Source organism: Bradyrhizobium sp. 1 (assembly GCF_023073315.1).
Taxonomy (GTDB): domain Bacteria; phylum Pseudomonadota; class Alphaproteobacteria; order Rhizobiales; family Xanthobacteraceae; genus Bradyrhizobium.
Map to the genome: position 1 here is coordinate 176837 of NZ_JADPJH010000011.1, position 57436 is coordinate 234272.

A 57436-nucleotide genomic window follows, 5' to 3' on the forward strand; every position below is an offset into this window, starting at 1 on the left:
AAAAAGCAAAACGCCGGAGCGGCTTCCCGCTCCGGCGTCATGTTGGTTCAAACGATAGCGCTTACGCCGCGTTGAAGCCCGCAACCGCTTTCACTTCGAGGAAGTCCTCGAGGCCGTACTTGCCCCACTCGCGGCCGTTGCCGGACTGCTTGTAGCCGCCGAACGGCGCGGTGCGGTCGTTGGGCACGCCCTGGAGGTTGACGTTGCCGGCGCGGATCTGACGCGCGACGCGCTTGGCGCTATCGACCGTGTCGGCCGAAACGTAGCCGGCGAGACCATACGGCGTGTCATTGGCGATGTGCACGGCGTCGGCTTCGTCCTTGGCGCCGATGATGGTCAGCACCGGTCCGAAGATCTCCTCGCGGGCGATCGTCATGTCGGGGGTGACGTCGGCGAAGATGGTCGGACGGACATAGAAGCCCTTGTTGACACCCTCGGGCAGGCCCGGGCCGCCGGCGACGAGCGTTGCGCCCTCGTCGATGCCCTTCTTGATGAGGCCCTGGATCTTGTCCCACTGGCCGCGGTTGACGACGGGACCGATGGTGGTGCCTTCGGCGCGGGGATCACCGGCCTTGGTCTTGTCGGCGACAGCCTTCGCAATCGCGGCGACTTCCTTCATCTTCGACAACGGCACGATCATGCGCGAGGGCGCGTTGCAGGACTGGCCGGAGTTGTTGAACATGTGCATCACGCCGCCGGTCACCGCCTTGGTCAGGTCGGCGCCTTCGAGGATGACGTTCGGCGACTTGCCGCCGAGCTCCTGGCTGACGCGCTTCACGGTCGGCGCCGCGCGCTTGGCCACGTCGATACCGGCGCGGGTTGAGCCGGTGAACGAGATCATGTCGATATCGGGATGCTCGCTCATGGCAGCGCCGACCTCGGGGCCGAGGCCGTTGACGAGGTTGAACACGCCCTTGGGAACACCGGCTTCGTGGAGGATTTCCGCAAAGATCAAGGCCGAGGTCGGGGTGAACTCCGACGGCTTCAGAATCATGGTGCAGCCGGCGGCGAGCGCGGGCGCGACCTTGCAGGCGATCTGGTTGAGCGGCCAGTTCCAGGGCGTGATCATGCCGACCACACCGACCGGCTCGCGCAGCACCATGGCGGTGCCGACCGGCTCCTCGAAATGATAGTTCTTGAGCACGTCGAGCGTGGTCATGAGATGACCGAGGCCGGCGCCGGCCTGGAGTTTTTCCGCCATCGGCAGCGGCGCGCCCATCTCGTCGGAGACGGCGGCACCGATCTCCTTGAGACGGCCCTTATAGATCTCGATCACCTTCGAAAGCAGCGCGACGCGCTCGTCGCGGCTGGTCTGGGAGAACGTCACGAACGCGCGCTTGGCGGCGGCGACAGCCTTGTCGACGTCGGCCTTGGAGCCCAGCGCAACCTCGTACATCGCCTCTTCCGTCGCCGGATTGACCACGGCGGTGGACTTCTTGACGGCGGGATCGACCCAGGCGCCGTCGATGTAGAATTGCATGCGATTGACCATCGTTAACCTCTTCTTGGGGGCTTGGAGGGGGCGTTTCGGCAGGCATCCTTGCACGAAAGCGCCGGCAATTGAACCCGCCATATGCGGGGCCAGCGTTGCGGCGGACGCGCGGAATATGGGACTTGGTGCGAACCGAGGCAAGCGCCGTGGGTCCCGGCTCAGCGTCGCGTCATTTCATGCCGCGCCGCGTCCGGGACACGAGATTTTACCGAGCCGAACCACTCTCGTGCGCCGGACGCAGCGCAGCGCTACTTCAGCGGTGCGCTGCAGAGCCGGGGCCCACGCGAGCGATCACACCGCCATCTTGCGATGCAGGACGGGCGCGCCGGTGGTGAGGCTTTCCGCCGCATCGATGATCGCATTCGCGTCGATGCCGTAATGGCGATAGAGGTCCGCGACCGTGCCGGTCTGGCCGAACTGCTCCACGCCGAGCGCCTCGACGCGATGGCCGCGGACGCTGCCGAGCCAGCCGAGCGACGCCGGGTGACCGTCGATCACGGTCACGATGCCACAGTCGCGCGGCAACGGCGCCAGCAGTTTTTCAATGTGGCTGAGATGCTGCACGCCGCGCCGGTCCCGCCGCAACTTTCGCGCGGCGGTCCAGCCCGAATGGAGACGGTCGGCCGAAGTGATCGCCAGCAGGCCGATGTCGCGGCGGCTCTCGCCGATGAAGCCGGTCGCCTCGATCGCCTCGGGCGCGACCGCGCCGGTATAGGCGATCACGAGTTCGGCATTCGGGCCCGGCTTGCGCAGCCAATACGCGCCGTCGGTAATGCCCTGCGCAAGTTCCGGACTCATGATGCGCTGCGCCTGCTCGATGCTGCGCGTCGACAGCCGCAGATAGACGGAACCGCCCTCGCCCGGATCACGCTGCATGTGCTCAAAGCCGAAAGCCATGATCACGGCGAGTTCGTCGACGAAGGCCGGCTCGAACGAGGCGAGCCCGTCCTGCGCCATGCCGATCAGCGGCGTCGCGATCGACTGGTGCGCGCCGCCCTCCGGCGCCAGCGTGATGCCCGATGGCGTCGCCGCCACCATGAAGCGCGCATCCTGGTAGCAGGCATAGTTCAGCGCATCGAGGCCGCGCTCGATGAAGGGATCGTAGAGCGTGCCGACCGGCAGCAGCCGCGCGCCGTTGATCTGGTGCGACAGGCCGAGCGCCGAGAGCATGATGAACAGGTTCATCTCGGCAATGCCGAGCTCGAGATGCTGGCCTTTTGGCGAAAAATCCCAATTGAACGTGGACGGAATTTTCTCGCTGCGGAATAAGTCCGCCTTCTCGGCGCGCGCGAACAGGCCGCGCCGATTCACCCACGGACCGAGATTGGTCGAAACGGTGACGTCGGGCGACGTCGTGACGATGCGCTTCGCCAGTTCGCTGTCGCCGCGCGCAATCTCGTTCAGCACGAGGCCAAAGCCCTGCTGCGTCGACATCTGCGGCGACGGCTTGAAGGCCAGCTGCTGGGGCACCTCGACAACAGGCGCGGTCAGGCGGCGACCATCCTGGTTGAACGGCACGCGTGCGAGAAAGGCGTCGAGCTCGGCGGCGCTCTGCGAAAGGCCCTCATACTTGTCCCATTCGTGGCCGGGGCGGATGTTCTGGCTCTCGCGATATTTCTCCATCTGCGCGACCGTCATCAGGCCGGCATGGTTGTCCTTGTGGCCCTGGAACGGCAGGCCGACGCCCTTGATGGTGTAGGCGATGAAGCAGACCGGGCGATCATGGTCGATCTGTTCGAACGCCTCCAGCATGCTCGCCATGTCGTGGCCGCCGAGATTCGACATCAGCGCCAGCAGCTCCTCGTCACTGCGCTTGTCGATCAATTTTGTAATTGGGCCCTGATCGCCGATCTCGTCATGCAGATGTTTGCGGAACGCGGCACCGCCCTGAAAACACAGCGCGGCGTAGAGCGCGTTCGGACAATTGTCGATCCAGCGCTTCAGCGCCTCGCCGCCGGGCTCCGCGAAAGCTTCGCGCATCAGGCGGCCGTATTTCACGATGACCACGTCCCAGCCGAAATTGCGGAACATGGCCTCGAATTTTTCCCAGAGCCCTTCGCGCACGACGGCGTCGAGCGACTGGCGGTTATAGTCGACCACCCACCAGGTGTTGCGCAAGCCGTGCTTCCAGCCTTCGGCGAGTGCCTCCCAGATGTTGCCCTCGTCCATCTCGGCATCGCCGACCAGCGCGATCATCCGCCCTTCGCGGCGATCCTTCATCCAGCCATGCGCCTTGACGTAGTCCTGCACCAGTGAGGCGAACAGCGTCTGCGCGACGCCGAGGCCGACGGAGCCGGTGGAGAAATCGACGTCGTCGACATCCTTGGTGCGCGAGGGATAGGACTGTGCGCCCTTGAAGCCGCGGAAATTCTCCAGCTTCTCGCGGCTCTGGCGGCCGAACAGATACTGGATGGCGTGGAACACCGGGCTCGCATGCGGCTTCACCGCGACGCGATCCTCCGGTTTCAACACGTGGAAGTACAACGCCGACATGATGGTGGCGAGCGAGGCGGACGACGCCTGGTGTCCCCCGACCTTCAAGCCATCCGTGCTCGGGCGAATGTGGTTGGCATGGTGGATGGTCCATGACGACAGCCACAGCGCCTTGCGGGACAGCGCAGTCAGCGTTTCAAGGCGAGCGGAATCGACGGGCATGGTGATGCTCCGGACAACAAGGCCCCGATCATACGCCTGCGGGCCGCGCCAGATTTCTCAATTTTTCGCGTCATACCTGCCGATATTGGGATATCATACCAATCATTACCCTAAAAATACAGGTTTCATCCCAATGTCCGAGCTCGACGCCATCGACCGAAAAATCCTCGCGCTGCTTCAGAACGACAGCCGGCTGACCATGCAGGAGCTCGCCGACAAGGTCGGGCTCTCGGTCTCGCCCTGCCACCGCCGGGTCAAGCTGCTGGAAGAGCGCGGCGTGATCTCGCGCTACATCGCGACCGTCGACCAGAAGGCGCTCGGCCTGCATGTCAGCGTCTTCATCTCGATCAAGCTGGCGCGGCAGAAGGAGGAGGATCTCAACCGCTTCGCCCGATCGATCTCGAAATGGGACGAAGTTTTGGAGTGCTATCTGATGACCGGCAACCGCGACTACCTGCTCCGGGTCGTCGCCGCCGACCTCGCCTCCTACGAGACTTTTCTCAAGACCAAGCTGACCCGGCTCGACGGCATCGCCTCGATCGAGTCGAGCTTTGCGCTCAGCCAGGTGAAATACTCGATCGCGCTGCCGGTGTGACAGCGGAGAGAGGTCGCAAAAGGCGACGTTGTCACATGGATGAAACAAAGGGCACCGATGGTCATTTGACACCCGTCCCACCCGAGAGCCGTAGCCATGACCGCATCCGACCGCACCTCCGAAACCGCCAAGCGCGAGCGCATCCTTCAGGAGATGGCCGACGACCTCGACGAGGAGCTGGAGATGGAGCTGGATGACGCGCGTCTCGACGAGCTTCTGGGCGAGACCGACATGCCCGGCCCGACAGTCGACCGCAGGCTTTATTTCCGGGAACTGCTGCGGCTCCAAGGCGAGCTGGTCAAGCTTCAGGACTGGGTGCAGAGCGAGAAGAAGAAGGTCGTGGTGCTGTTCGAGGGCCGCGATTCCGCCGGCAAGGGCGGCGTCATCAAGCGCATCACCCAACGGCTCAATCCCCGCATCTGCCGCGTCGCAGCGCTGCCCGCCCCGAGCGAGCGCGAGCGCACACAATGGTACTTCCAGCGCTACGTGTCGCACCTGCCGGCCGGCGGCGAAATGGTTCTGTTCGACCGCAGCTGGTACAACCGCGCCGGCGTCGAGCGCGTGATGGGCTTCTGCTCGGACGAGCAGTACCAGGAGTTCTTCCAGTCGGTGCCGGAGTTCGAGCGGATGCTGATCCGCTCCGGCACCATCCTGATCAAATACTGGTTCTCGATCACCGACGACGAGCAGCAGTTCCGCTTCACCATGCGCATCAAGGATCCCCTCAAGCAGTGGAAGCTGAGCCCGATGGACGTCGAGGCGCGCAGCCGCTGGGAGGCCTACACCAAGGCCAAGGAGACGATGCTGGAGCATACGCACCTCCCGGACTCGCCGTGGTGGATCGTCGATGCCGTCGACAAGAAGCGCGCCCGGCTCAACTGCATCGCGCATCTGCTCAGCCAGATGCCGTATCAGGAGGTCGCGCGCGCGCCGGTCGTGCTGCCGCCGCGCGTGCGCAATCCCGATTATCACCGCGGCCCGATCCCGCCGGAGATGTACGTGCCTTCGAACTATTGACGGAGGTCTCGTAGGGTGGGCAAAGCGTAGCGTGCCCACCATTCCGTCCACCAACGCCGACGCATGGTGGGCACGGCGCTCCGCGCCTTTGCCCACCCTACGAAACCGTCATCGCCAGGGCTGCACGATGATCTTGGTGTGGGTTTCAGGATTGGCGAGGTCGGCGAACGCCTTGGCGACGCCGTCGATGCCGATCTCGGCTGTCACCATCGCGGCCGCATCCACTTGCCCCTCCGCGATCAGGCGCAGTGAGCTTGCGAATTCGTCCGGCGTGTAGCCAAGCACATACTGGACGTTGAGCTCCTTCATGATGCCAAGCATGGGCTCATTTCTGTCGCTCTCCATGCAGACGCCGACCACCACGATGCGCGCATCGCGCGGGGCGCCCTCGAACACCTGCTGCAACAGGCCGGGCACGCCGACGCATTCGAAGATGATGGCAGGCTTCAGCGCCGGCAGCATCGCCTGGAGCGGAGGGCGCGCTGCCTTCTCCGCGTCCGACATCTGCGCGTGCTCGGCCCAGGTCGCATAGGGCTGCGATACCCTGGGATCGACCACGATGTCGGCGCCAAGCTTTGCTGCGAGCGCGCGCCGCGCCGGCGAATAATCGGCGGCGACGATCGGGTGCAGGCCTTTGATCTTCAGCGCGGCGATCACCGCGAGCCCGACCGGCCCGCAGCCGATGACGAGCGGAACTTCGCCGCCGCTTATATTGGCTTTCGCCACCGCGTGAACGCCGACCGCGAGCGGTTCGGTGAGCGCGGCATGTTCCGGCGCAAGGCCGTTCGGCACTTCCAGCAGCAGCGGCTCGCTCAGCAGCATCTGCTCCGCATAACCGCCGACGAAATCGTTGGAATAGCCGATGCCCTTGATGCCCTCCGGCGTCAGCAGCGCCGGCAGCGAGCAGACATGCGTGCCCGGCTTGAGTTTTCGCGCGGTATCGGGGCCGTAGTCGACGATCTCGCAGCAAAATTCGTGACCAAACACGACGTCGCGCGACAGATCCATCGGCGGTCGCCCGGTCTTCCTCGCCATTTCCACCATCCGCGGCGCGTGCTGGCGCGCATGAAGGTCGGAGCCGCAGATACCGCAGGCGAGCGTCTTGACCAGCACTTGGCCGGGGCCGGGCTTCGGCTCAGCCATCCGGCCAACGACAATTTCACCGTTTCTGAAAATCGCAGCGCGCATCGGCTCCTCCCATCTTGTTGGAGCCGTTGATAGCACAAAGCCAGAGTCGAAATATTGCGTCAGGGGTTAGGGGAACGCTCTTCCAGTATCAAGAGCTGGGCGCGGCGGATGCGCTCGCGATGAGCGATGTAGAGACCGCTGGCGACGATGAAAGCCGCGCCGACGATGGTCCAGACATCAGGCACTTCTCCGAACAGGAAGAAGCCCAAGATGCTGACCCACAGCAGCTGCGTGTAGGAGAACGGCGCCAGCACCGAGGCATCGCCGTAGCGATAGGCCAGCACGATGATCCACTGCCCGACGGTGGAGGCGACACCGATCACGATGCCGAGCCCGATCGCGGTCCAGGTCGGCGTCACCCAGACGAACGGCACCATTACGCTGAGGATCGCAACGCCCGTCAGCGCAGAATACGCCATCGTGGTGACGACGGCTTCGCGCCCGCTGATCATGCGCGTCAGGATCAGCGCGGCAGCCCAGCAAAACGCCGAGATGATCGGGAAGAACGCGGCGACATGAAACGCGCTCGAACCCGGCCGCAGGATGATCATCACGCCCGTCAGGCCGATCGCGGTCGCGATCCAGCGGCGCATGCCCACCTTCTCGCTCAGGAAGATGATCGACAGCGCGGTGACGAACAGCGGCGAAACGAAACCCGTGGCGGAAGCTTCCGCGATCGGCAGGAAGCTTAGCCCGGTGATGAAGAAAAGCGAGGAGCCGAGCAGCGCGGTGCCGCGCATCAGCTGAAGGCCGAGCCGCTCGGTGCGCATCGCATAGATCGGCGAGGCCGGCAGCATCACCGGCGTGAACATCAGCGCGAACGTGACGAAGCGGATCCAGGTGATCTCGATCGACGGCAGGCTGGTCGAGAGATACTTTGCGGTGACGTCGGAGCAGCCGAGAAAGATGGTCGACAGCAGCACCAGCGCAATGCCCTTGAAGGGATGATCGACGCGCGCGGGTGCGCGGCGCGTCGCCTGCTTCTTCTCCGGCAAGGGCATGGGAATACTGTCGAGCCTTGCGGCTGCGGCGGGCGGCGGTGTCACGGCTGGAACCTGGGAAATACGATTCGGGAACGACCGTAAAAAACGACAATTGCGCCGCTTTCACAACTTCCGAAAACAGGATGCCGATATGCACTGACGTCCGCGCGCGTCAATGCTCCGTTAATAATAGGCTTTTGTGCACTACAGCATTGGTAATCCGCGCGGCTTCGGACCGCGCGGAAACGCCGCATCCAGCGCAGAAATCTCATCCTTTGTCAGCACGAGATCACCTGCTGCCGCATTTTCGCCGGCATGTTCGGCGGACGACGCCTTCGGGATCGCCACCACCGTAGTCGCACGGGTGAGAAAGCTCAGCGCGATCTGACGCGGCGTCGCGCGACGTGCTTCAGCAATGCGCGCGAGCACAGCGCCACCTTTGCTGTTGCTCGCAGGGAAATCGTCATGACCGAACGGCGAATAGGCGACGACAGCGACGCCATGCTGCTCGCACCACGGGATCACCGCGTGCTCGATCGCGCGCTCCTTGAGATGGTAGAGCACCTGATTGCAGGCGATGCGGCCCTCGTCCGAGACGCCGAGTATTTCGTCGAGATCATCGGCATCGAAATTCGAAACGCCCCAGGATTTGATCTTGCCGGCCTTCACCAAATCCTCGAACGCGGCAACAGTGTCCTCCAGCGGATACGAGCCGCGCCAGTGCAGCAGATAGCAATCGAGACGGTCGGTCTTCAACCGCTTGAGCGAACGCTCGCAGGCCGTGATGGTGCCACGGCGCGAGGCGTTGCTCGGCAGTACCTTTGAAACCAGGAACACCTCGTCACGACGGCCATCAATCGCATCGGCAATCACGAGCTCGGCATCGCCATACATCTCGGCGGTGTCGATGTGGGTCATGCCGAGATCGAGCCCGCGCTGAAGCGCCGCGATCGCGCGCGTGCGGTCGCCATGGTCGAGATACCAGGTGCCCTGCCCGATGACGGAGACGCTGGCGCCGGTCTTGCCGAAGGGGTGCGTGTTCATGTGTGTTCCTGCAGAGCGCTACAATCCGCTGATGTCCGCGACCAGCACGCTGCCGGTCGCTGACTCCGTGATATAGAGACGATCCTTCTTCACGCCACCAATGGCGACGTTGGTGCAGTTCGGCCCCGCGCACGATTTGATCCGTGCGATCAGCTCACCATTCGGCGCGAACACGAAGACATGGCCGAGCGAGGCGTGGCCGACGAACAGGCGCCCCTTAGCATCCATGGTCATACCATCGGGGCCGCTGGTGCCGAATAGCGAGCAGAAGCGCCCGACCTTGGACACGCTGCCGTCCTTCATGAACGGCAGCCGCCACACCGAATTGTCGCGCGTCATCGCGACGAACAGCACGGTTTCGCTGGGATCGAGCACCAGGCCGTTCGGGCTGATGCCGGTATCGATCAGGCAATCGAGCCGGCCGCTCGGCGCCAGCTTATAGACCCGGCCGCTGGGATCGTGCAGGCCGGTCTGGCCCTGGTCCGTGAAATAGATGTCGCCATTGGAAGCGAGATGCAGGTCGTTACAGCCGCGGAACGATTCCGAATTGCGCGCGGTCAGGATCGGCTTGATGCGGCCGTCCCTGGCGTCGAGCTCCATGATACCGTGCATGTAGTCCGCGACCAGGATGCGGCCGTCGGCTGCAATCTTCAATCCGTTCGGCCATCCCTCGTATTCGATCACCAGCGACCATTCGCCGTCAGGCGCAATGCGGAAGATGCGGCCGAAGGGAATGTCGACGATGTAGAGATGCCCGTCGCTGTCGAATGACGGCCCTTCGATAAAGCTGTCGGTCGGTACACCCGGCCGGTTGGCATCGGCCCAATCGGTCCGCACGCTCTTGCGGCGGAACTTGTCGGGCATCGCGGAGAAGATTTCGGTTTCGATCAGGCGCGGCGGCGTTTCCAGGTACATCATTGTTTTTACGGGTGGTGGGCAGGCTCAACCAGCATAGGGCACAATCGATGGCGCGTCGATTGGGGCGGAGGCATGGCAGCCTTGGGAGTGCGGGTACCACGCCACTCTCGTGTCCCGGACGCGCTGCAACGCGCCAGCGTTGCGGCGCAGAGCCGGGACCCAGAAAAGCCAAACACTCCGCTGTGAGATGGGCCCCGGCTCTGCAGCGCATCACTTCGTGCTGCGCAGCGTCCGGGGCACGAGACCGCCTCTTAACCTCTAACCCGCCGCGCCCGCGACCTTCACTTGCTTCGCCACCACGTCCGTGGTCGCGATCAGGCGCTTCAGCTCGGGGATGCAGGAGCCGCAATTGGTGCCGGCCTTGAGTTTTGCGCCGATCTCGGCCGCCGTGCGCGCGCCGGCGGCAATCGTGTCGCAGATGGTGCCGCGGCCGACGCCGAAGCAGGCGCAGACGACGGGGCCGGTCGATGCCGCGCCTTCGCTGGACCTGCCTGATAGCAGCATGCGGCGTTGGTCGTCGGTGACCAGATCGGCCACGAACAGGCTCTTCACCACCTCCCAATCGCCGGCATCATGCGCCGGGCCGACGAACAGGCAGGTCTCGATGCGATCTCCATCAAACGAAGCCGCACGAAAAACGCCGCCGCCGAAATCACGATACTCGGCGACATCCTCGCCGGCGACGCTCTCGAGCCAGGCCGGCCAGCGCGAAAGGTCCGCATTGTCGGCGAAGAGATAACCGAAGCCGCCGGTCACAGCGACGCGGGTCCACATCAGGTTTGGCGGCAGATCGAGCGGTTTTCGCGAGAGCGCAAAACCGCGGAAGACGTATTCATATGGCGTGATCGCGGCCGGAGTCGCCTTCGACTCCGGCTGCCCCGAGAACGGATCGGTGAACGGTGCGGCCAGCGCGCCGACGCGACCGTGCGAGGCGTTCATCGCGCTCCAGTGGATCGGCGCGAACAGCATGCCGCGCTGCTGGCGGTCGCTGACGACGGCCTTCAGGATGCACTGGCCGTAATCGGTGGTGATACGGGCAAAGCCGTCATGGACGATGTTGTATTTGTTGGCGTCATCGGGATGGATCTCGACGAACGGCTCGGGCAGATGCGCGCCGAGCCGCTGGCTGAGGCCCGTGCGGGTCATGGTATGCCACTGGTCGCGGATGCGCCCGGTGTTGAGCCGCAGCGGACGCGACGGCCCGGTCTCGCCACGCAAGGCCGGCACCTCGGGCGCGACGAAGCGGCCCTTGCCGTCATTGGTGAAGAAGCCGCCCTGCGCGAAGAAGCGCTCACCCGGCGCCTCGCCTTCGCGCGCGGGCCACAGCACCGGCTTCAAGGCATCGAAGGCTTCGTCGGACAGCGAAGTGAGCGCGCCGATGTCGAAATCGCGGCTGCCATTGTTCTCGAACGCCGAGAGCGCCGCATGTTCGCGAAAGATATCCGCGGCGGATTTGTAGTTAAAGCTCTCGCCAAAGCCGAGGCGCTTTGCGGTCTCGCTCAGGATCCACCAATCCGGCCGCGCCTCGCCGGGCGCCGGCAGGAACGAGCGCTGGCGTGAGATGCGCCGTTCGGAATTGGTCACGGTGCCCGACTTCTCGCCCCACGCCAGCGCCGGCAGCAGCACGTGCGGGCCGGCATCGACGGTGTCGTTGGACAGCACGTTCTCGGAGACGACAAACAGCTCGAGCTTCTTCAGCGCCTCGCGGACGAAGTCGGCGTCGGGCAGCGACACCGCCGGGTTGGTGCCCATCACCCACAGCGCCTTGACCTCGCCGCGGTTGATGGCCTCGAACAGCTGCACCGCTTTCAGCCCCTCATGGGTGGCGATACGTGGCGCCCTCCAGAACCGCCTGACACGGTCGATGTCGGGCGGCGTGAAGTTCATGTGCGCGGCGAGCTGGTTGGCGAGACCGCCGACCTCACGGCCGCCCATCGCATTGGGCTGGCCGGTCAGCGAGAACGGCGATGCACCGGGCTTGCCGATACGCCCCGTGGCGAGATGGCAGTTCAGGATCGCGTTGACCTTGTCGGTGCCCTGCGCCGACTGGTTGACGCCTTGCGAGTAGAGCGTGACGACCCGCTCGGTGTCGCGGAACATCCTGAAGAAGGTCGCGACATCCTGCTCCGTGAGACCTGTCGCCAGCGCGGTCGCGGTGACGCTGCCGGCGATGCTGCGCGCGCGTGCCAGCGCGTCGTCGAACCCGGACGTGTTGCTGGCGATGTAATCCTGATCCAGCGCGCCGTTGTCGGCGAGATGGACGAACAGGCCGGAAAACAGCGCAGTGTCGGTGCCGGGCTTCAGGCCGAGGAACAGATCGACGTCGGTTGCGGTGTCGGTGCGGCGCGGATCGATCACGACCATGCGCGCGCCGCGCTCCTGCTTGTTCTTCAGCATGCGCTGGAACAATACCGGATGACACCAGGCGGCGTTCGAGCCGACGAAGACGAGCAGATCGGCCTGGTCGAGATCCTCGTAGCAGCCCGGCACGGTGTCGGCGCCGAAGGCGCGGCGGTGGCCGGCAACCGAGGACGACATGCAGAGCCGCGAATTGGTGTCGACATTGGCGGTGCCGACAAAGCCCTTCATCAGCTTGTTGGCGACGTAATAATCCTCGGTCAGGAGCTGACCCGAGAGATAGAACGCGACCGCATCGGCGCCGTCGCGCGCGACGATGTGCTGCATGCGATGGGCGACATGATCGAGCGCATCGCTCCAGGCGACGCGCTCGAGCACGCCCTTGCAGCGGATCATGGGATGGAGCAGCCGGCTTTCGAGGCCAACGGTCTCGCCGAGCGCGGAGCCCTTCGAGCACAGCCGGCCGAAATTGGCAGGATGGTCGGGGTCGCCCGCGATCGCCGCGCCGCCCTTGCCGTCGGGTGTCGCCAGCACGCCGCAGCCGACGCCGCAATAGGGGCAGGTCGTCTTGGTGGCGCGGAGTTTCGGGTCGATCGCCGTCATATCAAGCTGCTTTCGAAGGAAGCGCGAGCGCGCGGCCGAACATCATGTCGGCGCGGATCGCCGCGACGTTCTCGCGATTGCGGATCAGACCGAGATACCAGAGCGCATCGACGGTATCGCCGATCAGCAGCGCGCCGGTGAGCCGTCCATCTGCGATGACAAGCTTCTTGTAGGTGCCACGCCTGCGATCTGACAGCACGAGGCTCTCGCTGCCGTTCCCGCCCATGAAATCGCCGGCAGAAAACACGCCGACGCCGGAGACCTTCAGATTGGTCGAGACCACGCTGCCCGGATAGGAAGCGGGCCGCCCGGCGAGATGCTGTGCCAGCACACGCGCCTGCTCGTAGGCCGGCTCGACGAGGCCGTAGCAGGTGCCGCGATGCTCGGCGCATTCGCCGAGCGCGTAGATGTCGGGCGAGGCCGTCTGCATCTCGTCATTGACGACGATGCCGCGGTTGACCGCGATGCCGGCCTCCTTGGCCAGCGCGCTGTTGGGCCTGATGCCCGCGGCGAAGATCACAGCGTCGGCCTCGAGACGGCTGCCGTCGGCAAGCTCGACGGCCTCCACCTGGCCATCGCCATGAATGCACTTCGTGCTGGCATTGAGCAGGATGCGGATGCCCTTGCGCTCGACCAGCGTCTTGAGCAGATCGGCCGCCGGCCCGTCGAGCTGGCGCTCCATCAGCCGGTCCATCAGATGCAGCAACGTCACCGGCGCGCCGGCCTTGGCGAGGCCATAGGCCGCCTCCAACCCGAGCAGGCCACCGCCGACCACGACGACGCGCTTCCTGGCCGCCGCAAGTGTCAGCAGTAAATCGACATCGCGGGTGTCGCGAAAGGTGTGAACCCCGGCAAGATCGGCGCCCGGCACGTTGAGCCGCAACGGCGTCGATCCGGTGGCGAGCACGAGCTTGGAATATTCCATGCTTTCTTCGCCCGCGATCTTCAGCTCGCGGCGGCCGGTGTCGATCTCGGTGACGCGATAGCCGTAGCGCACGGTGACGCCGCGATCGCGCCACCAGTCGGCAGGTCTCAGCTCGATCTCGTGCGAGCCGGTCTCGCCGGCCAGCACGGATGAGAGCAGCACGCGATTGTAAGCGAGCCGCGGCTCCTCGCCGATCACGGCGACCGCGTAGCGGCCGAGCGCGGTCTTGGCGAGCTCGTCGACCAGACGCGCGGCCGCCATACCGTTACCGACGATGACGAGCGGCTCACTCACAAGGCATCTCCTATTCGGCGGCCTGCGCCTGCGCGCCGTAGGCCTCGGAAATCATGTAGCCGGACAGCACGCCGTAAGCGTCGGTCCAGGCTGTGGCGAGTTCGGGCGTCCAGGCTTCGCCAAGACCCTTCTCGAGGGTCCACAGCAAGGTCGCGCCGACCACGGGATAGTGCTCGGCCTTGGCGCCGTAAGCGACATGACGCTTGGCGAGCGCGGAGGCCGCGGGAAGAATCGAGTTCAGGTTCGAGAGACCGCCGACCACGGCGGCGAGCATGCCCATCAGCTTCTTGCGCTGCTCGGTCATGTCCTCGGGAAACATCGCGCGCACGGACGGCGCCACCTCGAACAGGCGATCGTAGAACAATACCGAGGCTGCTTCCGAAATCGGCGCGACCTTGGAAAAGCTCTGCTGGATGAGGGTGATCTGCTCGGGCGTCATGATGTTCTCCTGCCTGTTTCGGTTTGCCTTGGTGCGCGCCATTGCGAACCAGGTTCATGGCTCAAACGTCATCAGAGAGACTTCTCCCCGCGTACGGGGAGAAGCGAGATTCGTACCAAGTGTCACACCCGCGCTTCGGCGAGGCTTGGCGCGCCTTCGCCCTGCGGGCTGCGACGCAGGTAGAACCACCAGGTCAAAGCGAGGCACGACGCGTAGAAGCCGAGATAGATCGCGAGCGCCAGCTGCGGCCCGCCGGTCATGGCGATCGACTTGCCGAAACCGGTCGGGATCAGATAACCGCCGACGGCACCGACCGCGCCGATGAAGCCGACCGCTGCACCGCTCTCGATGCTCGCCGTATTCAAGGCGACCGCGCGCGCCGCGTCGCCCTTGCCGCGGACCTTGAACAGGTTCTGTTCGCGGAAGATCGAGGGGATCATGCGGTAGGTCGAGCCGTTGCCGATGCCAGTGGTGACGAACAGGATCAGGAACATCGCGAGGAAGCCGATGAAATCCTTCTGCCCGACGAAGTAGAGCACCCCGACCGTCGCCGCCGCCATCGCCATGAAGTTCCAGAAGGTGAGGATGGAGCCGCCGATCTTGTCGGCGAGCAAGCCGCCGAGCGGCCGCGACAACGAGCCGACCAGGGGCCCGAGGAACGCGATCGCAATCGTCACCTGCGGAAACTGCGTCTTGATCAGCAGCGGAAACGCCGCGGAGTAGCCGATGAAGGATCCGAACGTCCCGATATAGAGATACGCCATGATCCAGGTGTGCTTGCGCTTGACGATGGCCAGCTGGTTCTTGATCGACGACTTCGCCGTGGTGAGATTGTTCATGAAGAACACCGCACCGAACACCGCGATCGCGATCGGCAGCACCCACATCAGGCCGGCGTTTTGCAGATACACGCCGCCGACCGGGTTTGCCTGGAACAGGTTGATGACCGCGAGCGTCATCAGGATCGGGGTCAGCAGCTGCACGCTGGAGACGCCGATATTGCCGCCGGCCGCGTTCAGCCCCAGCGCCCATCCCTTCATCCTGTCAGGGAAGAAGAAGGAGATGTTGGTCATGCTGGAGGCGAAATTGCCGCCGCCGAGACCCGCGGTCGAGGCGATCAGCAGCATCAGCCAGAATGGCGTGTCGGGCTCGCTGACGAAATAGGCGAGCGACAGCGTCGGAATGAACAGGATCGCCGCACTGAAGATGGTCCAGTTGCGGCCGCCGAAGGTCGTGACCGCGAACGTATATGGAAAGCGCATCAATGCGCCGATCAGCCCCGGCACCGCCACGAGCTGGAACAGCTCGTCGGTGGAGTAATGGAAGCCCGCCTGCGGCAGCTTGGTCGCAACGATGCTCCAGATCAGCCACACCGAGAAGCCGATATGCTCGGCGACGATCGACCAGATCAGGTTACGCCGGGCGATCACTTTACCGCCCGCATTCCAGAACGCCTCATCTTCGGGGCGCCAGTCAGATATCCACGTCGGACTCTTGGTCATTGCAAATCCCTTCTAGGCTCACCTCTGCTTCGTTGCAGGCTCTGCCTCCAGGCATGGAGGCGCGCGTCGAGGCCAGGCCCCGATGGCGAGTTCACGATGCTGATTGATGATGTTGAGGGACGTCGTCGTTGGCGTCGGACAAAGCAATTCAACTTCCGTGCCAATTGCGTACAGTCGGGAAATATAAGGAATTCAGGGGCTTATTCGACTTGCCCGAAATTTTTGCAAGGCGATTTCGCACGCATATTTTGCGATTCGCTCAATCCTTGTGCGGCGCACAAGGATTGAGCTTGATGATCCAAAAACAGGCGACGCGTTAACGATGCGTTACGCGGCCTCGACGAAGCGATGACGCTCATAGAGGAATTCGAGCACGCGCTGGCGGCACTTTAGGTAGGTCGTGTTGGTCGCGAGCTCGAGCCGCTTGCGGGGACGCGCGAGCGGCACCTCCAGCACCTCGCCGATGCGTGCGGAGGGCCCGTTCGTCATCATCACGATGCGGTCGGACAACAGCACGGCCTCGTCAACGTCGTGGGTGATCATCAAAATGGTGTTGCCGAGCTTCTGATGCAGCGCCATCACCGAGTCCTGCAAGTGGGCCCGGGTCAGCGCGTCCAGCGCGCCGAAGGGCTCATCGAGCAGCAGCACCTTCGGCTCCATTGCCAGCGCTCGCGCAATGCCGACGCGCTGCTTCATGCCGCCGGAGATTTCGGACGGACGCTTGTCCCTGGCATGGGCCATCTGCACCAGGTTGAGATTGTGCATCACCCAGGCGTCGCGCTCGGCCCTCGTCTTGGTCCTGGCAAAAACCTTGTCGACGCCGAGCTTGACGTTCTCGTAGACGGTCAGCCACGGCAGCAGGCTGTGGTTCTGGAACACCACCGCGCGGTCGGGCCCCGGCGAATTCACTTCGCGGTTCTCCAGCAGCACGCCGCCGATGGTGGCCGTGGTCAATCCAGCGATAATGTTGAGCAGGGTCGACTTGCCGCAACCGGAATGGCCGATGATCGAGACATATTCGCCCTTCTCGATCGTGAGATTGATGTCCTTCAGCACCTCGGTCGCGGCAGCGCCGCGGGTAAAGATCTTGTCGATGTGATCGAGCTTCAGATAGGCGGTCATGTGTTTACTCCTCAGCCCTGAGCCGTGCCGCGGGTGACGATCTTGCCGAGGCCTGCGATGAGGCGATCGAGCACGAAGCCGATGATGCCGACATAGAACAGCGCGAGGATGATTTCGCTGATATGCGAGGAGTTCCAGGCGTCCCAGATGAAGAAGCCGATGCCGACACCGCCGATCAGCATTTCCGCCGCGACGATCGCGAGCCAGGACAGGCCGATGCCGATGCGAAGGCCCGTGAAGATGTAGGGCGCCGCCGCCGGGATCATGATCTTGGCGAAGAACTCGAGCGGATTGAGCTGCACCACGGCGGCGACGTTGCGATAGTCCTGCGGGATGTTGCGGATGCCAACCGCGGTGTTGATGATGATCGGCCAGATCGAGGTGATGAAGATGACGAAGATCGCCGAGGGCTGGCCGTCGCGGAACGCGGCGAGCGACAGCGGCAGCCAGGCGAGCGGCGGAATCGTGCGCAGCACCTGAAACAGCGGATCGAGCCCGCGCATGGCCCAGACCGACTGGCCGACCAGCACGCCGAGCGCGATGCCGGCGATCGCCGAGAGCGAATAGCCGAGCGCGACGCGCTGGAGGCTGGCGGAGAGATGCCAGAACAGTCCCTTGTCGATGCCGCCATGGTCGAAGAACGGATCGAGGATCAGCTCCTTGGTGTCCTTGAACACTTTTGACGGCGGCGGCAGCGCCGAGCCGGCGCGGCGACAGACGAGCTCCCACACCAGCATCAGCAGCGCGATCACGACCAGCGGCGGGATCACGCGCACCGCGGTCTCCCTCCCCATCCGCGCATAGGTCTCGGTGCGCGGAGGGCGCTTCGGTGTCATCGCGACGACCGGTGCGGCGGCGCCCGCAGGCTTCGCGGTCTCAATGTCCATCTTCGTGGCAGGCATGTTCATCGCAAATGTCTCTCCGGCTTCAAAAGGCGATGCGGCCGCCCCGGGGCGGCCGCTGGCTTCATCAGACTTCGACGCGCTTGATCGCGAGCGACTTCAGATAGGCCGCCGGATTTTCGGGATCGAACACCTTGCCGTCGAAGAAGGTCTCCTTGCCGCGCGAGGTGGAAGCCGGGATGTCGGCGGCCGCGACGCCAAGCGTCTTGGCCGCGTCCTTCCAGAGGTCCTCGCGGTTGACCTTGGCGATCAGCGCCTTGGTGTCGAAGTTCGCTTCGTACTTGCCCCAGCGGATGTCCTCGGTGAGGAACCAGAGGTCGTGGCTCCTAAACGGATAGGAGGCCTGATCCTTCCAGAAACGCATTTGTTGCGGCGAGTTATCGACCACGCGGCCGGTACCGTAGTCGAACTTGCCCTTCATGCGGTCGGTGATGTCCTCGACCGGGCAGTTGATCCACTGCCGCTTGGCACAGATCGCTGCCGCTTCCTCGCGGTTCTCCAACTTCTCGGACCATTGCTGGGCTTCCATCACCGCCATCAGCAGCGCTTTCGCCGCCTTCGGGTATTTGTCGACCCAGGCCGCGCGCATGCCGAACGATTTCTCGGGATGCTTGTCCCAGAGCTCGCCGGTGGTGAGCGCGGTGTAACCGATCTCCTGATGGATGAGCTGGAGATTCCATGGTTCGCAGACGCAGAAGCAATCCATGGTGCCAATCTTCATGTTGGCGACCATTTGCGCCGGCGGCACCACGATGGTCTCGATGTCCTTGTCCGGATCGATGCCGCCCGCCGCGAGCCAGTAGCGGATCCAGAGGTCGTGGGTACCGCCCGGGAAGGTCATCGCCGCCTTCACGGACTTGCCGGAAGCCTTCTTCTTCTCCAGCGCCGACTTGAACGGCGCGGTGTCTACGCCGACTTTCAGATCGCTGTATTCCTTGGCAACTGAAATGCACTGGCCGTTGAGGTTGAGCCGCGCCAGAATGTACATCGGCGTCGGCTGGTTGTTCTGCGTCACCTTGCCGGCGGAGATCAGATACGGCATTGGCGTCAGGATGTGCGCACCGTCGATGCCGTTGCCTTCGGAGCCGAGCACGAGATTGTCGCGCGTTGTGCCCCACGAGGCCTGCTTCTGCACCTCGACGTCGGGCATGCCGTATTTCGCGAAGATGCCCTTCTCCTTGGCGACGAACAGCGGGGTCGCGTCGGTGAGCGCGATGAAGCCGAGCTTGGCGCCCTTGACCTCGGGGCCTGCTTCCTGCGCAAAAGCGCCGACGGGGAAATTGAGCTTGGCGGCGGCGAGAAGGGCGGCGGTTGAGCCGGCGGCCTTCAACAATTGACGGCGGCTGAGGCCACTATCCGAAGGCCGGCGAATGCGCTTGGTCATAGCTGGTGTCGTCCTTTGCATCGTTGCGAATGATTGCGTCAGTGCGCACGAGCAGCCCGTCCGTCCGTGACGCCAGAAAAGGGCGCATGCGAACGCGCGACGAGGGGACCCCCGTCTGGGTGGCGTCAGCAAATTCGGATGAGAAGTCTCGCGGGACGGCTTCAATGGCGTCGGCTTGGAACTATTCAAGCTTCATGCCAAGGCCGAGACCACGGAAACCAATTTATAATCAATATGTTACGTAAGCTGCGCCAGCCTGTCGCAGACTTGCTGCGCACGCGAAATTTGCGATCTGCTTATTCCTTGTGCGTCGCACAAATGTTATGCAATCGCTCAAGCAACGGGCCGCAGAGCCCGCGAAAGCCCAATCGGACTTGGCCCTATCCAACTGATATTGCTATATTTTTTCTCCGACCCTACGCGGCACGCAACTTGCTTCTTCACCACAGTCAACGAAGACTGCGGTTTTGCCGCATTGATGCAGCCGCTGGCGGCTGCATCCGGAAGCTCAACTACTTCGCGGCCCTTTCCGGCTCAGTCCTCGTGACGCGATTCCCACGGCTTCCAAACCTTCCATAGCCCTCGTGCGCGGCAGAACTGTCCGCACGGATCATGACGTTCAGTCGCGCGCCCTCGGAAGCGCGCGTCGATCTCACTTCGAAGCAAAAGGAACCATTGATGTCGTATCTCGCGCCTTCGGAATTCGTCACCAAGATGGTGGATGCAGGCGAATCCAAGATTTTCATGTCTACCCGGGACACCATCATCCGGGCCTACATGGCCGGCGCGATCCTCGCCCTCGCCGCCTGGTTCGCCGTCACCATCAACGTCAACACCGGCCAGCCCCTCGTCGGGGCACTGCTGTTTCCAGTCGGCTTCGTGATGCTTTATCTGCTCGGCTTCGACCTGCTGACCGGCGTGTTCGTGCTCTCCCCGCTCGCGCTGATCGACAAGCGTCCCGGCGTCACGCTTGGCGGCGTGCTGCGCAACTGGGGCCTCGTCTTCGTCGGCAACTTCGCCGGCGCTTTCACGGTGGCCTTCATGATGGCCTTCGTCACGACGTTCGGCTTCACGCAGGATCCCGACAAGGTCGGCGCCGCCATCGGCAACATCGGCGAAGGCCGAACGCTCGGCTATGCAGCGCATGGCGCCGCCGGCATGGCGACGCTGTTCCTGCGCGGCATGCTCTGCAACTGGATGGTCTCGACCGGCGTCGTCGGCGCCATGATCTCGACCTCGGTCTCCGGCAAGGTCATCGCGATGTGGATGCCGATCCTGGTGTTCTTCTACATGGTGTTCGAGCATTCCGTCGTGAACATGTTCCTGTTCCCATCGGGCCTGATGCTGCACGCGAAATTCTCGATCATGGATTACCTGATCTGGAACGAGATCCCGACCGTGCTCGGCAACCTCGTGGGCGGCCTCGCCTTCACCGGCATGACCCTCTACACAACCCATGTACTGACGAAGCCGAAGCGCGAGGCCGGCAAGTCCACGCAGCCCCGCGTTGCGGCCTGATCGAATACGTCTCGACAGCGGAGCCTCGCCCGACCAGGGTGAGGCTCCCTTCGCCTGGTGATGACGATGTCCCGCGGACTCCTGATCTCGGTCGGCCAGCACTCCGACAAGGGCCGCAAGCCCGTCAACCAGGATTTTCACGGCGTCCTGATTCCAGAGGAGCCGCAGCTCAGCCTGAAGGGCATCGCCGCCGTTCTGGCCGACGGTATCTCCAGCAGCACGGTGAGCCAGATCGCCAGCGAGTCGGCGGTCAAGAGCTTCCTGATGGATTATTACTGCACGTCGGAATCCTGGACGGTGAAGACTTCCGCCCGCCGCGTGCTGGAGGCGACCAATTCCTGGCTGCACGCGCAGACGCGCAAGAGCCAATATGCCTATGATCGCGACAAGGGCTATGTCTGCACGCTGAGCGCCATGGTCATCAAGGCGACCACCGCGCACATCTTCCATGTCGGCGACTGCCGCATCTACCGCGTCGCCGGCAAGGCGCTGGAGCAGCTCACCGACGATCACCGCATCATCGTCTCGTCGGAGCAGACCTATCTCGGCCGCGCGCTCGGCATCAATCCGCAGCTCGAGATCGACTACCGGACGGTCGAGGTCCAGGTCGGCGACACCTTCCTGCTGGCAACCGACGGTGCCTATGAATTCGTCGAGCCGCGTTTCGTCACGAGCGCAATCATCGAGCATGCGGGCGAGCTCGATGGCGCCGCGAAGGCGATCGTCGAGGAAGCCTATCGGCGCGGCAGCGATGACAACATCACCGTACAGATCCTGCGCATCGACGCGGTGCCGGAGGAGGAATCCGGCATCTTCGATCAGACCTCGGCACTGCCCCTGCCGCCGCTGCTCGAACCCCGAGCCGCATTCGATGGCTACCGGATCATCCGGGAGATCCACGGCAGCAGCCGCAGCCACATCTATCTCGCCGTCGACGCAGACACCGAAGAACCCGTCACACTCAAGATTCCATCGATCGACCTGCGCGATAACCAGGCCTATCTGAAGCGTTTCCTAATGGAGGAATGGATCGCGCGGCGGATCGACAGTCCATACGTGCTCAAGCCCCGGTCGAGGTCGACCCGGCGCAACTATCTTTACGTCGCGGCCGAGTTCGTCGAGGGGCAGACGCTGCGGCAGTGGATGCTCGACAACCCGCGCCCCGATCTGGAGACGGTCCGCGGGATCATCGAGCAGATCGCCACAGGGCTTCGCGCCTTCCACCGCATGGAGATGCTGCACCAGGACCTCAGGCCCGACAATGTCCTGATCGACAAGACCGGCACCGCGAAGATCATCGACTTCGGATCGGTCAGAGTGGCGGGTGTCGTCGAGGCGGCACCGAAATCGGCGGACGCGGAAATTCTCGGTACGGTCCAGTACACGGCCCCGGAATATTTCCTCGGCGAGGGCGGCTCGTCCCGGTCCGATATGTTTTCACTGGCCGCCATTTGCTATCATATGCTGACCGGACATCTCCCTTACGGCGCCCAGCTTGCCAAGATCCGGGGAAGATCGGACGCGTGGAAATTGAGATATCGGCCGGCCATCGATGCTGAGCGGGGCATCCCGGGATGGATCGACGGCGCACTCAGGAAAGCGCTGCATCCCGATCCCTACAAGCGCCACGAAGACATCTCCGAGTTCGTCTTCGAACTCAGAAATCCCAATCCGGCCTATCTCGCTACGCGGACCACGCCGCTCCTGGAGCGCAACCCGCTGATGTTCTGGAAGCTGACCTCGGCCGCGCTCGCCTGCGCCGTCGTCGTCCTGCTCGCACTGCTGCACGCGCGTTAGTGGCGACTGAACTTTGCCCTGTCACCTGCCGGTGACGTGTTTCGCCTACACCAAATGAGGATCGACCTCATTGCCATCAAACTCTATCGATCATCCAACGCTTGACCGCTTGGTGGAAGTTAAGGGGGCCGGGAACGGTCATGTGCGTCTTGACGTATGTGAAACCCGCTTTTTGAAGCGTGCGGTTCGGAGCCACATTGAACGCATTGGGCTCACAGAAGAGCTGCTTCAACCCCAGAACCTGGAAATAGAGCTCGACGGTCTTTCGGACACACTCTACGCCTATCCCCTGCTTGCGCAGCGAGGGATCCGTGATGTGCAAATGCATATTTGCGTGCTCGCCAATACGGATCTTGTCAGCGGTCGAGAACCCCAAGAACTTATCGTCGGAGAGCCAGCTGACCAGAAAGCCGTTTCTCTGCTCGACAGGCCGGTCGAACATTTGCTCATAAAGTCGCTGCCATTGTAATGCCGGTGGCAGTCGTGTCGGGTCGACCCCGAGCATTTCCAGGTGCTCTGGCGTCGCTGCGTGGAAATACTCAATGATCAGCGCAGTTTCCTGCAGCGTCATCGGTCGAACGCTGATGGCCACCGGGCAGCTCCTTACGCCGGCTCCGCCGCCTTCGTCCCCAGCGGCTTCGGCGCCATGCCACCGCCGGGCTTGAGGTGGAATTCGTAGGTCATCAAATGCCACTGCCCGTTCGCCTTGCCGCCGTCGGGCATGGCCGGATCGTTGCGCGGCTCGACCTTGGCGACGAGGTCGTCCTTGACGCCGAACACGACGTCGGAATCGAGATATTTGTCGCCGTCCATGAAGACGTGGGTGATCAACGGCTCATAGCCCTTGGCATTGACCAGGAAGTGCACATGCGCGGGGCGCATCGGATGACGCTTGGTCTGCATGATCATCTCGCCGACGGGGCCATCGGTCGGGATCGGGTAGCTGCACGGCAAAATGGTGCGGAAGAAGAAGCGGCCGTCGCTGTCGGTGATGAAGCGCGCCCGCGCCGAGGCGCCGACCTCGTCGTAATTGGCCTTCTGTGAATCATAGAAGCCGTCATCGTCGGCGTGCCAGACGTCGACCGGGACGTTTGCGAGCGGCTTGCCCTCGAGATCGGTGACGCGGCTTTGCACGAACATGCGTTCGCCGGTCTGGTTGTTCGGCGAGATATCCGTGCCGTGCGCGGTCACCTTGTGCTCGCCGACATAGAACGGACCGAGCACAGTGGTCTGGGTGGCGCCCTCGCGCTCCCGGTGGTTGACCGCGTCGACCAGCATGGAGACGCCGAGCACGTCGGACAACACGATGAACTCCTGGCGCGTATCGGTGCATTTCTGGCCGGTGCGGGTCAGGAAATCGATGGCGTATTCCCATTCCGCGAAGGTGAGACCGGTCTTGCTCACGTAATCGTGCAGCGACTTCACCAATTCCTGGAGCAGGAATTTGGCACGCGGATTTGGCGTATTGTCGAAGCTCGCGACCACGGCTTCGGTGAGTTCGGTCTCATTGAACTGGGTCATATGCGTTTGCCCTGGGTTTTTCTCGTTGGCCCGGATGGGCTCCTTGGAAGCGTTCCAGAAGGCAGCTTACACCAATCGGCGGCCTCGCGTTAAGCGCGACCGGCTTGGAATAAGCCCGTCATTTCGGCTATCACCTTGCCCGAGAAACTGCCCGGAGGAACCTGATGCTCGCCCCTACCCCCGCCTCGCCCGAATCCGTGGGCATGTCCAAGGCTGCGCTCGACCGTATCGATGCGCACCTGAAGACCCGGTACATCGATGCCGGGCGCTTCCCGGGCACGCATCTGCTGGTCTACCGCCGCGGCAAGATCGCCTACAGCTCGATGCACGGCTTTGCCGATGTCGAACGCAAGGCGCCGGTCAAGGACGACACCATCTACCGCATCTATTCCATGACCAAGCCGCTCACCAGCGTCGCCTTCATGATGCTGGTCGAGCAAGGCCTCGTCGCGATCGACGAGCCCGTCGCCAAATACATCCCGGAATGGAAGGATCTCGGCGTGTTCGTCGCCGGCACCGCGCCGGCCTTCCTGACCCGGCCGCCGGCCCGGCCGATGCTGATCGTGGATCTGCTGCGCCACACCGCAGGGCTGACTTACGGCTTCCAGCAGCGCTCCAATGTCGATGCCGCCTATCGCGCGGAGAAGATCGGCGAGGTCGAGAAATCAGGCACGCTCCAGAGCATGATCGAGAGCCTCGCCAAAATCCCGCTGGAGTTCTCGCCGGGCGAGGCCTGGAACTACTCGGTCGCGTCCGACGTGATCGGCTATCTCGTCGGCAAGATTTCCGGCATGCCGTTCGAGCAGTTCCTGAAAGCAAGGATCCTCGATCCGCTCGGCATGACCGACACCGATTTCTACGTGCCGGCCTCGAAGGCGCACCGCTTCGCCGCCTGCTACAACGCCGATCCCGCTGGCGGATTCACCTTCCATGCCGGCCAGCGCCGCGAGGGCCTGACGCTCCAGGACGACCCGGCCACGAGTTCGTTCCTGTCCCCGCCCTCGTTCATCTCCGGCGGCGGCGGGCTGTGCTCGACGATGGCCGACTATCTCACCTTCTGCCGTGCGCTGCTCAATGGCGGCGAGCTCGGCGGCGTCCGCCTGATCGGACCGAAGACGCTGGCGCTGATGACGACCAACCACATTCCAGGTGGACGTTTCCTGCCGGAGGTCTCGCGTTCGCTGTTCGCCGAGGCCGCCTATAACGGCATCGGCTTCGGTCTCGGCTTCGCCGTGACCATGCGCCCGGCGGAGACGCTGATCGCCGGCAGCCCCGGCGAATACAATTGGGGCGGCGCGGCCACGACCTCGTTCTGGATCGACCCGGCCGAGGAACTCATCGCCATCTTCATGACGCAAGTGCTGCCGTCGAGCGCCTATCCGATCCGGCGCGAGCTGCGCAGCATGGTCTACGCCGCGATCACCGAGAGCAATCTCTGAGACTGCGGACGTTCCCTTGGGCTTTTGCGAGGAGTCGTCATGGCCGGGCTTGTCCCCGCCATCCACGTCTTAGCCAAGAGGAACGAAGAACGTGGATGCCCGGGACAAGCCCGGGCATGACGCTTCGTTGTCCGTCAGTGAAAATGGCCGATCAAATAGATGCCGCCGCCGATCACCAGCACGGCGGGCACGGCCCACAAAATCAGGACTGGCATTGTGTCATCCTCCTCAGTTTGACGTGCAGACCTTGACGGTCTTCATGCCGCTTTCAGCCTCGGTGCGCGACTTGTAGATCGTGCCCGACGGGCTGACGACCGTCATGGATGTGTCGACCGGCTTCTTGTCGACGACGGTGCACTTCTTGGTCTTGACGTCCTGGACGACGTAGAACTCGTCGGCCGCGAACGCCGGCAGGGACATTGCGGCAAGCATTAGCGCCGCCGTTGCAGTTTTCAGCATCATTTCCCTCTCCTCCAATCGCCGGGCTTTCAGCCCGGTCGACTCGCCAACGGGAAAAAGTGGTAATTTGTTCCTATTCGCAGGAACGTCGTCTGCCATCGGATGTTGTTGCGGCGATTGCCATCGAGGAGGACAAGATGAAGAAGCTGTTCCTGCTTTCCGCCGCGGCCATCCTGATGTCTACCGGCGCGTTCGCGCAATCGACCGTGGTGACGACCACCGGAACCGGTCACGCGGCAGCGGTTCAGATCGAGCCGCAATACCGGACGAGGATTAAATCCTACGTCACCGAACATCATCTGCGTCCGGTGACGACGAAGGAGAAGATCATCGTCGGCGCAACGGTTCCGAGCGACGTCGAGCTCGAAGCCGTTCCGTCCGACTGGGGTCCGTCGCTGACGAAATATCGCTACGTCTACTCCGGCGAGCGCGTGATGCTCGTGGATCCGGGCACGCGCACCGTCGTCCAGGAAATCGATTGATGCTGACAGACGGGCGGCCGCCGCGACGGCGGCCGCCCTCCCGGAGTTGACCGCATGACATCGCAGCGAGAAGCCCGGATCGCCGGACTCAGTTTGGCGGCCGTCTACGTCTTGTGTCTGCTGCTGACCGCAATCAGCATGAGTTGAGGCGCAGACCTCCTGCACTGCGCTGCAAAATCCTTCTGGACCGCTTCCCGGACGCGAAAATCGTGGCGCGATGCAGGTCCTGCCCGTATGGTTCTGGCCAAAATCATCATCCGGCGCTGTCGCGCTGGAACCGGGACGCCCGCGTTTGTCCAAGTTCACCCTGCCGGTCCGGCTCGCTCTCCTGGTCGCGGGAACGACGCTGCCGATGATCGTGTTCGCGGTCGGCATCGCCTTCTACAATTACAAGCAGGACCGCAGCGATGCGACCCGCCGCGTGCTTGAGAACGTGCGCAGCATGCGCCTCGTGCTGGATTCCGAGGTGCAGCGGATGGCCGGCGGCTTGCAGGTGCTGGCGCTGACGAACTCGCTGCGCAACGACGACTTCCAAAGCTTTCGCCGCATCGCGCTCGGCTTCGTCGATCAATACGGCAAGGGCGGCATGGTCCTGATCTCCGACCGCAGCGGCCGGCTGCTGTTCTCCTCGGCGACGGAGGATACCGCGAGCCTGCCGCCGCGCGGCAATCTGGAGATCGTCGAGAAGGTGTTCGCGACCAAATCGCCGCAATATTCCGACCTGTTCACCGGCACGCTCAATCAGCGGCAGGTCCTCACGGTCGAAGTTCCGGTGTTCCGCGACGGCGAGGTGATCTACGACCTCTGCTTCGGCCCGCCGGTCAGCATCTTCCAGGAGTTGGTCGAGAAGCAGCGGCCCGACGGGCAATGGACGGTGTCCCTGCTCGACGCCAAGGGCACCGTGTTCGCGCGCGTGCCGAACCCCGGCGAGACGTTCGGCAAACGCGCCTCGGCGTCGCTTTACGCCGAAATGTTTCGCGGCAACGAGGCGTCGCTCCCGACCGTGTCGCTCGACGGCGTTCCGCTCGCCTCCGCCTATACCCGCTCGCGGCTGACCGGCTGGACCGTGGCCGCCGGCGTCCCCGAGAGTTCGCTGATCGCACCGCTCTGGCGCAACATCGCCATCACCAGCCTGATCGGCGGCATCCTGCTGCTGACGGGCCTCACTTTCGCAGTCCGGATGGCGACCACGATCGCGCGCGGCGAGATGCTGCACAATTTACTGATCGATGAGCTCAACCATCGCGTCAAGAACACGCTGGCCCTGATGCAGGCGATCGCGGTGCAGACCTTCCGGAGTTCGAGCCGGGAGGAGCGGATCAAGTTCGAGGGGCGGCTCGGTGCGCTCGCCGAGGCGCACAATCTGCTCAGCCAGGAGAAATGGGCAGGCTCGGAGCTGAAGGATGTGGTGGCCCGCGTGCTCCAGCCGTTCCTGCTCAACGCGCCCGAACGCATCCGGATGGACGGCCCCGCGGTGCCGCTGTCGCCGCGGCTCGCCGTGGTGCTGTCGATGATCGTGCACGAGATCGCCACCAACGCCGCCAAATACGGCGCGCTGTCCAACGAGACCGGCCGGGTGACGCTGGAATGGGAGGTCATCGCCGACACGCCGAAGCCGCGGCTGCGGCTGATCTGGAGCGAGATCGGTGGCCCATTGGTGACGGCGCCGGTGCAGCGCGGCTTCGGCTCGCGCCTGATCGAGCGCAGCGCGCGCGATCAGCTCGGCGGCGAGGCCACCGTCGACTTCCTGCCGCGCGGCGTCGTCTGCACCGTGATTTGCGCGCTGGACGAGGCGCATTGAACCGGGGACATCCGCGATGAAAATCACCAAAGTGCGCACGCACGTCCTCGAGGCAAGACTGTCGCAGCCGTTCGCCTATTCGCGCGCATGGTACGACACGCGCACCGCGATGCTGGTGGAAATCGAAACCGATGACGGCCTCACCGGCTGGGGCGAATGCTATGGGCCGGCGCGGATGACGGCAGCCGTCGTGCAGAGCATCGCGCCGTGGCTGATCGGCGAGGATCCGCTGCGGACCGACGTGCTGTGGCAGACCGTCTACGCACGCCTGCGCGATCACGGCCAGAAGGGGGTCGTGATCCAGGGGCTGAGCGGCGTCGACATCGCGCTGTGGGACATCAAGGGCAAACATTACGGCGTGCCTGCCTGCCAGCTTCTCGGCGGCGCGGCCCGCGATGAGGTGCAGGCCTATGCGACCGGGCTCTATCGGCGCAAGTCGGGCGATCCGCTCGAATATTTGCCGGAGGAAGCAGCCTTATATGCCGCGGAGGGTTTTCGGGCCGTGAAGCTGAAGGTCGGCTTCGGGATCGCGGAGGATGCCGCGGTCACCCGCGCGGTGCGCGAGGCGATCGGTCCCGATGTCGCACTGATGGTCGATGCCAACCACGCCTATGATTCGGTCGCGGCGATCCGGCTCGGCCGCCTGATCGAGCGTTACGACATCGGATGGTTCGAGGAACCGGTGCCGCCGGAAGACGTCGCGGGCTATCGCGCGGTGAAATCCGCGCTCACGATTCCGATTGCCGGCGGCGAATGCGAATTCACCCGCTTCGGCTTCCGCGACCTGTTCGCGTCCCATGCGCTCGACATCGCCCAGCCCGACACCTGCGCGGCCGGGGGCCTCACCGAGTGCAAGAAGATCGCCGACATGAGCGAGGCGTTCGGCATCCGCTACAATCCGCATGTCTGGGGCACCGGCATCGCGATCGCGGCCTCGCTCCAGCTTCTCGCCGTGCTGCCTGCGCACACACCGACCTCGCTGGCGCCGATCGAGCCGATGCTCGAATTCGACCGCACCGAGCATCCAATCCGGCAGGCAATCCTCAAACAGCCGATCGAGCACGCGAACGGCATTGTGCGTGTTCCCGAAGGCCCCGGACTGGGCATCGAGATCAATCGCGAGGCACTCGCGCGTTTTGCCGCAAGTTAAGGCATATCATCGGCGATCAAGCGGCGGTCCTGACCTGCTCAGCCGATTCTGAAGCCCCCGCGTCTCCATTCAATATCAGCGCAGCGCCGCTCGGCGTGCGTTTACGAAAACACGCGCGCTGCCCGGAGCAGGATCGGACAAAGCATGGCCGCTTCGGGAAAGACGCTCGGTCCTTGCAGCGCATAGAACGCGTGCCGAGCCGTACAAATACGGACGCCTGATTTGAAGCTCGATGCGATCAGGAGATTCCACGCAATGACCGGAAGCACCGCACTCATGTGCAATCCCTCGCACAAGGGCTTGCCGCCCGCACCCACCGCACGGGCGGACGATGGCTCGACGTCGGAGCTACGCGCCGCCGACGCGGAGATGACGCGGGTGCTCAAGACAAGGCCGCTTCGCATGGCCTCCGATTCCCATAGCGGTGCCATCGCCTATTGGAAGCACGAGGCGCTGCATGACGTGGTCGAGCCCATGGCCGATCACGTCATCATGACATATCCCGTCGGCTCGCAGGCGCTGGAGCGGCGCAGCGGAAAATCGGCTGCCATCAGCACCGCGCGTCCCGGCGTCGTGACGATCATTCCGGCCGGCTCGACGTCCCGCTGGGACATTCACCGGCCCATGCATGTCGTTCAGCTCTATCTTCCGCAGCGGACGCTGCTGCGCGTCGCCGATGAGGCCAACACGGCAGGCCCTGACGATCTCCTGGAAAGGACCGGGCATCCCGACGCCATCACGTCGCGCCTGCTGCTGAGCGCCGCCGACGCGCTCGATGGCAGCGCCACGCTGGACACACTGTTCAGGCAGCAACTGACGGACCTTCTCGCCACGCGCCTGCTCGCCGCTCATGCGGGTGTCGCAGCCGCGCTGCCGCCGACCATCGGCGGCCTTTCGCCGACGATCCTCCGCCGCGCGATCGAACGCCTGCGTTCGGACAGCGATGCCGACGTTTCGCTTTCGGCGCTTGCGTGCGACGCCGGCCTGTCGCGCTTCCATTTCTGCCGGTCCTTCAAGGAGAGCACCGGGCTGTCGCCGCACGCCTGGCTGCGTCAGCACCGGCTCGAGCAGGCCATGAACATGCTGCGGGAGAGCGATGAATCGGTCGTCTCGATCGCGGCTGCGCTCGGCTATGCCTCGCAGACCGCCTTCGCCGCGGCATTCAAGAAGCTCACGGGCGAAACGCCGAGCGATTGGCGCAGGCGCGTGCGTTAGCAGCAATCGCGCGACAGGGACGGCAATCGCTCTGGGGCGGTCGAACATCTGGTTCGCTACACATCGCAACGTCACATCATGCGGACGGAGACAGACGATGGACTGGAAACGCCTTGCAATTGCACCGCGACGAAAAGCCGTCTCGACGGCGATCGTGTATGGGCTCTCATTGACCGTGCGTCTGACCTCGCCGACGGCCGAGGAAGCGCCGGCGCAAATCGGGCAAAGCGCCAATGCCGCGACGTCGGTCCTGATCAGTCATGATTGGCCGCGGCAGCCTGCGATGCCGCTAGCCCTGCGCGGCTGGCCGCTCGGTCCGCGAAGCTGCCGCACAGCCTGTGAAGGCCCCGCGCTGCTGTCCTCTCTGCCGAACTGCACCGCGCCGTAACGGCCCGGCCGTCTCCGTCTCACCTCTCCGCGTGATCATCGATCGCAACAGGCTCTGCTTGCATTCGGCAGCAGCGATGACGCGCGCGTTTCGAACCAACCAGACCCAAGAACCAGATCCAAGAACCAAACCCAAAAACAAAACCCAAAAATCAAACTCAGGAGTGAACCACATGCGACTACTCATCATCGGCGCCGGCTTCGCCGGCATGTATGCCGCCCTCTCCGCCGCCCGCCTGCGCGACATCAAGGGCGCTTCGCCTGACAATCTCGAAATCGCGCTGATCGCACCGGAGCCGACGCTGGTGGTCCGTCCGCGGCTCTATGAGCCGAAGCCGCACACCTTGACGGCACCGCTGCTCGATGTCCTCGAGGCGATCGACGTCGATTACATCCAGGGCAGCGCCGAGACCGTCAACACCGAGGCGCGGACGGTGCAGATCACGACGGCAAAGGGCACGAAGAAGACCGTGTCCTACGACCGTCTGGTGGTCGCCACCGGCAGCCGCCTGTTCCGCCCCAACATGCCCGGCCTTGCCGAGCACGGTTTCAGCGTCGATTCCCTCGATGACGCCATTGCGCTGGACAAGCATCTGCACGGTCTCGCCGATCGGCCTGCCGTGAACGGACGCGACACGGTCGTCGTTGCCGGCGGCGGTTTTACGGGCATCGAGGCCGCAACCGAGCTGCCCGCGCGCCTGCGCAAGATCCTCGGCAAGGATTCCAGGATGCGCGTGATCATCGTCGAGCGCAACAGCGCGATCGCTCCCGACATGGGCGACGACGCCCGCCCAGTGATCGAGCAGGCGTTGCGCAAGCTCGGCGTCGAGACGCGGTTAGGGGCCGGCGTCACCTCGCTCGACAGATCCGGCGTGACGCTGTCGACCGGCGAGCATATCGAGACCGAGACGGTGGTCTGGGCCGCGGGTATCCGCGCCGCGCCGTTGACGGCGCAGATTCCTGCCGAGCGCGATAATTTCGGCCGGCTGCTGGTGGATCGCGATCTGCGCGTATCAGGTGTCGCCGGCGTCTTCGCCACCGGCGATGCGGCGCGGGCCGCCTGCGACGACGACGGCAATTACGCGCTGATGTCGTGCCAGCACGCCACGCGGATGGGTGCCTTTGCCGGCAACAACGCCGCCGCGGAGCTGCTCGGCACTCCCACCAGGCCCTATCACCAGAAGGCCTACGTCACCTGTCTCGATCTCGGCGAAGCCGGCGCGCTGTTCACGCGCGGCTGGGAGCGCAAGGTCGAGATGGTCGGCGACGTCGCCAAGAAGACGAAGCAGGAAATCAACACCGTCTGGATCTATCCGCCGAAGGCCGAGCGCGCCGCCGCGCTCGCGTCGGCCGATCCGGAACGCGTCACCGACGTCTGACGCACGAAGCGATGACGGCCGCGCACTCCCGGCGGCGCGGCCTGTTCAACCAGGACCAGCCGGGAACATTCATCATGCAACAGGAGACAAACATGAACCTGCACAACACGTCTTATCCCACGTCATCCGGCCCCGAAGAGCTCGTTCCGTCGCGCTATGCGCTCAAGGTGGGCGAGATCGACGTGCTCGTGGTCAGCGATGGCGTGCTGCCGCTGCCAACCACGATGCTGGCGCACAACGCCGACCCGACCGTCCGGGCGGCCTGGCTGCACGACATGTTCCTGCCGCAGGATGCCTTCGACTGGGCGCTGAATGCGGTCATGGTCCGCAGCGGCGGCAAGACCATCCTCATCGACGCCGGCCTCGGATCCGATCCGAACCTGAACCTGCCGCGGGCCGGCCAGTTGATCAGGCGACTCGAGGCCGCCGGCATCGACCTTTCTTCCGTGACTGACCTGGTGCTGACTCACATGCACATGGACCACGTCGGCGGTCTGCTCGTCGACGGCGTGAAACAACGGCTGCGCAAGGACCTGCGCATCCACGTGGCCGCCGCCGAGGTCAAGTTCTGGGAGGCGCCCGATTTCTCCCGCGTCTCCATGCCGCCGGGATTCCCGGACGCGCTTCGGGCAGCCGCCAAGCGTTTCGTGAGCGAGTACGGCAGTCAGTTGCGGACATTCGATGAGACGTCCGAGATCGCGCCCGGCGTCATCGCCCGGCGCACCGGCGGTCACACCCCCGGACACAGCGTGGTCCGCGTGGCCTCCGGCGGCGACGCCCTGACATTCGCCGGCGACGCCGTGTTTGCCGTCGGGTTCGAACAGCCCGACTGGCACAACGGTTTCGAACACGACCCCGAGGAAGCCGCGCGGATTCGCGTCCGTCTGCTGCGCGAGCTTGCCGAGACCGGCGAGATGCTGGTGGCGACGCATTTGCCGTTCCCCTCCATCGGCCGCGTGGCAACCGACGGCGACGCGTTTCGTTTCGTGCCGGTGTTCTGGGACTACTGACGAACGGATCGGTTAAGCCGAACCAGGGCGCGCACTCATGGCCTTCATGAGCGCGCGCCCTTTTGCCATCGATGACGGGCAAACGAGACGGAGCTACCCGATGGTCTGAAGCGCCGGAAACGTCTCGAGCAGCCAGATGCTCACATTCGAGACCGCGCCGGTCAGGAAGCCGATGCCGGTGATCACCATCAACACGCCCATGGCGCGCTCGACATTGACGAGATGGCCCTTCATGCGCGCGAACAGTTTTGAGAACTGCTCGATCATCAGCGCGGCGATCAGGAAGGGAATGCCAAGGCCCGCGGAATAGACCGCGAGCAGGCCTGCACCCTTGGTCACCGTGGTTTCGGCCGCAGCGATCGAGAGGATCGCGGCCAGGATCGGGCCGATGCAGGGCGTCCAGCCGAACGCGAAGGCGAGCCCCATCACGTAGGCGCCCCACAGACCGACGGGTTTTGGCGCGGTCAGCCGCCCCTCGCGCATCAACAGGCCGATGCGCGTCAGTCCGAGGAAGTGCAGGCCCATCACGATGATGACGATGCCGGCGAGGATCGACAGCTCGGCCGACCAGGTGCGGATCAGCCCGCCGATCAGCGAGGCGCTGGCGCCGAGCGCCACGAACACGGTGGAGAAGCCGAGCACGAACAGCAGCGCCGACATCATGATCGCGCGCTTGGAGGCCGCGGCCTCTTCATCGCTCTCGACATGCTCGATCGTCGCGCCCGTGAGATAGATCAGGTAGGGCGGGACCAGCGGCAGGACGCAAGGGGAGAGGAAGCTGACAAGGCCGGCAATCAGCGCCGCCGGGATCGAGACATTTTGCATGATGCAGTCGGAGCCATCTCAGGCGCCGGCAGGGCGCGCGGGGACTGCGCGCGGGCCGGAGCACCGGCTCAGGTGTAGCCGATGCCGGAGAATGCGCAACAGAGGCGCATAAAACCAGGGCTCCTCCCGATGCCGTCCGTGATCACAGATGCGGCATCGGGACGCGCACAAATCTCGCCAAAAAGCGAGACTCGGCGGCGTGGCTACTTCACCACGCGGAGCAGCGGACGCCGGGGCTGGTCCTGCGTCTGCTTGGAAGGGGGCTGCGGTTCGCTTCCGGCGCTCCGCAGCATTTCGTCGCACAGTGCCTTGAGATCGGCACCGTCAATTCCTTTGAGCTTCATCCGCACGTCGAGGATGACAATGGACAGCAGCTCGGCCGACTCACGGCTGTTCATCTCGTTGAGCGCCCTGCGGCACTCCTCGAGCGTTTCCAGCACCGACTGCAACTGTTCGTCTGAATGCGACACCGGCGTTCTTTCCGTTAATTCGGCCTGTGAGACGTGTTTGTGGTGATCCCCTCGGCCCCCATCGAGGACCCAGAATAGCACGAGGCTCCTGCGCTTCCGAACATGATTTCAGTGTGTTTCTGCGCTGAAACCGCAGTTCCCGCGACCATCGCGCTGCTGCGCTGTTGGCGATGGGAGAAACAGTCGGAGACAAAACGCGGGATGCGCCGTCGTTGATCCATTCGCGAAGCCAGCAACGCCGTGCGTGCAAGACCGTCCATCGCGGACAACGCCGACAATCCCGCAGCCGTTTCAAGGCTCGCAACGGAACTCACGCGACACCCCTCACCCGGGCGACAAATTGCCCGATTCCCAACCTCATTCCCCGTCCCGGCAGCACTTGGATACCACCCGCGACACAGTAAGGATGACGTTCAAAACTCGTCGTTCCCCAACCCGTCGTGGTTGTGGTTTGCGCCAGATTCTGCCAGTTTACCGACCCGAAGGGACTTGTATGCACTCCTTGGCGGAAAGGGGCGTTCCACTGGAGGAACGCCTAAAGACAAATATCAGCGGCCTCTCCGATTGGGATGCGGCCCGGATATTCTTGGAAGTCGTTCGACGCGGCAGTTTCCGCTCGGCGGCCGAACGCCTGTCTCTGTCGATCAACGCCGTCCGCCGCCGAATCGATGATTTTGAGCGCCAGACCGGCACCACCCTGTTCACCCGCGACGTCCACGGCACGCATCTGACCGACGAAGGCGCGCTGGTGGTCTCCGCCGTCGAGCGCATGGAGGCGGCTGCCTTCGACGTATTGCGCACCAGCGATTCGACGGCCAACGCCCTCTCCGGCGAAGTCCGCGTCGCCGTGACCGAGGGCCTGGGCACGTTCTGGCTGGCCCCACGGCTGGTCGAATTCCAGCAGGCCTATCCGAAGATCATCGTCGACCTGCACTGCGCGATGCGCTCGGCCGACGTCTCCCGCCACGAAGCCGACGTCGCCATCCATCTGTCGCGGCCTTCGGCGCTCGACGTCAAGCTGGTGCGGCTCGGCCGCATGCATCTGATGTTCTGGGCTTCGGAAAAATACCTCGAGAAATACGGCACGCCGCGCTCGGCCCTCGAATTGATCAAGCACCGTCTGGTGCTGCAATTCGCCGACCAGCTCGCCGCCAAGGAAACTTTTGAGAGCTTCTTCCCGGGCGTTCCGGAACGTGACCTTCTGGTCATGAAGACCAACGTCTCAAGCGCCAACTACTGGGCGGTCGCGAATGGCGCCGGAATTGGCGTATTCCCGAGCTACGCCATTGCGCTTGGCGGGAAGCTGATTCCACTGGAGGTCGAGTTGAACCGACCGCTGGATATCTGGTTGTCCTACCATCCCGGTAGCGGCCGGATTCCACGCGTGCGGCACATGATTGACTGGCTGATCGAAGCCTTCAATCCGGCTCGCTTCCCGTGGTTTAAGGAAGAATTTGTGCATCCGCACGAATTCAAGGACTCGTATATGGGCGAACCCCTGACCCACCTCTTCGGGGGGTTTTCAACCGAAGAACGATGAGAAAACGAATGAAAACAGCGGCGAAAAGAATGAAGCAGCGCAGTGCCGGCAAGCCGGACATTGAGCTGGGCAAGCGGATCCGTCTGCGGCGTGTCGAGATGAAGATCTCGCAGGCTGAGCTCGGCGACAAGCTCGGCGTCAGCTTCCAGCAGGTCCAGAAATACGAGAAGGGTGTCAATCGCGTCGGCGCAGCCCGCCTTCAGCAGATCGCCACCTCCCTCGATGTGCCCGTGACCTTCTTCTATGACGGCGACAACAAGGCGCGCGAAGTCGAGAGCCTGCTCTTCCTCGATTCGGCCTTCAGCCTTCGCCTGCTGCGCGCCTACAGCAAGATCAAGGACCAGACGGTGCAGCGTCAGCTCGTCTCGCTGATGGAATCGATCGCGGCGAACGAAGCCTGATCGATCGACGGTCTGGCCGTTACGGCCGATGTTCAATCCGCCGCGTCGCGGGGGCGCGGCCGGATTGAACGAGACCGACCGGATCAGACGAACTGGATCAGATCTGGCCCGCGCGCTGTCCGCGCGTGGCCCTTCCGGGGCGGTCTGACCGCCCCTTTTTCTTGACCCTTTTCTTGGCTTTTTCTCGCCATCGTCCGCGGTTGTCGCGAACCCATCCCGCCTTTGCTGCGACCTAATCGAGAGCCTCGCGACGTCACGCGCGGGGCTTTCGACTGCCGTGCTTAATGGGACCTCAACATTGATGCCCTAACGTCCCGCCGATCTTACCCATCGGCGCACGTGGCGCGGCGACCGGGAATTGCCAATAAGCGCGGCCCGTCCGGGCCCCGTCCTCATGGGAAGACCAGACAGATGTCGAAGCGCCATGCCGTGATCATTGCCGCAAATCTGTTCGCGGTGGGCCTGTTCGCCAGCGCCTCCGCGCTTGCGCAAACCGAGACCACGGGACAGGCCGGCCCGAAGCCGGCAACTGCGGCCGGCACGGTGCCAGCCACAGCCAATCCGGCTCATGCGGCTGCGCCGAAAGCTGCCGCGACGGCTACATCGACGGCTGAGAGCCGCTCGGCCTCGGCGCTCGCGATGACGCACGAGCCGACCTATGACGAGAGGACTGCCCAGCGGATCAAGGATGCCGCGCTCAGCTATTCCGACCTTGCGGTGCGCGGCGGCTGGCCGACCATCCCGGCGGATGCGAAGTTCGCGCTCGGCGTCCAGGGCGCCAACGACGAACTGCTGCGCAAGCGGCTGATCGTCTCCGGCGATCTCGCCGTCGACAAGGCCAGCGGCGCCTTCGACCAGGATCTCGCGGACGCGGTGAAGCGCTTTCAGGCCCGCCACGGGTTGGCGCCGACCGGCACGATGACGCCGCGCACGCTCGCGGCGATGAACGTCTCCGTGCAGAAGCGCATCCGCCAGCTCGAGGCTTCGCTGGAGCGGCTCGAGAACATGAATTTCGGCTTCGGCCAGCGCTATGTCGTGGTCAACATCCCCGCCGCTTTCGCCGAGGCGGTCGAGAACGACGTCGTGGTGCGGCGCTATCGCGTCATCGTCGGCAAGACCGAGAAACCATCGCCGACATTGACGGCGCAGATCAGCAGCGTCGTGCTCAATCCGACCTGGACGGTGCCGTCCTCGATCGCCAAGACCGAGATCTCCGCGCATATGCGGAAAGATCCGACTTATCTGTCGCGCATGCACATGGAAGTGCTCGACGGCCACGACAATCCGATCGATCCGCATTCGGTCGACTGGTCGGGCGCGCACACGCCGAACTTCACCGTGCGGCAGCAGAACGGCACCTTCAACGCGCTCGGCGCAGTGAAGATCGACATGCCTAACCCCTATTCGGTCTACATGCACGACACCAACCAGCGCAATCTGTTCAGCGACGACTACCGCTTCGATTCCCACGGTTGCTCGCGGGTCGACAATGTGCGCGATCTCGCGGCGTGGCTGCTCAAGGACCAGCCGAAATGGAGTCGCGCCGCGATCGACACGGAGATCGCCACTGGTCAGCATCTCGACGTCGCCATGACGAAGAAGGTGCCGGTGGCCTGGATCTACCTCACGGCATGGATGACCAGGGACCAGACCGTCCAGTTCCGCAACGACGTCTATAATCAGGACGAGCAACTGCTCGAGGCGACAGCCGAAGAGGCCGCGTTCTTCGGCAAGGCCGCCGGCCATCCGCTGACCGCGCACATGGCGCAGTAGGATTGGCGCAGTAGGCGCCTCGCGCCATGCAATCGCGGCACAGGCGGATGCAAATCCCCTCGCCTTGCCGCGGTTGACCGCGGCCTCGCCTCGGCCGCACATTGCGCCCGGCCTATCACAAGCGAGCGCACGATGCCTGATCTCTCCAACGAAAAATCCCACGCCGACGGCAAGATCCTCCAGCACACCGCTGGCGGCGTCGGCGTCATCACCTTCAACAATCCCGACAAGCGCAATGCGATGTCGCTGGAGATGTGGGAAGGATTTGGCGAGGCGCTGACGGACTTGCGCGACGACGATGCCGTGCGCGTCGTGATCCTGCGCGGCGCCGGCGGCAAGGCGTTCGTGTCGGGCGCCGACATCAGCCAGTTCGAGAAGACGCGCCACAACGCAGCGGCATCGGAGGAATACGGCAAGCGGAGCGCCGCGCAGCGGGCGCTGCTCGCGGACTATCCCAAGCCGACGATCGCCTGCATCGAGGGCTTTTGCCTCGGCGGAGGCATGCAGGTCGCGATGCTCGCCGACATCCGCCTTGCCGCGCATGGCAGCCAGTTTGGCATCCCTGCGGCAAAACTCGGCATCGCCTATGGCTATGACGGATTGAAGCATCTGGTGTCGCTGGTCGGTCCGTCCTGGGCGCGGCTCCTGATGTACACGGGCATGCGGATCGATGCCACGGAGGCGCTGCGCATCGGATTGGTCGAGCGCGTATTCCCGGTCGACCAGCTCTGGGGCGAGACCATGGGAATCGCACAGACCATCTCCGAGAATGCCCCGCTCGCGATCAAGGCCGCCAAGCTCACCATCGCGCAGGTGCTGAAGGACGAGAGCGGTCGCGACATGGACGCGATCAAAGCGGTTGGCACCGCGTGTATGGACAGCGCGGATTTCCGCGAAGGCCGGCAGGCCTTCATGGAAAAGCGCAAGCCGAAGTTTCAAGGGAGGTAGGTAGCCCCGGCGTTCGGTCGCGCCAACAATCGCGCCGACGCATTGCGGGCGCGTGTTTCGAAGAGACGCACTAGGCAGATCTGGAGAACCCGATGTCATCGTCAATCACCGCGCCGGGCCCAACCGGAACCTTTCCAGGTCTTGACTGATTGAGATTGTGGAAGACGATCTTGTCGCGCCATACCTTGCGGAGAAAATCTGCGAACACGTCGATTGTCAGCTGCTCGCCGGGACAACGTCGATAGCCGAAGCCGAACGGGGCGAATCCGGCGTAGTCGCAAACTGGTGCCGGCTTTCCTTCCGACACGGCAAACACTGTGCCGAAACCGCTGTTGGTGATGCCGGTTTTCCGCCCGTCACTGACCGGAAGCGTCGTAGTGTCAAAGGGGCAACGCGGCAGACCGATCTGCTTGCATTTTGCCTCATCGATCTGGGCGCTGGTCGGCACGCCCAGGTACCGCTGAGGGTCGAACCGCTCAGGCTCTTTCCACAGACGCGGGTCGAAGCTCGTCTCGGTGTGGGGCGTATTCATGTATGAGTGCCGCTCGTAGGGCACACCGAACTGGGCGAATGGAGAGCCGCCGTAGAAGGACGAGGCGCGCGTGTCCGTGATCGCAGAAATGCTGCCGCCGTTCGGCGAGATGGTGCGGAAGAACTCCATCACCAGAAGCTCGAGGGGCGTATACGGCGCTCCGCTCGCATTGTCGAAGTCCCCGCTCATCGTCTTTTGGAAGGCCGCTCGCACCGCTTGATCCCCTCCGTTCTGGTTCAGGCGCGTCATGATGCCGAAGATGGAGTTTCCCCATTGGCTCAGCGCCACGAAATTGTGGAAGCATTCAAAGACAACGTCCTTCTTGGCAAAATGCTTTCCGTCGCCCGCATTCCTGAGCCAGTAATAGGCGATGGTCTTGTCGGGATTGGAAACCCTTTCGTTCGCTATGTCGTCCAGCCTCGCATCAATCCATTTCGCAAGGAACGGCCGAAGCGCCCTCACGGTCATATAGTTTTCGTACACGATCTCCTGCAATGGATTGCGAAAGGCGAGCACCGTGTTGAAGGCCTCTCCGATCGCGCGGACTTGAGGCGGGACCGCGTCGCCCTGCACGCCGAGGTGCAGATCCCAATAGATATCCCAAAAATGGTCGAGGTAGTGGCGCATGAAAGGCTTGTCGGCATACCTGGGGCCAAGAAGCGTGTCGAAAAACGCGACTACCTTGGCCTGATACTTCGGAACATAAAGGTCGGGAGTGACGCCGGTGAAATAGATACGCTTGCGCAGGTTGTTGGGGCCGCGATTCTCGAGCCCCTCGAGGAAAACTGTCACGCCGTCCGAAGGGGTCGGCTTCCAATCTTCGTAGAGCATTCCCCAAAAGTCCCAAGGAATCGCGTCCTGCTTGGTGAGAGGAAGGTCGATCATGGGGAGGAGCGGTCGCTCGCCGGCGAAGATGCTGCCGAGAAAGAACGGGACCACAGCGTTGTCGACGTAGTCGCGGTCGAAGTGACTTGGGATCGTAGCGCGGAATTTCGCCAAGGCCGCCGAGAGGTCAGGAGCCTGAGGCGCAGCAGACGCCTGAGTGGAGAGCCCGCCTGCAGCAAGAGCCGCCGTGCCCATGAGGAGCATTCGTCTTTCCATGGATAGAGGAGAAAGATTATCCGCCGAGTCTTCTAAGGACTTTGAGCTTGCAGAGGCGCCATCTTCGAACGGCTGATGCTGGGGCATAGGCGTTAACTCCCTCGTGGCAACTCCTCGCGCGAGTATGACGGTTCCTTACAGACTTGCTCGACCGGAACGAGGCGCGCATGAAGATGCCGATTCAATCGAACTTCGGAAGGTGCGGACATCGGCAAAAACCCTCGGCAGCTTGCGATGAAGCACCTCCCAGATTCTGAATGACGCGGTCAAAACCCAAGTCTGGGCGCGCGTGTGCCGTGGCTGGTTGCCTTCAAGGCGATCGGCACAGCCTGCATGGACAGTGCGGATTTCGCGAGGGCAGGTCTTCATGGAGAAGCGCAAGCCGCAATTCCAGTGGCGGTGAACAAGCCGAAACTGAACATGCATTCAGGAAGATTAATTTCTCGCGCGCCGGCAACAACTTAGCAACCAACTGATCTGCCACCGGTTCTTTCGTCATCAATTTGAGGGAGATGACGATGAAACCAAAGTTTGCTGTTGTAGGTCTGGCTGCGTTGGGTGGTGTGATGCTCGCTTCCGGACCGGCGCTCGCGGCGATGCCGAACGGCATTCCACAGGCCGATCAGATCGCAAGCGGTCCAGCCGCTGAGGTCGATCAGGTTCGCTGGGTGTGTAACCCCTGGGGCCGCTGCTTCTGGCGTCCCAACTACTATGGCGCCTACGGCTATTACGGCGGACCGCGACGCTTCTACGGCGCGCGTCCGTGGGGCTGGGGCGGTCATCGCCACTGGCGTCGCTGGTGAACTGCGAGGGGCCGTGAGGCCCCTCTTCTTTGACTACAGCGCCCCGAGCACAGCTTTCGTAATTTCCGCCGTGCCATTGCTGCCACCAAATTCCATCGGCTTGATTCCGCCGGCATAGACCTGGTCCACCGCGCGCTCGATCTGCTCACCGGCTTCGGCCGCACCTTCGACGCCGTGCTTGTCGGCGAGCCAGTCCAGCATCATCGCCGCCGACAGGATCATGCCGGTGGGATTGGCCTTGCCCTGCCCCATGATATCGGGCGCGGTGCCGTGGCACGGCTGGAACACCGCGTATTTGTCGCCGATGTCGGCCGACGGCGCCATGCCGAGGCCGCCGATCAGGCTCGCGGTGATGTCGGAGACGATGTCGCCGAACATGTTCTCCATCACCATCACGTCGAAATCCCAGGGCCGCTTCACCAGCATCGCCGAGCAGGCATCGACATAGAGCCGGTCGGTCTTCACGGCGGGATGCTTCTTCTCGATCTCGTCGAAGATGCCGCGGAAGAAGGCAAAGGCCTTGAACACATTCGCTTTGTCGACGCAGGTCAGCATCCCCGGCTTGCCGCGCGCCTTGCGCCGTTCGGCCAGCCGAAACGAGAACTCGAACAGGCGCTCGGAGGTCCTGCGCGTGATCACCAGCGTCTCGCGCGCGTCTTCATGGGTGACGACGCCTTTGCCCATCGAGGCGAACAGTCCCTCGGTGGACTCGCGGATCACGACGAGATCGATGCCGCGCTTGTCGGCGCCGACGATCGGGCTCGGCACGCCCGGAATCAGCCGCGCCGGGCGCACGCCGGCATAGAGATCGAAGATGAAGCGAAGCTCGATCTGCGGAGCGATCTCGGTGTTATCGGGATAGCGCACCGACGGCAGGCCGCATGCGCCGAGCAGGATCGCGTCGGCTTCCTCGCAGAGCTTGATGGTCGAATCCGGCATCGATTTGCCGGTCGCAAGATAATTGGTGGCGCCGGCGGGCGCCTCGGTGAAGCGAAAGCTGAGGCCGGATTTCTGCTCGATCTTGCGCAGGACCTCGATGGCCGGCGCCATGACTTCGGGACCGATGCCGTCACCGGCGAGCACGGCAATGTGGAAGGCGTTGTTGGCGGACATGGAGTGTTCCTGCGCGAAGGAGAGTGTGGCGAGGAGTGCGACGAAGCAATCCAGATTGTGTCCGCGGAGGGATTTCTGGATTGCTTCGCTTCGCTCGCAATGACGGAGGAGAGAGCGTTGGTTACGGCGTCAGCACCGTGCGCCCAACCACCGCGCCCTGCTGCAATTGCACCAGCGCGTCATTGGCCTTGGCGAGTGGTGCCGTCGTCACCGGGATCGGCGCGATGCTCTTGGTGCGCACGAGATCGAGCAGCTCCTGCGTCTCGCGCAGGTTGCCGACATAGCTGCCCTGGATCGTCACCGCCTTGATCGGGATCAGCGGCAAGGCCCAGGTCGCGCCGCCGCCGAACAGGCCGACGATGACGAGCTTGCCGCCCTTGGCGAGGCAGTCGAAGCCGAGCTGCGTGGTCGCGGCATTGCCGACGAGGTCGATCACGGCGCGGATCGGCCCGCCTGCCTTCTTGGCCAGTTGCTCCAGCGCATCCGGCGCCTTGGGATCGACGGTGGCGAGCGCACCGGCCTTCTCGGCCGCTTCGCGCTTCCTGGCGTCGATGTCGAGCATGATCGCACCCTTGCCGCCCATTGCTTTCAGCAACGACAGCGCCATCAGGCCGAGGCCGCCGGCGCCGAACATCACGATCGGCGTGTCAAAATGCTGCTCGACCTTCTTCAGCGCGCTGTAGGTCGTGACACCCGAGCAGGCGTAGGGCGCGGTCGTCGCGGGGTCGAGCCCTTTCAGATTGAGCAGATAGCGCGGATGCGGCACCAGCATGTGGTCGGAATAGCCGCCGTCGCAATAGACCCCGAGCGAGCGCGGCGTCGCACACATGTTCTCGTCGCCGGCAAGACAAACAGCACATTTGCCGCAGCCGATCCAGGGATAGACCAGGCCGATATCGCCGAGCTTGAGATCGCCCTGGTCGGTCGGCTTCACGTCCGGCCCGAAGGCCGCAATCTCGCCGACAGTCTCGTGGCCCATCGTCAGCGGCAGATTGATGCCACGATCTTTCAGCGACAGCGGCTTGCGGCCGTGGCCGAGATCGTAGCCGCCCTCCCAGATGTGGAGGTCGCTGTGGCAGACGCCGGCGGCCTTCACCTTGATCAGCACCTGCGTGCCCGATGGCTGCGGCGTGGCCTCGTCGAACTCCTGCAGCGGCGCCTTGAAATCGGCAACCTTGAAACTCTTCATCGGCGTTCTCCCGGCATATTTCTTGTTGTCGCGCCACCATGCCACGGGCGGCGAGGCGAGACAAACCTGTCTAGTTGACGCCGGCGGACGATGGCAAGCCGATCTCGTCGCGCAGCGCATCGGTATGCTCGCCGAGCACGGCCATCGTCCTGGCCGGCGTGGTGTCGGCGCCCGACATCCGGAACGGCAGATTGAGCACCTGGAACGCGCCGCCTCCGTCCTCCACCGACGAGAGCGCCTGCCGATGTGCGAGCTGCGGATCGGCCAGCGCCTCGGATACGGTGCGATAGGCCGAGGCCGGCACGCCGGCCGCGCTCAGATCGACAATGCATGCATCGGTCGAGAGCTGTTTCGACCAGGCCTCGACGCCGTCCATCATGTCGGCCCAATTCTCGCGGCGAGGCGCATAGCTGGAGAAGCGCGGATCGGAAATCCATTCGGGGCGGCCGATCACACCCATCAGACATTGAAACGTCTTTTCGCTTGCGACCGTGATCATGACATAGCCGTTCGCAGTCTCGGTCGGGCCGAACATCGGGCGCGGCGGCGGCTTCACCGCGAATTGCGAGTTCTGCAACTCGATCACCGTCAGCGTCAGCATCGACTCCAGCATGGAGACGTCGATGTGCTGGCCAAGGCCAGTCACCGTGCGCTGGTACAGCGCCGACGCGATCGCGCCAAAGCCGTAGGTGCCGGTGACGACGTCGGCGTGATAGATGCCGCAATAGTCCGGGCGGTTGCGGCCTGGCTGATAGGCGAGATGCGCCATGTCGTAGCCGGAGGCCGCATGGATCACCGGCGCATAGGCCGGCAGCTCGGCCGAGGGGCCGCTCTGGCCGTAGCCGGAGATCGAGCAGTAGATCAGCTTCGGGTTGACCGGGCGCAGGCTGTCGTAGTCCAGCCGCAGGCGGCGCATCACGCCGGGACGAAAATTCTCGACCAGAATGTCCGCGGTCGCGACCAGCCGTCGCACCGCTTCCCTGCCGTCCTCGGATTTGAGGTCGAGCACCACGCTCTTCTTGCCGACATTGAGCTGGCCGAACACGGTGCTGCAGCCCTTGCGCAGCGGCGGCCGGGTCCGCATCGTCTCGCCGCCGTCGGTCTCGATCTTGATGACCTCGGCGCCCATGTCGGCGAGCATCCGTGCGCAATGGGGGCCGGCGATGGTGGTCGAAAAATCCAGGACCCTCAGGCCCGCGAAGGCCTTTGGCGTCGTCCCCTCATGCTTATCTGCTAGCTGCATACTTGCTGGCGTCCTTGTCGAGTCCTTGGGGTCCGTTAGGAACGATCAACGTTCTTTATTGTTGGTGCCTCGACCCTAGAGGGCGGCGGCTGAGTAGGAAAGTCTTTACCGAACGGACGCGTCGCGTGGGCAGGCTTGGGACTTCCGAGGTAACTGGACCCGTTCTTGCATAGCAGCAAGCGGGATCGGATGAGGGCAGCAGTTCTTGAGGGTCTTGTTCGTTACGACTGAGATGGACGACTTCGTCCGCGTCGGCGGACTTGCAGCCGTTTCCGCCGCGCTCCCGAGGGCCCTTCGCCCCTTCGCCGATATCCGGGTGATGCTGCCCGGCTACCGCGATATCATCGAGCAACTCACGCATATTCAGATCGTTGGCCGCTGTCCCGCGTTTGCGGAGATGCCGGCCTGCTCGCTCGGCCGGGCCGCGACCAAGGACGGCCTGCCGGTCTATGTGCTGTTGTGCTCACAACTCTACGACCGGCCCGGCAATCCCTATGGCGACGAGTCCGGGCGTGACTGGCCCGACAACGACATCCGTTTCGCACGCTTTGCTTCGGCAGCTGCTGAGCTTGCCATGGGCAAGCTGGACAAGAATTGGGCAGCAGACCTGGTTCACGCCAATGACTGGCAGGCCTCCCTGGTGCCGGCCTATCTCGCCTGGCGTGGCAGCAAGCTCCCCTCGATTCTGACCATCCACAACCTCGCCTATCAGGGCCTCTTCCCAAAAGACTCGCTGCGGCGGATTGGCGTCCCCGAGAGCTCCTTCCACATCGACGGCGTCGAGTTCTACGACCAGCTCTCCTTCCTCAAGGCCGGGTTGGTTTACGCCTCGCACCTCACCACCGTCAGCGGCACCTATGCGCGAGAGATCACCACGGACGAATTCGGCTGCGGTCTGGAAGGCCTGCTCCGCCTGCGCTCCGACGCCTCCGAGCTGACCGGCATCCTCAACGGCATCGACGAGAGCTGGGACCCGCGCTCCTGCGCCCAGCTCGCCCAGCAATTCGGCGCCGGCGACTGGGTCGGCAAGAAGGCCAATGCGGATTATGTCCGCAAGCAGTTCGGGCTTGCGGTGTCGCGCGGGCCGATATTCGGCATCGTCGCGCGGCTCGTGCACCAGAAGGGCATCGACCTCGTGCTGGCCGCGGCCGACGAGATCATCGATGCCGGCGGCCAGATCGTGGTCACCGGCTCCGGCGAGCCCGCGCTCGAACAGGCCTTGGTCGACGCCCATCGCCGCCGTCCCGACGCCATCGGCGTCACCATCGGCTTCAACGACGCCCAGGCCAGGCGCATCTTCGCCGGCAGCGACTTTACATTGATGCCGTCGCGCTTCGAGCCGTGCGGCCTCAGCCAGATGTATGCCCAGCGTTTTGGCTCGCTGCCGATCGGTCACCAGACCGGCGGCCTCGCCGAGACCATCACCGACGGCGAGACCGGATTCCTGTTCTCAAAGCCCTCGCACGAATCCTTCCTCGGCGGCGTCCGCCGCGCCTTCGAGGCCTTCATGGCGCAGGACCAGCTCGACACCATGCGCCGCAGCGCCATGGGACGGTCGTTCTCCTGGAGCATCTCGGCCGGCAGCTACAGCGCGCTGTATAGGAAGCTGGCGTCTGTGTGAGGCCGGGACGCTCCCTCACACTCCTCTCGTGCCCCGGACGCAGCGCAGCGCTCTTGCGGTGCGCCGCTGAGCCGGGGCCCATGTCGCGCCGGAGTTCGTGGCCTATGGGTCCCGGCTCTACGCCGCAACGCTCACGCGTTGCGACTTGTCCGGGACACGAGCGCGGAGCTCACCCGATTCCGCGCACGTCCATCTGCGGCCGGCCGATCCAGGCGCGGTTGAGACAGCGGGTCATCCAGTCGGGCTGCGGCTCGCCCCGTAGCCGCGCCTGCGCTTCCTGGTAGGGGCCGACATAACGCAACCGATCCGGCAATTTTGGATAGACGCGCCTGATCCATGTCAGCGCGTTGTCGGCGGATCTGGTGTCGCGCTCATCCAGCTCAAACCCAAATCCCGCGCGCAACGGCTCCGGCAGCAAGCGCGCCGTGAGCGCACGATACCATCGCGGCGGCCGCAGCCATGGACGCGCGCCACCAAAAATCTGCGCAGCGATCTCGCGCGCGGCCGGGCTGACGGTCAGCGTCTCCGACCGCGCCATCGCTGCGGTGTAGGCCGCGAAGCCGGCCCAGTCCGCCGGCAGATCGTCCCCCGTCAACCCGAACAACGCGCCAAACGTCCGGCTCTCGCTCCAGTAGCGCTCGCGGTCGTCCGCCGAGAGCGGCGGCAGGACCAGATCGTGCGCCATCAGCGCAGTCTCGACCAGCGTCGCATGAACCCACCGCAGCGACGGGATGTCGTTGGCGCAGTAGCGCGAGCCGGCTGCGAACGGACCGACCGTCTCCGGCATCTCGCCGACGATCATGCCGTGGCGCCGGTGCAGTTGCCGCGACGACAGCAAGGCACGGTCGAACGAGCCGAACACCATGGCAAAGACAATGTCGAAGGTGCGATGGAAGCGGCCGATCGGATCGGCAAAGGTTTTTGAATGCTCGGCGATGGCAGCTGCGACCCAGGGATGCGCAAGTTGCAGCAGCAGCGCGCGGCCGGCGCCGAGGAAGATCACGGCCTCCCGGTCGATCCGCCAGGTGATCGTGTCAGGACCGAACACGCCGGGGACCGGTCCCGCCGCGTCGGCGCGGACCTTGTCGAGCGCCAATTCCAGATCGTTCGCGGACACCACTTGCAGGACCTTTCGACTGCGGACCACCTACGATCCGCAAGGCCTGTGGCAATTCGATGAACGGCGGATGCGGCCCTACTCCGCCGCCATCGGCATCTCGTCGATATGCTCGTGTAGCACCACGCCGGCGAGCGGATCGAATTCGCCGATCCACGGTTTTCGCGCGAGCACCGACCTCGTGTGAGCATAGCCGGCATGCCAGCGCCGCGTGATCCCCGTCGGACTGAAGTCGATATCCTTGGTATGGGTCTCGCGGTCGAGCTGCGGCGCCAGCAGCCGCACGACGTGCATGCGAGTCGGACAGCCGTAACTGGTCAGCTCACGCACCGCCGGATCGTTGCGCTCGCTCTCGGGCAGACGCGCGGCGAGCTGGTTGATGACATGGCGGAGGCGATGGGCCTGCTGCTGGCGCACGATCTGGCTGGCGATGCGGCTGGAATATTGCACGTCCTTCTGGCGGTTCAGGACCTCCGCCATCGTCGTCGGCTCGGCGCCGATGGGATTCCACAGATGCACCGAGAAGATCAGCGAATCCTTGCGCGGATTGTCGTCGAACACCGCTTCCGTCGGCGTGTTCGAGAGGATGCCACCGTCCCAATAGAGCTCGCCGTCGATGCGCACCGCGGGGAACGCCGGCGGCAACGCGCCCGAGGCCATGACATGCTTCACCGTCAGCTCACCGTCGCGGCTGTCGAAATAGCGCATTTCGCTGGTGCCGACATGAGCCGCGCCGACCGTCAGGCGCGGCGCGCAGCGATTGGCCAGATCAAAATCGACGAGCTCGCGCAGCGTCGTCTCAAGCGGCGTGGTCGAGTAATAGCCGGCGTGATCGGACCCGAGCGGGAAGGACTCGCCTGCATGCGCCAGCGGATTGGGCTTGAAGAAGCCGGGAATGCCATTGGTCACGGTCGACCAATAGGCGAGCCTCTCGTTGAAGTCGGGAAGGGCGCCGCCCAGAGCCCAGACCGACTTCTGCTCCATCCGCTTCCAGAATTCCTTCAGGCGCGCGAGCCGGTGCTCCCTGGCGTTGCCGGCGATCAGGCTGGCATTGATAGCACCGATCGAGGTGCCGATGATCCAGTCCGGCTCGATGCCGGCCTCGTGGAGCGCCTGGTAGACGCCGGCCTGGTACGAGCCGAGCGCGCCGCCGCCCTGGAGCACGAGCACGACCTGACCCGGCAGGTCGATGCTCTTTCCGTTGTCCTGCATGCCGTTCATGTCCCGCTCCTGTCCAGCAGATGGTTATCATTCGTCAGCCGTAGGGCTGTTGTTACGTCCTGCCGTTCTCGGCGATTGTCGCGCCTTTTGGAAATGCCGGCTGGCTTCCGAAACCATACGCACGCGCTATTGCGGCCAGCATATCATTCCCGGCGCCGATCGGTTAGATTTCCGGCCGATCTCGCCGGGAGCCGATCCATGGAAATGCACCAGGTCCGCTATTTCCTCGCGGTCGCGCAGCTGTTGAATTTCACGCGCGCGGCTGAGGAGTGCAACGTCACGCAACCCTCGCTGACGCGCGCGATCAAGCAGCTCGAGGCCGAGCTCGGCGGCGATTTGTTCCGGCGCGAACGACCGGCCGCACAACTGACCGAGCTAGGCCAGCGCATGCATCCGCTGCTGAAGCAGTGTTATGAGGCAGCCGCCGGCGCCCGCACACTCGCTTCCTCGTTCAAGAGCGGCGATATCGGCGCGCTCCGCATCGCACTGACGCATTCGATCGATCTCGCGCTGCTCATCCCGCATCTCAACGAGATCAGGCGGCAGTTCAACCGGCTCGAATTCCGCTTCCTGCGCGGCTCGAGGCGCGAGGTCGCCGAGTTCCTGAAAAAGGGCGAGGCCGAGCTCGGCATCGCCGCGGAGATCGACGAGGCCTGGGAGCGCCTCGACGTGTGGCCGCTGTTCACGGAAGGCTTCGATCTCGTCGTCAGCGACGGACATCGGCTGGCCGGTCGCAGCTCGATCGAATTGGATGATCTGCGCGCAGAGCAACTACTGAGCCGGACGTTCTGCGAACATTTTGGCCGCATCACCGCGAGCCTGCGCGAGCACGGCATCGACGTCGCACGTGGCCATGAAGTCTCCAGCGAGCACGATCTGATCGAGCTCGTCGAAGCCGACATCGGGATCGCCATGGTGCCACACACTTCCCCCGTGCCGGCAAGATTGACGCGCGCTGCGGTCACAGGGCTGGATGCCCGCCGCACCGTCAGCCTCTACGGCGTGGCCGGCCGGCAGCGCACAGCGGTCGCCAATGCCGTGATGCGGATGCTGCGCGGCGCGGATTGGCGGGAGATCGCTGGATAATTCGAGAGCGCGCCGCGTAAAGCTCAGCGCTCCCGGCTCGCCGCCTCCAGCGCCGCGAGCAAATCGTCGATCTCCATGCGCTTGCGGAAATCCGGGTCGACGAAACGCGCCTTCACCAGTCCGTCGCGTCCGACCACGAACACGGCCGGGATCGGCAGCATCCAGCCGTCATTGCCATGAAACTTCGCCATGTCCTGATAAGACAGCAATTGCTGGATCTCGGTGCCGAGCCAGATCGCGAGATTGAGTGACAATGCGTAGCCATTGTCGAGATCGGTCAGGATCGGAAACGGCGCCTGCGCCTCGGCCTTGAGGTGTTCGGTAAATTGTTGGGTCTCGGGCATGATCGCGACGACCTGAGCGCCCATCGCCCTGAAACGTGCTTCGGCCTGGGTCACCGCCCGCATATTGAGCCGGCAATAGGGACACCAGTGCCCGCGGAAGAACATCACCGCGACGGGGCCCCGCTCCAGCAGCGAGGACAGCGCGACCAGCCGACCTGTCTCGTCGGGCAGCACGAAGGCCGGCATCGCCTCGCCCGGCACCGGCGCGTTGTCGCCGCCGCCGTTGTGGCCGAGCCGCTCCACCAGGCGGTCGACCGCCTCGCCATAGGCAGGAAAGATCTCACGTCCAGCCTCGGCATAGGCCCTGAGCTGGTCGTTCAATGTGCCGTCCATATCGCGGCAGCGCTGGAAGGCGAGCCTGAGACGTTCGGCATCGGCTGGCGAAAGTGCTGTCATCTCCGGCTCCGGCAAGAGTTTGCATTATTTTTGCGTTCCGTCCCCCACGCAAGGGGCGATAACGATCCAACGCCCGATTCCGAGGCCGCGGAAATGCCGTCTCGCTTTCGGTTCGATAGCCGTCGCCTATCGCACCGCCATAGCATGGCGCTATCGCACCGAAAGCGAAACGGCATTTCAGAAGAGCCGCGGTCTCGACGAAGCTCCTGCCATAGCCGGCAACCAGCGAGGTTACGGCCAACAGAGGAGATTTCCGATGCTCACGCCTCACATATTGTCGCGCCTGATCGGGCCGGGCCTTGCCGTCGCCGGCGCACTGACGCTCTCGGCGCAGCCGGTTTTCGCCGGCGAATGCCCGGCCGACAAAATCAAGCCGAACGCGCAGCAGATGGTCGACTATAAGCCGGTCGGCGTCACCGACACCACGCTGGGCGCGATCGACCTCGGCAAGCAGCCGGCGCATATCGAGGACCGCGAGCTGCGCTTCCGGAAGCTGACGATCGAGCCCGGCGGCATCGTTCCCTGGCACAGCCATGACGACCGCCCCGCCCTGATCTTCGTGCAGCAGGGCGAGATCGTCGAATATGCCTCCAACTGCGTCGATCCGATCGTGCACAAGGCCGGCGACATCCGTCCCGAAGTGTTCGGCACCTCGCACTGGTGGAAGAATCTCGGCAAGGCGACGGTCATTCTTTATGTCGGCGATGTCCGCAAGGATCCCAACGACCATCACATGTGACGGATGCGCTTGCCCCCGCGCGCGCGTCACCGGATGTGGCGCCCGTGATCCCCCATGCTGCCCGCATGCCGGGCGCCACATCCTTCATAGGACAAGCACGCCATGACTGATCTATCCGCGCCCATCAAGCTGGACGCGATGACGATGGATGGGCATTCCCCGGGGCTCGCGCTCCGCTCGCTCGTCATCGGCCTCACCGCATTCCTGACCGTCGTCGATCTCTTCGCAACGCAGGCGATCCTGCCTTCGCTGACGCGCCATTACGGCGTCATGCCGGCGGCGATGAGCTTTGCCGTCAATGCCAGCACCTTCGGCATGGCTGTCGCGAGCCTCGTCGTCGGCTTCTTCAGCCCGCATATCAACCGGCGGACCGGCATCCTGCTCAGCCTGACGCTGCTGGCGATACCGACCGGCCTGCTGGCGTCGGCGCCAAACCTTGCCGTCTTCACCGCCTTGCGGATCGCGCAAGGCGTCTGCATGGCATCCGCTTTCGCACTCACCCTCGCCTATCTCGGCGAGCAATGCAGCGCCGTGGACGCCGGCGGCACCTTTGCCGCCTACATCACAGGCAATGTCGCGAGCAACCTCGTCGGCCGGCTGATCTCGGCGGCGGTCGCCGATAGCCTTGGCCTTGCCTGGAATTTCTATGTCTTCGCAGCCCTCAACCTCGCCGGCGCGGCACTGGTCTATTTCACCATCCAGCGCGTCCAACCGATGCATGCGACGATGCCGGCGACATCGCCGCTCGCCGCCATGATCGCACATTGGCGCGAGCCGCGGTTGCGCGCCGCCTTCGGCATCGGCTTCTGCATCCTGTTCGCCTTCATCGGCACCTTCACCTTCGTCAATTTCGTGCTGGTGCGGCCACCGCTGTCGCTGGGCATGATGGACCTGGGCCTCGTCTATTTCGTCTTCCTGCCGTCGGTGATCACGACGTTGCTGGCCGGCCGGGTCGCGTCACGCCTCGGAACGCGGTCGACGATCTGGGGTTCGCTGGCCGTCGCCGGACTGGGCCTGCCGCTGATGCTGGCGCCGCATCTGTCCGAGGTCCTGACCGGCATGATTCTGGTCGGCGTCGGGACCTTTTTCGCACAAGCCGCCGCCACCGGATTCGTCGGACAGACCGCGGCCGACAACCGCGGCGTCGCCAGCGGCACTTATCTCGCGTGCTATTTCAGCGGCGGACTGGTCGGCACCGCCGTGCTCGGGCGTCTGTTCGACAGCTTCGGCTGGCACGCGTGTGTTGCCGGGGTCGGCGTGGCCCTCGCGGCCGCGGCCCTGCTAACGTTCGCCTTGAAGCGCTAGCGCTTGGCCGGCGCTTCCTGCGGCGGCTCGTCATCGGCAATGGCGCGCCAGGCCGCGCCGTCGAGATCGTCGTACTGGCCGCTGCGGAGTGACCAGAGGAAGCCGGCGAGGCCGGCAAGACCGAGCATCAGCGCGAGCGGCACCAGGATGACCAGAATCTCCATCAGACGATCTCCCGCGCGCGGCTGCGTGCCCGCAGCGAGTTCAGCATGACCAGGATCGACGAGCCGCTCATGGCGGCAGCCGCGATCAGAGGCGTCACGACACCGCTGATCGCGACCGGCACGGCGAGGACATTATAAAGGATCGCAAGCCAGAGGTTCTGCCGCATCAGATGCAGCGCCTTGCGCGCGGAATCGATCGCGGCAACGACCGGGGCCAGCGGGCGGCCGAGGAAGACGAGATCGGCGGTCGCCTGGCTTAAATGCGCGGCCGAGATCGGCGACATCGAGACATGGGCTGCCGCGAGCGAGGGCGCGTCGTTCATGCCATCGCCGACCATCAGCACCTTGACGCCGCGCCGCTTCAATTCCTCGATCCGTGCGATCTTGTCGGCCGGCGTCACGCCGGCGCGCCATTCGGTAATGCTCAGCGCATGGGCCGCCGCGATCACCGCCGCCTCGCGGTCGCCGGAGAGAATTTCGATACCGATGTTGCGTGCCTTCAGCGCCGCAATCACAGCCTGGGCATCCGGGCGCAGGCCCTGGCGCACCGAGAGGATGAATTTTGCTGGCCCCTTGCTGAACGCGACGATAGACGCTTCCGGATCGAGATCGTCGGTCAACCCGACGAGGCCCTCGGCGCCGCAGAAAGACGGACGGCCAAGGCGAAGCTCGATGCCGTCCACCGTTGCCCGCACGCCCTGCCCGGCCTCCTCGACCGCATCGATAACAGGCGATCGCGCGCCGGCAGCCTGCGCGACCGCAGCGGCGACCGGATGATGGCTCGACAACGCGAGCCGGCCGGCGAGCTCGAAAATGTCTGCGGGGATATCGGCGGCGTTGATGACTTCGAGACCGGGCAGCGTCAGCGTGCCGGTCTTGTCGAAGATGACGTGGTCGGCTTCGGCCAGCCGCTCGATGGCGTCGCCGGAATTGAGCAGCACGCCCGCCCTGAACATCGCACCCGAGGCCACCGTCTGCGCGGTCGGAATGGCAAGCCCCAGTGCGCAGGGACACGTAATGATCAGCACCGCGACACCCGTCACGATCGCATCATGCCAGCTCGCACCGAAAAGGACCCAGCCCAAAATGGTGAAGAGCGCGGTCGCATGCACCACCGGCGCGTAGAGCCGCGAAGCGCGGTCGGCGAGCCGCATGTAGCGCGAGCGCGCCTGCAGCGCATTGTCGAGCAGCCGCGTGATCTCGGCGAGCAGCGTCGCCTCCGACGCCGCCGAGACCCTCACCCGCAGCGTGCCCGAGATATTCATGGAGCCGGCATAGACCGGCGTGCCCTGCCCGGCCGTGACATAGAGCGTCTCGCCGGTGATCAGGCTCTGGTCGATTTCCGAACGGCCCTCGATCACGGTGCCGTCGACCGCACAACGTTCGCCGGGCCTGAGCAACACGATGTCGCCGGGATGGATCGCGGCGACCGGCACTTGAGATATTTCATCGGGCCCGACGAATTTGGCCGCGGTCTCCGCCTTGAGTGCGGCCAGATTGCCGGCGACCGCGCGGGTCCGGCGGCGCATGTTCTGATCGAGGACGCGGCCGACCAGCAGGAAGGTCAGCAGCATGATCGCCGCGTCGAAATAGGCATGCTCAGCGTGGTTGATGGTCTCGACCACGGACATGCCGAGCGCAAGGCACACGCCGATCGAGATCGGCACGTCCATGTTGGTGGTCTTGGAAGACAGCGCGCGCCAGGCCGAGCGGAAGAACGGCTGGCCGGCATAGGCCGCCGCCGGCAGCGCGATCAGCGCTGACAGCCAGTGGAAGAAGTCGCGCTGCTCCGGCAGCATGTCCGAAACATTGCCCGACCACACCGGGATCGACAGCATCATCACGTTCATGGTGGCGAACGCGGCGACGCCGAGGCAGCGCAGCAGGAAGCGCGATTCCGCGACTTCGGCCACCTCCGCGCTTTCGGTCTCGTAAGGGTAAGCCTTGTAGCCGAGCTCCTCGAGCCGGTCGATGAATCGCGCCGGGTCGAGCGTGCCTTGTTTCCACTCCAGCGCGATGCGCCGGTCCGTAAGGTTCACACGCGCCAGCGTGACATCGGGAATTGCGGAGAGCCCGCGCTCGATCTTGGCCATGCAGCCGGCGCAGTGAACGCCTTCGACCGCGAGATCGATGTGCTGGAGGCCTTCGCCCGCGGCCCGGACATAATGCGAGAAGTCGCGCGTGAACTGCATGACAAATCCCTCAATTCAGGATCACGCGGTTGCGCGACATGAACACGCGCTCGCCCTTCGCATCGCCCTCGATCACCAGGTCCCATTGCCCCGGCGCGACGGCGGCGGCATTGCCGCGATAGATCCCGATGCCGGCCTCGGAGAGTTCGACCGCGAGATCGGCGCGCTTGTCGGTCGGACGCTCCAGGCGGCCGCCGAATTTCAATCCGGTCACCGGCTGGCCCGCCGCGTCGCGCGCCTCGACCTGAACCGTGGCGGCGCCATCGGCGCGCCGCTCGATATGCGCACTGACTTTCCATTTCCGCGCGGCCTGATCCTGCGCCGCAGAAATCTCGCGGTCATAGGTGAGGCCCGTGGCATAGGGACTGTCGACATCGGTGCCGGGCAGCGTCGCGATTGCGAGCTTCATCATGGTCACGTTGACGCCGATCACGATTCCGAAAAAGGCGACCAGCATCAGGAACACTTTTGTTCCGGTCAGCGGCTTGGTGGCCATGGCGATCTCCTGGTTTTACGGCGCGACGAAATTGTCGGTGGTGGATGCGACCTCGCCGAGCCCGATATCGGTGACGCGGAAGCGCACGGGGATCGACTTTTCCGGATTGCCATCGGCCGGCGCGGTGACGAGCAGGCGCAGCTCGCTGGTGCTATCCCGCGGGATCACGATCATCGGCCTGTCAGGCGTCACGGAATCGGCGCCGACGACATGTGTGGTCAAATTGACCGGACCATACGCGTCGATCGCGATGACGCGATCATAGCCGCTCTTGTTGAGCAGCCGCACCGTATAGGCGTTGCGGATCGAGCCGTCGCTGAGCTTGACCGCCACCGGATTGCGGTCGTGCAGCACGTTGACGTCGAGCAGGCTTCGGGTCGCCAGCGTGTATATCATGAAGCTGCCGACGGCTGCGATAATCGCGCTGTAGACCACGGTCCGGCCGCGCACGACCTTGTAGATCGGCGCCTTCCCCTCCTCGCGGCGATGGATGTTGATGTCGTTGTCATAGCCGATCAGGCGGGTCGGCCGGCCGATCTTGGTCATGACGTTGTCGCAGGCATCGATGCACAGCCCGCACTGGATGCATTCGAGCTGCGGCCCGTTGCGGATATCGATGCCGGTCGGGCAGACCGCGACACATTGATAGCAATCGACGCAGTCGCCGACGTGCTCGCCGAGCGCGCGCAGCTCGGCCGCCTTCTTGACCGAGGTGCGCTTCTCGCCGCGGTCGTAGCGATAGGTGACGTTGAGCGCCCATTCGTCGGTGAGCGCGGCCTGGATCCGCGGCCACGGGCACATATAGGTGCAGACCTGTTCCCGCATGTAGCCGGCGAGCACATAGGTCGTGGCGGTCAGGATGCCGATCCAGATATAGGCGATGACAGGCGCCTGGAAGGTGACGAGCTCCTTCACCAGCGTCGGCGCATCGTTGAAATACAGCACCCAGGCGCCGCCGGTCCACCAGGCGATCATGAGCCAGATCGTGTGCTTGAGTGCGAGCTCGCCGACGCGCCGCAGCGTCAGGCCGGACGATTTGTCCTTTTTCATCCGCTCGCGGCGGTCGCCCTCGACGAAACGTTCGACGGCGTAGAACAAATCGGTCCACACCGTCTGCGGACAGAGATAGCCGCACCAGATGCGGCCGCCGACGGAGTTCATCAGGAACAGCGTGATCGCGGCGACGATCAGCAGGCCGGTGAAATAATAGACCTCCTGCGGCCACAGCTCGATGAAGA

50 protein-coding genes (1 of these 50 only partly in view) are annotated in these 57436 nt (G+C 64.2%); 21 read left to right on the forward strand and 29 right to left on the reverse strand.

Annotated elements, in window-relative coordinates; genetic code table 11:
* Window positions 1-61 precede the first annotated feature (61 nt).
* Window positions 62-1492, reverse strand: a complete 1431-nt coding sequence (locus IVB29_RS06215; protein WP_247502520.1) for an aldehyde dehydrogenase family protein — start codon at window positions 1490-1492, stop codon at window positions 62-64.
* A gap of 291 nt (window positions 1493-1783) precedes the next feature.
* Complete coding sequence (locus tag IVB29_RS06220; RefSeq protein WP_247502521.1) at window positions 1784-4147, reverse strand: transketolase; 2364 nt, start codon at window positions 4145-4147, stop codon at window positions 1784-1786.
* Window positions 4148-4280: 133 nt separating this feature from the next.
* On the opposite strand from IVB29_RS06220, the gene IVB29_RS06225 reads away from it, so the two are divergent.
* Window positions 4281-4742 (forward strand): Lrp/AsnC family transcriptional regulator, encoded by a 462-nt coding sequence (locus IVB29_RS06225; RefSeq protein WP_247502522.1) that lies wholly within the window; start codon window positions 4281-4283, stop codon window positions 4740-4742.
* A gap of 96 nt (window positions 4743-4838) precedes the next feature.
* Complete coding sequence (ppk2, locus tag IVB29_RS06230) at window positions 4839-5759, forward strand: polyphosphate kinase 2 (RefSeq protein WP_247502523.1); 921 nt, start codon at window positions 4839-4841, stop codon at window positions 5757-5759.
* 108 nt (window positions 5760-5867) lie between these two features.
* Here ppk2 and IVB29_RS06235 read toward each other — a convergent pair whose 3' ends face one another.
* The 11 genes from IVB29_RS06235 to IVB29_RS06285 all read right to left on the reverse strand — a co-directional run bounded on the left by IVB29_RS06235 (window position 5868) and on the right by IVB29_RS06285 (window position 19421).
* On the reverse strand, window positions 5868-6947 hold the full coding sequence (locus IVB29_RS06235; protein ID WP_247502524.1) for a zinc-binding dehydrogenase: 1080 nt from the start codon (window positions 6945-6947) through the stop codon (window positions 5868-5870).
* Window positions 6948-7006: 59 nt separating this feature from the next.
* Complete coding sequence (locus tag IVB29_RS06240; RefSeq protein ID WP_247502957.1) at window positions 7007-7948, reverse strand: DMT family transporter; 942 nt, start codon at window positions 7946-7948, stop codon at window positions 7007-7009.
* Between the two features lie 186 nt (window positions 7949-8134).
* Entirely contained in the window at window positions 8135-8974 is an 840-nt protein-coding gene (locus IVB29_RS06245) for an aldo/keto reductase (RefSeq protein ID WP_247502525.1), read from the reverse strand.
* Between the two features lie 18 nt (window positions 8975-8992).
* The gene (locus IVB29_RS06250; RefSeq protein ID WP_247502958.1) at window positions 8993-9889 is read right to left on the reverse strand and encodes an SMP-30/gluconolactonase/LRE family protein; all 897 of its coding nucleotides are present in this window, start codon (window positions 9887-9889) and stop codon (window positions 8993-8995) included.
* Between the two features lie 261 nt (window positions 9890-10150).
* Window positions 10151-12853: a nitrate reductase gene (locus IVB29_RS06255; RefSeq protein WP_247502526.1), complete on the reverse strand. Its 2703-nt coding sequence runs from the start codon at window positions 12851-12853 to the stop codon at window positions 10151-10153.
* Between the two features lies 1 nt (window position 12854).
* Window positions 12855-14072 carry an FAD-dependent oxidoreductase gene (locus IVB29_RS06260; RefSeq protein ID WP_247502527.1) on the reverse strand — a complete coding sequence of 406 codons (1218 nt, stop codon included), beginning with the start codon at window positions 14070-14072 and terminating at the stop codon, window positions 12855-12857.
* 10 nt (window positions 14073-14082) lie between these two features.
* The gene (locus tag IVB29_RS06265) at window positions 14083-14511 is read right to left on the reverse strand and encodes a globin family protein (protein ID WP_092024728.1); all 429 of its coding nucleotides are present in this window, start codon (window positions 14509-14511) and stop codon (window positions 14083-14085) included.
* A gap of 122 nt (window positions 14512-14633) precedes the next feature.
* A complete protein-coding gene (locus IVB29_RS06270; protein WP_247502528.1) occupies window positions 14634-16013 on the reverse strand; it encodes an MFS transporter in 1380 nt (459 codons plus the stop codon).
* A 327-nt stretch (window positions 16014-16340) separates the two neighbouring features.
* Entirely contained in the window at window positions 16341-17135 is a 795-nt protein-coding gene (locus IVB29_RS06275; protein ID WP_247502529.1) for an ABC transporter ATP-binding protein, read from the reverse strand.
* An 11-nt stretch (window positions 17136-17146) separates the two neighbouring features.
* Entirely contained in the window at window positions 17147-18043 is an 897-nt protein-coding gene (gene ntrB, locus IVB29_RS06280; protein WP_247502530.1) for a nitrate ABC transporter permease, read from the reverse strand.
* A 61-nt stretch (window positions 18044-18104) separates the two neighbouring features.
* Window positions 18105-19421, reverse strand: coding sequence for a CmpA/NrtA family ABC transporter substrate-binding protein (locus IVB29_RS06285; RefSeq protein WP_247502531.1), 1317 nt, complete (start codon window positions 19419-19421; stop codon window positions 18105-18107).
* A 678-nt stretch (window positions 19422-20099) separates the two neighbouring features.
* On the opposite strand from IVB29_RS06285, the gene IVB29_RS06290 reads away from it, so the two are divergent.
* On the forward strand, window positions 20100-20939 hold the full coding sequence (locus tag IVB29_RS06290; RefSeq protein ID WP_247502532.1) for a formate/nitrite transporter family protein: 840 nt from the start codon (window positions 20100-20102) through the stop codon (window positions 20937-20939).
* Between the two features lie 60 nt (window positions 20940-20999).
* Window positions 21000-22736, forward strand: coding sequence for a bifunctional protein-serine/threonine kinase/phosphatase (locus IVB29_RS06295; protein ID WP_247502533.1), 1737 nt, complete (start codon window positions 21000-21002; stop codon window positions 22734-22736).
* A 76-nt stretch (window positions 22737-22812) separates the two neighbouring features.
* Here IVB29_RS06295 and IVB29_RS06300 read toward each other — a convergent pair whose 3' ends face one another.
* Window positions 22813-23328, reverse strand: coding sequence for a GNAT family protein (locus IVB29_RS06300; RefSeq protein ID WP_247502534.1), 516 nt, complete (start codon window positions 23326-23328; stop codon window positions 22813-22815).
* Between the two features lie 11 nt (window positions 23329-23339).
* Window positions 23340-24257 (reverse strand): intradiol ring-cleavage dioxygenase, encoded by a 918-nt coding sequence (locus tag IVB29_RS06305; RefSeq protein WP_247502535.1) that lies wholly within the window; start codon window positions 24255-24257, stop codon window positions 23340-23342.
* 164 nt (window positions 24258-24421) lie between these two features.
* Here IVB29_RS06305 and IVB29_RS06310 point away from each other — a divergent pair, with 164 nt between their 5' ends.
* Complete coding sequence (locus tag IVB29_RS06310; protein WP_247502536.1) at window positions 24422-25696, forward strand: serine hydrolase domain-containing protein; 1275 nt, start codon at window positions 24422-24424, stop codon at window positions 25694-25696.
* Window positions 25697-25924: 228 nt separating this feature from the next.
* On the opposite strand, the gene IVB29_RS06315 is transcribed toward IVB29_RS06310, so the two are convergent.
* Window positions 25925-26158 (reverse strand): hypothetical protein, encoded by a 234-nt coding sequence (locus tag IVB29_RS06315; RefSeq protein ID WP_247502537.1) that lies wholly within the window; start codon window positions 26156-26158, stop codon window positions 25925-25927.
* Window positions 26159-26292: 134 nt separating this feature from the next.
* On the opposite strand from IVB29_RS06315, the gene IVB29_RS06320 reads away from it, so the two are divergent.
* From IVB29_RS06320 to IVB29_RS06350, 7 genes are all read left to right on the forward strand, one after another.
* A complete protein-coding gene (locus IVB29_RS06320) occupies window positions 26293-26637 on the forward strand; it encodes a DUF1236 domain-containing protein (RefSeq protein ID WP_247502538.1) in 345 nt (114 codons plus the stop codon).
* 292 nt (window positions 26638-26929) lie between these two features.
* On the forward strand, window positions 26930-28438 hold the full coding sequence (locus IVB29_RS06325) for a sensor histidine kinase (RefSeq protein WP_247502539.1): 1509 nt from the start codon (window positions 26930-26932) through the stop codon (window positions 28436-28438).
* 16 nt (window positions 28439-28454) lie between these two features.
* Window positions 28455-29588 (forward strand): mandelate racemase/muconate lactonizing enzyme family protein, encoded by a 1134-nt coding sequence (locus IVB29_RS06330; protein WP_247502540.1) that lies wholly within the window; start codon window positions 28455-28457, stop codon window positions 29586-29588.
* Window positions 29589-29843: 255 nt separating this feature from the next.
* Window positions 29844-30803, forward strand: a complete 960-nt coding sequence (locus tag IVB29_RS06335; protein ID WP_247502541.1) for an AraC family transcriptional regulator — start codon at window positions 29844-29846, stop codon at window positions 30801-30803.
* Between the two features lie 97 nt (window positions 30804-30900).
* A complete protein-coding gene (locus tag IVB29_RS06340) occupies window positions 30901-31191 on the forward strand; it encodes a hypothetical protein (protein ID WP_247502542.1) in 291 nt (96 codons plus the stop codon).
* A gap of 172 nt (window positions 31192-31363) precedes the next feature.
* A complete protein-coding gene (locus IVB29_RS06345; RefSeq protein ID WP_247502543.1) occupies window positions 31364-32569 on the forward strand; it encodes an NAD(P)/FAD-dependent oxidoreductase in 1206 nt (401 codons plus the stop codon).
* A gap of 92 nt (window positions 32570-32661) precedes the next feature.
* Window positions 32662-33579: an MBL fold metallo-hydrolase gene (locus IVB29_RS06350; protein WP_247502544.1), complete on the forward strand. Its 918-nt coding sequence runs from the start codon at window positions 32662-32664 to the stop codon at window positions 33577-33579.
* 93 nt (window positions 33580-33672) lie between these two features.
* Here the strand turns inward: IVB29_RS06350 and IVB29_RS06355 are convergent, their stop codons facing one another.
* Window positions 33673-34404 carry a cytochrome c biogenesis protein CcdA gene (locus tag IVB29_RS06355; protein WP_247502545.1) on the reverse strand — a complete coding sequence of 244 codons (732 nt, stop codon included), beginning with the start codon at window positions 34402-34404 and terminating at the stop codon, window positions 33673-33675.
* Window positions 34405-34607: 203 nt separating this feature from the next.
* Entirely contained in the window at window positions 34608-34874 is a 267-nt protein-coding gene (locus IVB29_RS06360; protein ID WP_129271976.1) for a hypothetical protein, read from the reverse strand.
* Between the two features lie 493 nt (window positions 34875-35367).
* Between IVB29_RS06360 and IVB29_RS06365 the strand changes: the two genes are divergently transcribed.
* From IVB29_RS06365 to IVB29_RS06380, 4 genes are all read left to right on the forward strand, one after another.
* Window positions 35368-36414: a LysR family transcriptional regulator gene (locus IVB29_RS06365; protein WP_247502546.1), complete on the forward strand. Its 1047-nt coding sequence runs from the start codon at window positions 35368-35370 to the stop codon at window positions 36412-36414.
* A gap of 29 nt (window positions 36415-36443) precedes the next feature.
* A complete protein-coding gene (locus tag IVB29_RS06370; protein ID WP_247317264.1) occupies window positions 36444-36815 on the forward strand; it encodes a helix-turn-helix transcriptional regulator in 372 nt (123 codons plus the stop codon).
* A 411-nt stretch (window positions 36816-37226) separates the two neighbouring features.
* On the forward strand, window positions 37227-38588 hold the full coding sequence (locus tag IVB29_RS06375; protein WP_247502547.1) for a L,D-transpeptidase family protein: 1362 nt from the start codon (window positions 37227-37229) through the stop codon (window positions 38586-38588).
* A gap of 132 nt (window positions 38589-38720) precedes the next feature.
* Window positions 38721-39536: an enoyl-CoA hydratase gene (locus IVB29_RS06380; RefSeq protein ID WP_247502548.1), complete on the forward strand. Its 816-nt coding sequence runs from the start codon at window positions 38721-38723 to the stop codon at window positions 39534-39536.
* Window positions 39537-39606: 70 nt separating this feature from the next.
* On the opposite strand, the gene IVB29_RS06385 is transcribed toward IVB29_RS06380, so the two are convergent.
* Entirely contained in the window at window positions 39607-41256 is a 1650-nt protein-coding gene (locus tag IVB29_RS06385; RefSeq protein WP_247502549.1) for a cytochrome P450, read from the reverse strand.
* A 431-nt stretch (window positions 41257-41687) separates the two neighbouring features.
* Between IVB29_RS06385 and IVB29_RS06390 the strand changes: the two genes are divergently transcribed.
* Complete coding sequence (locus IVB29_RS06390; protein WP_247502550.1) at window positions 41688-41972, forward strand: hypothetical protein; 285 nt, start codon at window positions 41688-41690, stop codon at window positions 41970-41972.
* A 33-nt stretch (window positions 41973-42005) separates the two neighbouring features.
* Here IVB29_RS06390 and IVB29_RS06395 read toward each other — a convergent pair whose 3' ends face one another.
* The 3 genes from IVB29_RS06395 to IVB29_RS06405 form a co-directional block, all read right to left on the reverse strand.
* Window positions 42006-43085 carry an isocitrate/isopropylmalate dehydrogenase family protein gene (locus IVB29_RS06395; protein ID WP_247502551.1) on the reverse strand — a complete coding sequence of 360 codons (1080 nt, stop codon included), beginning with the start codon at window positions 43083-43085 and terminating at the stop codon, window positions 42006-42008.
* Between the two features lie 121 nt (window positions 43086-43206).
* On the reverse strand, window positions 43207-44274 hold the full coding sequence (locus IVB29_RS06400) for an alcohol dehydrogenase (RefSeq protein ID WP_247502552.1): 1068 nt from the start codon (window positions 44272-44274) through the stop codon (window positions 43207-43209).
* 70 nt (window positions 44275-44344) lie between these two features.
* On the reverse strand, window positions 44345-45517 hold the full coding sequence (locus IVB29_RS06405) for a CoA transferase (protein WP_247502553.1): 1173 nt from the start codon (window positions 45515-45517) through the stop codon (window positions 44345-44347).
* A gap of 205 nt (window positions 45518-45722) precedes the next feature.
* Between IVB29_RS06405 and glgA the strand changes: the two genes are divergently transcribed.
* Window positions 45723-47138, forward strand: a complete 1416-nt coding sequence (gene glgA / locus IVB29_RS06410) for a glycogen synthase GlgA (protein ID WP_247502554.1) — start codon at window positions 45723-45725, stop codon at window positions 47136-47138.
* 169 nt (window positions 47139-47307) lie between these two features.
* Here glgA and IVB29_RS06415 read toward each other — a convergent pair whose 3' ends face one another.
* Complete coding sequence (locus IVB29_RS06415) at window positions 47308-48258, reverse strand: oxygenase MpaB family protein (RefSeq protein WP_247502959.1); 951 nt, start codon at window positions 48256-48258, stop codon at window positions 47308-47310.
* A 75-nt stretch (window positions 48259-48333) separates the two neighbouring features.
* Window positions 48334-49476: a patatin-like phospholipase family protein gene (locus IVB29_RS06420; RefSeq protein WP_247502555.1), complete on the reverse strand. Its 1143-nt coding sequence runs from the start codon at window positions 49474-49476 to the stop codon at window positions 48334-48336.
* A gap of 198 nt (window positions 49477-49674) precedes the next feature.
* Between IVB29_RS06420 and IVB29_RS06425 the strand changes: the two genes are divergently transcribed.
* On the forward strand, window positions 49675-50562 hold the full coding sequence (locus tag IVB29_RS06425) for a LysR family transcriptional regulator (RefSeq protein ID WP_247502556.1): 888 nt from the start codon (window positions 49675-49677) through the stop codon (window positions 50560-50562).
* A 23-nt stretch (window positions 50563-50585) separates the two neighbouring features.
* Here the strand turns inward: IVB29_RS06425 and IVB29_RS06430 are convergent, their stop codons facing one another.
* A complete protein-coding gene (locus tag IVB29_RS06430) occupies window positions 50586-51302 on the reverse strand; it encodes a peroxiredoxin-like family protein (RefSeq protein ID WP_247502557.1) in 717 nt (238 codons plus the stop codon).
* A 256-nt stretch (window positions 51303-51558) separates the two neighbouring features.
* Here IVB29_RS06430 and IVB29_RS06435 point away from each other — a divergent pair, with 256 nt between their 5' ends.
* Both IVB29_RS06435 and IVB29_RS06440 read left to right on the forward strand, forming a co-directional pair.
* On the forward strand, window positions 51559-52041 hold the full coding sequence (locus IVB29_RS06435) for a cupin (protein ID WP_247502558.1): 483 nt from the start codon (window positions 51559-51561) through the stop codon (window positions 52039-52041).
* 102 nt (window positions 52042-52143) lie between these two features.
* Complete coding sequence (locus IVB29_RS06440; protein ID WP_247502559.1) at window positions 52144-53346, forward strand: MFS transporter; 1203 nt, start codon at window positions 52144-52146, stop codon at window positions 53344-53346.
* Here the strand turns inward: IVB29_RS06440 and ccoS are convergent.
* The 4 genes in view from ccoS to ccoG are tightly spaced (at most 15 nt apart) and all read right to left on the reverse strand, a layout consistent with a single transcriptional unit that may run on beyond the window.
* Window positions 53343-53510: a cbb3-type cytochrome oxidase assembly protein CcoS gene (gene ccoS / locus IVB29_RS06445; RefSeq protein WP_129271966.1), complete on the reverse strand. Its 168-nt coding sequence runs from the start codon at window positions 53508-53510 to the stop codon at window positions 53343-53345. The two genes, IVB29_RS06440 and ccoS, sit on opposite strands and share 4 nt — an antisense overlap.
* Window positions 53510-55702 carry a cation-translocating P-type ATPase gene (locus IVB29_RS06450; RefSeq protein WP_247502560.1) on the reverse strand — a complete coding sequence of 731 codons (2193 nt, stop codon included), beginning with the start codon at window positions 55700-55702 and terminating at the stop codon, window positions 53510-53512. The genes ccoS and IVB29_RS06450 overlap by 1 nt, the downstream gene beginning before the upstream one ends.
* A 10-nt stretch (window positions 55703-55712) precedes the next feature.
* The gene (locus tag IVB29_RS06455; RefSeq protein WP_247502561.1) at window positions 55713-56198 is read right to left on the reverse strand and encodes a FixH family protein; all 486 of its coding nucleotides are present in this window, start codon (window positions 56196-56198) and stop codon (window positions 55713-55715) included.
* Window positions 56199-56213: 15 nt separating this feature from the next.
* Window positions 56214-57436 carry the 3' portion of a cytochrome c oxidase accessory protein CcoG gene (gene ccoG / locus IVB29_RS06460; RefSeq protein WP_247502562.1) on the reverse strand. The gene runs 241 nt beyond the window's last position, so 1223 of the gene's 1464 nt are visible here — the last part of the coding sequence; the start codon falls outside the window, past its right edge; the stop codon is at window positions 56214-56216.

Excerpts from the sequence above, each read along its gene's own strand:
- IVB29_RS06215 (WP_247502520.1), bottom strand. The coding sequence starts at position 1,492 with ATGGTCAATCGCATGCAATTCTACATCGACGGCGCCTGGGTCGATCCC.
- IVB29_RS06430 (WP_247502557.1), bottom strand. The coding sequence starts at position 51,302 with ATGACAGCACTTTCGCCAGCCGATGCCGAACGTCTCAGGCTCGCCTTC.
- IVB29_RS06390 (WP_247502550.1), top strand. The coding sequence starts at position 41,688 with ATGAAACCAAAGTTTGCTGTTGTAGGTCTGGCTGCGTTGGGTGGTGTG.
- IVB29_RS06405 (WP_247502553.1), bottom strand. The coding sequence starts at position 45,517 with ATGCAGCTAGCAGATAAGCATGAGGGGACGACGCCAAAGGCCTTCGCG.
- IVB29_RS06235 (WP_247502524.1), bottom strand. The coding sequence starts at position 6,947 with ATGCGCGCTGCGATTTTCAGAAACGGTGAAATTGTCGTTGGCCGGATG.
- IVB29_RS06435 (WP_247502558.1), top strand. The coding sequence starts at position 51,559 with ATGCTCACGCCTCACATATTGTCGCGCCTGATCGGGCCGGGCCTTGCC.
- IVB29_RS06355 (WP_247502545.1), bottom strand. The coding sequence starts at position 34,404 with ATGCAAAATGTCTCGATCCCGGCGGCGCTGATTGCCGGCCTTGTCAGC.
- IVB29_RS06290 (WP_247502532.1), top strand. The coding sequence starts at position 20,100 with ATGTCGTATCTCGCGCCTTCGGAATTCGTCACCAAGATGGTGGATGCA.
- ccoS (WP_129271966.1), bottom strand. The coding sequence starts at position 53,510 with ATGGAGATTCTGGTCATCCTGGTGCCGCTCGCGCTGATGCTCGGTCTT.
- IVB29_RS06265 (WP_092024728.1), bottom strand. The coding sequence starts at position 14,511 with ATGACGCCCGAGCAGATCACCCTCATCCAGCAGAGCTTTTCCAAGGTC.
- IVB29_RS06345 (WP_247502543.1), top strand. The coding sequence starts at position 31,364 with ATGCGACTACTCATCATCGGCGCCGGCTTCGCCGGCATGTATGCCGCC.
- IVB29_RS06225 (WP_247502522.1), top strand. The coding sequence starts at position 4,281 with ATGTCCGAGCTCGACGCCATCGACCGAAAAATCCTCGCGCTGCTTCAG.
- IVB29_RS06375 (WP_247502547.1), top strand. The coding sequence starts at position 37,227 with ATGTCGAAGCGCCATGCCGTGATCATTGCCGCAAATCTGTTCGCGGTG.
- IVB29_RS06380 (WP_247502548.1), top strand. The coding sequence starts at position 38,721 with ATGCCTGATCTCTCCAACGAAAAATCCCACGCCGACGGCAAGATCCTC.
- IVB29_RS06245 (WP_247502525.1), bottom strand. The coding sequence starts at position 8,974 with ATGAACACGCACCCCTTCGGCAAGACCGGCGCCAGCGTCTCCGTCATC.
- IVB29_RS06315 (WP_247502537.1), bottom strand. The coding sequence starts at position 26,158 with ATGATGCTGAAAACTGCAACGGCGGCGCTAATGCTTGCCGCAATGTCC.
- IVB29_RS06220 (WP_247502521.1), bottom strand. The coding sequence starts at position 4,147 with ATGCCCGTCGATTCCGCTCGCCTTGAAACGCTGACTGCGCTGTCCCGC.
- IVB29_RS06340 (WP_247502542.1), top strand. The coding sequence starts at position 30,901 with ATGGACTGGAAACGCCTTGCAATTGCACCGCGACGAAAAGCCGTCTCG.
- IVB29_RS06440 (WP_247502559.1), top strand. The coding sequence starts at position 52,144 with ATGACTGATCTATCCGCGCCCATCAAGCTGGACGCGATGACGATGGAT.
- IVB29_RS06330 (WP_247502540.1), top strand. The coding sequence starts at position 28,455 with ATGAAAATCACCAAAGTGCGCACGCACGTCCTCGAGGCAAGACTGTCG.
- IVB29_RS06400 (WP_247502552.1), bottom strand. The coding sequence starts at position 44,274 with ATGAAGAGTTTCAAGGTTGCCGATTTCAAGGCGCCGCTGCAGGAGTTC.
- IVB29_RS06350 (WP_247502544.1), top strand. The coding sequence starts at position 32,662 with ATGAACCTGCACAACACGTCTTATCCCACGTCATCCGGCCCCGAAGAG.
- IVB29_RS06270 (WP_247502528.1), bottom strand. The coding sequence starts at position 16,013 with ATGACCAAGAGTCCGACGTGGATATCTGACTGGCGCCCCGAAGATGAG.
- IVB29_RS06425 (WP_247502556.1), top strand. The coding sequence starts at position 49,675 with ATGGAAATGCACCAGGTCCGCTATTTCCTCGCGGTCGCGCAGCTGTTG.
- IVB29_RS06255 (WP_247502526.1), bottom strand. The coding sequence starts at position 12,853 with ATGACGGCGATCGACCCGAAACTCCGCGCCACCAAGACGACCTGCCCC.
- IVB29_RS06335 (WP_247502541.1), top strand. The coding sequence starts at position 29,844 with ATGACCGGAAGCACCGCACTCATGTGCAATCCCTCGCACAAGGGCTTG.
- IVB29_RS06455 (WP_247502561.1), bottom strand. The coding sequence starts at position 56,198 with ATGGCCACCAAGCCGCTGACCGGAACAAAAGTGTTCCTGATGCTGGTC.
- IVB29_RS06395 (WP_247502551.1), bottom strand. The coding sequence starts at position 43,085 with ATGTCCGCCAACAACGCCTTCCACATTGCCGTGCTCGCCGGTGACGGC.
- IVB29_RS06385 (WP_247502549.1), bottom strand. The coding sequence starts at position 41,256 with ATGCCCCAGCATCAGCCGTTCGAAGATGGCGCCTCTGCAAGCTCAAAG.
- IVB29_RS06310 (WP_247502536.1), top strand. The coding sequence starts at position 24,422 with ATGCTCGCCCCTACCCCCGCCTCGCCCGAATCCGTGGGCATGTCCAAG.
- IVB29_RS06285 (WP_247502531.1), bottom strand. The coding sequence starts at position 19,421 with ATGACCAAGCGCATTCGCCGGCCTTCGGATAGTGGCCTCAGCCGCCGT.
- IVB29_RS06370 (WP_247317264.1), top strand. The coding sequence starts at position 36,444 with ATGAAGCAGCGCAGTGCCGGCAAGCCGGACATTGAGCTGGGCAAGCGG.
- IVB29_RS06275 (WP_247502529.1), bottom strand. The coding sequence starts at position 17,135 with ATGACCGCCTATCTGAAGCTCGATCACATCGACAAGATCTTTACCCGC.
- IVB29_RS06365 (WP_247502546.1), top strand. The coding sequence starts at position 35,368 with ATGCACTCCTTGGCGGAAAGGGGCGTTCCACTGGAGGAACGCCTAAAG.
- IVB29_RS06250 (WP_247502958.1), bottom strand. The coding sequence starts at position 9,889 with ATGTACCTGGAAACGCCGCCGCGCCTGATCGAAACCGAAATCTTCTCC.
- IVB29_RS06305 (WP_247502535.1), bottom strand. The coding sequence starts at position 24,257 with ATGACCCAGTTCAATGAGACCGAACTCACCGAAGCCGTGGTCGCGAGC.
- IVB29_RS06240 (WP_247502957.1), bottom strand. The coding sequence starts at position 7,948 with ATGCCCTTGCCGGAGAAGAAGCAGGCGACGCGCCGCGCACCCGCGCGC.
- ppk2 (WP_247502523.1), top strand. The coding sequence starts at position 4,839 with ATGACCGCATCCGACCGCACCTCCGAAACCGCCAAGCGCGAGCGCATC.
- ntrB (WP_247502530.1), bottom strand. The coding sequence starts at position 18,043 with ATGAACATGCCTGCCACGAAGATGGACATTGAGACCGCGAAGCCTGCG.
- IVB29_RS06320 (WP_247502538.1), top strand. The coding sequence starts at position 26,293 with ATGAAGAAGCTGTTCCTGCTTTCCGCCGCGGCCATCCTGATGTCTACC.
- IVB29_RS06295 (WP_247502533.1), top strand. The coding sequence starts at position 21,000 with ATGACGATGTCCCGCGGACTCCTGATCTCGGTCGGCCAGCACTCCGAC.
- IVB29_RS06450 (WP_247502560.1), bottom strand. The coding sequence starts at position 55,702 with ATGCAGTTCACGCGCGACTTCTCGCATTATGTCCGGGCCGCGGGCGAA.
- IVB29_RS06420 (WP_247502555.1), bottom strand. The coding sequence starts at position 49,476 with ATGAACGGCATGCAGGACAACGGAAAGAGCATCGACCTGCCGGGTCAG.